Source organism: Rhodococcus sp. TAF43, assembly GCF_052113525.1.
Classification (GTDB): Bacteria; Actinomycetota; Actinomycetes; order Mycobacteriales; family Mycobacteriaceae; genus Prescottella.
In genome coordinates this window covers 111272-168942 of record NZ_JBFRDL010000011.1, presented here as the reverse complement: position 1 = coordinate 168942, position 57671 = coordinate 111272, and the positions used below count along the sequence as shown (strand labels likewise).

The 57671-nt window shown below is 68.9% G+C and carries 50 protein-coding genes, 2 tRNA genes and 1 pseudogene (1 of these 53 cut by a window edge); 36 read left to right on the top strand and 17 right to left on the bottom strand.

Annotated elements, in window-relative coordinates; genetic code table 11:
* The first annotated feature begins 73 nt into the window (after window positions 1-73).
* Window positions 74-1327: a DNA polymerase IV gene (gene dinB, locus AB4Z09_RS10315; RefSeq protein ID WP_442239654.1), complete on the top strand. Its 1254-nt coding sequence runs from the start codon at window positions 74-76 to the stop codon at window positions 1325-1327.
* Between the two features lie 12 nt (window positions 1328-1339).
* On the opposite strand, the gene AB4Z09_RS10310 is transcribed toward dinB, so the two are convergent.
* Window positions 1340-2473 (bottom strand): nitronate monooxygenase, encoded by a 1134-nt coding sequence (locus AB4Z09_RS10310; protein WP_114719026.1) that lies wholly within the window; start codon window positions 2471-2473, stop codon window positions 1340-1342.
* Window positions 2474-2744: 271 nt separating this feature from the next.
* A tRNA-Gly gene (locus tag AB4Z09_RS10305) sits at window positions 2745-2818 on the bottom strand.
* 139 nt (window positions 2819-2957) lie between these two features.
* Here AB4Z09_RS10305 and AB4Z09_RS10300 point away from each other — a divergent pair.
* The 5 genes from AB4Z09_RS10300 (at window position 2958) to clpX (ending at window position 7533) form a co-directional block, all read left to right on the top strand.
* Window positions 2958-3034: transfer RNA gene (locus AB4Z09_RS10300), tRNA-Pro, on the top strand.
* Window positions 3035-3124: 90 nt separating this feature from the next.
* On the top strand, window positions 3125-4489 hold the full coding sequence (gene tig / locus AB4Z09_RS10295) for a trigger factor (RefSeq protein ID WP_114719027.1): 1365 nt from the start codon (window positions 3125-3127) through the stop codon (window positions 4487-4489).
* A gap of 146 nt (window positions 4490-4635) precedes the next feature.
* The gene (locus AB4Z09_RS10290; protein ID WP_258557635.1) at window positions 4636-5244 is read left to right on the top strand and encodes an ATP-dependent Clp protease proteolytic subunit; all 609 of its coding nucleotides are present in this window, start codon (window positions 4636-4638) and stop codon (window positions 5242-5244) included.
* A gap of 45 nt (window positions 5245-5289) precedes the next feature.
* Window positions 5290-5961, top strand: coding sequence for an ATP-dependent Clp protease proteolytic subunit (locus AB4Z09_RS10285; RefSeq protein WP_114719028.1), 672 nt, complete (start codon window positions 5290-5292; stop codon window positions 5959-5961).
* A 294-nt stretch (window positions 5962-6255) separates the two neighbouring features.
* On the top strand, window positions 6256-7533 hold the full coding sequence (gene clpX / locus AB4Z09_RS10280; protein WP_114719029.1) for an ATP-dependent Clp protease ATP-binding subunit ClpX: 1278 nt from the start codon (window positions 6256-6258) through the stop codon (window positions 7531-7533).
* A 207-nt stretch (window positions 7534-7740) separates the two neighbouring features.
* Here the strand turns inward: clpX and AB4Z09_RS10275 are convergent, their stop codons facing one another.
* Window positions 7741-8376 carry a TetR/AcrR family transcriptional regulator gene (locus AB4Z09_RS10275; RefSeq protein WP_174911445.1) on the bottom strand — a complete coding sequence of 212 codons (636 nt, stop codon included), beginning with the start codon at window positions 8374-8376 and terminating at the stop codon, window positions 7741-7743.
* 77 nt (window positions 8377-8453) lie between these two features.
* On the opposite strand from AB4Z09_RS10275, the gene AB4Z09_RS10270 reads away from it, so the two are divergent.
* The gene (locus AB4Z09_RS10270; protein ID WP_441346826.1) at window positions 8454-9656 is read left to right on the top strand and encodes an alpha/beta hydrolase family protein; all 1203 of its coding nucleotides are present in this window, start codon (window positions 8454-8456) and stop codon (window positions 9654-9656) included.
* A gap of 122 nt (window positions 9657-9778) precedes the next feature.
* Here the strand turns inward: AB4Z09_RS10270 and fdhD are convergent, their stop codons facing one another.
* Window positions 9779-10603, bottom strand: a complete 825-nt coding sequence (fdhD, locus tag AB4Z09_RS10265; protein WP_114719032.1) for a formate dehydrogenase accessory sulfurtransferase FdhD — start codon at window positions 10601-10603, stop codon at window positions 9779-9781.
* A complete protein-coding gene (locus AB4Z09_RS10260) occupies window positions 10603-12915 on the bottom strand; it encodes an FdhF/YdeP family oxidoreductase (RefSeq protein ID WP_442239653.1) in 2313 nt (770 codons plus the stop codon). The genes fdhD and AB4Z09_RS10260 overlap by 1 nt, the downstream gene beginning before the upstream one ends.
* A 171-nt stretch (window positions 12916-13086) precedes the next feature.
* Here AB4Z09_RS10260 and AB4Z09_RS10255 point away from each other — a divergent pair, with 171 nt between their 5' ends.
* The 12 genes from AB4Z09_RS10255 (at window position 13087) to proB (ending at window position 29214) form a co-directional block, all read left to right on the top strand.
* Window positions 13087-14082, top strand: a complete 996-nt coding sequence (locus tag AB4Z09_RS10255) for an iron-siderophore ABC transporter substrate-binding protein (protein ID WP_442239652.1) — start codon at window positions 13087-13089, stop codon at window positions 14080-14082.
* Between the two features lie 22 nt (window positions 14083-14104).
* Window positions 14105-14713 (top strand): GNAT family N-acetyltransferase, encoded by a 609-nt coding sequence (locus AB4Z09_RS10250; protein WP_174911433.1) that lies wholly within the window; start codon window positions 14105-14107, stop codon window positions 14711-14713.
* 135 nt (window positions 14714-14848) lie between these two features.
* Window positions 14849-16825 carry an alpha/beta fold hydrolase gene (locus AB4Z09_RS10245; RefSeq protein WP_442239673.1) on the top strand — a complete coding sequence of 659 codons (1977 nt, stop codon included), beginning with the start codon at window positions 14849-14851 and terminating at the stop codon, window positions 16823-16825.
* A gap of 141 nt (window positions 16826-16966) precedes the next feature.
* Window positions 16967-19627, top strand: a complete 2661-nt coding sequence (locus AB4Z09_RS10240) for a valine--tRNA ligase (RefSeq protein WP_174911428.1) — start codon at window positions 16967-16969, stop codon at window positions 19625-19627.
* Complete coding sequence (gene folC / locus AB4Z09_RS10235; protein WP_442239651.1) at window positions 19624-21054, top strand: bifunctional tetrahydrofolate synthase/dihydrofolate synthase; 1431 nt, start codon at window positions 19624-19626, stop codon at window positions 21052-21054. The genes AB4Z09_RS10240 and folC overlap by 4 nt, the downstream gene beginning before the upstream one ends.
* The gene (locus AB4Z09_RS10230; RefSeq protein ID WP_254622574.1) at window positions 21051-21452 is read left to right on the top strand and encodes a DUF4233 domain-containing protein; all 402 of its coding nucleotides are present in this window, start codon (window positions 21051-21053) and stop codon (window positions 21450-21452) included. The genes folC and AB4Z09_RS10230 overlap by 4 nt, the downstream gene beginning before the upstream one ends.
* Window positions 21453-21470: 18 nt before the next feature.
* Complete coding sequence (ndk, locus tag AB4Z09_RS10225) at window positions 21471-21890, top strand: nucleoside-diphosphate kinase (RefSeq protein WP_114719040.1); 420 nt, start codon at window positions 21471-21473, stop codon at window positions 21888-21890.
* A gap of 454 nt (window positions 21891-22344) precedes the next feature.
* The gene (locus AB4Z09_RS10220; RefSeq protein ID WP_442239650.1) at window positions 22345-25599 is read left to right on the top strand and encodes a translation initiation factor IF-2 N-terminal domain-containing protein; all 3255 of its coding nucleotides are present in this window, start codon (window positions 22345-22347) and stop codon (window positions 25597-25599) included.
* A gap of 267 nt (window positions 25600-25866) precedes the next feature.
* Window positions 25867-26178, top strand: a complete 312-nt coding sequence (rplU, locus tag AB4Z09_RS10215) for a 50S ribosomal protein L21 (RefSeq protein ID WP_005512259.1) — start codon at window positions 25867-25869, stop codon at window positions 26176-26178.
* 35 nt (window positions 26179-26213) lie between these two features.
* Complete coding sequence (gene rpmA, locus AB4Z09_RS10210; protein ID WP_013416501.1) at window positions 26214-26477, top strand: 50S ribosomal protein L27; 264 nt, start codon at window positions 26214-26216, stop codon at window positions 26475-26477.
* 179 nt (window positions 26478-26656) lie between these two features.
* Window positions 26657-28117 (top strand): GTPase ObgE, encoded by a 1461-nt coding sequence (obgE, locus tag AB4Z09_RS10205; RefSeq protein ID WP_174911419.1) that lies wholly within the window; start codon window positions 26657-26659, stop codon window positions 28115-28117.
* Entirely contained in the window at window positions 28114-29214 is a 1101-nt protein-coding gene (gene proB, locus AB4Z09_RS10200; RefSeq protein ID WP_114719043.1) for a glutamate 5-kinase, read from the top strand. Before obgE ends, proB begins: the two co-directional genes overlap by 4 nt.
* 9 nt (window positions 29215-29223) lie before the next feature.
* Here proB and AB4Z09_RS10195 read toward each other — a convergent pair whose 3' ends face one another.
* A complete protein-coding gene (locus tag AB4Z09_RS10195) occupies window positions 29224-30042 on the bottom strand; it encodes an NAD-dependent protein deacetylase (RefSeq protein ID WP_217487140.1) in 819 nt (272 codons plus the stop codon).
* A 70-nt stretch (window positions 30043-30112) separates the two neighbouring features.
* On the opposite strand from AB4Z09_RS10195, the gene AB4Z09_RS10190 reads away from it, so the two are divergent.
* Both AB4Z09_RS10190 and AB4Z09_RS10185 read left to right on the top strand, forming a co-directional pair.
* Window positions 30113-30586 (top strand): VOC family protein, encoded by a 474-nt coding sequence (locus AB4Z09_RS10190; protein WP_114719045.1) that lies wholly within the window; start codon window positions 30113-30115, stop codon window positions 30584-30586.
* 145 nt (window positions 30587-30731) lie between these two features.
* On the top strand, window positions 30732-32636 hold the full coding sequence (locus AB4Z09_RS10185; protein WP_174911414.1) for a YhgE/Pip domain-containing protein: 1905 nt from the start codon (window positions 30732-30734) through the stop codon (window positions 32634-32636).
* A 94-nt stretch (window positions 32637-32730) separates the two neighbouring features.
* On the opposite strand, the gene AB4Z09_RS10180 is transcribed toward AB4Z09_RS10185, so the two are convergent.
* The 7 genes from AB4Z09_RS10180 to AB4Z09_RS10150 all read right to left on the bottom strand — a co-directional run bounded on the left by AB4Z09_RS10180 (window position 32731) and on the right by AB4Z09_RS10150 (window position 39299).
* Window positions 32731-33147: an ectoine synthase gene (locus tag AB4Z09_RS10180; protein WP_174911411.1), complete on the bottom strand. Its 417-nt coding sequence runs from the start codon at window positions 33145-33147 to the stop codon at window positions 32731-32733.
* A gap of 40 nt (window positions 33148-33187) precedes the next feature.
* The gene (gene ectB, locus AB4Z09_RS10175; RefSeq protein WP_174911408.1) at window positions 33188-34447 is read right to left on the bottom strand and encodes a diaminobutyrate--2-oxoglutarate transaminase; all 1260 of its coding nucleotides are present in this window, start codon (window positions 34445-34447) and stop codon (window positions 33188-33190) included.
* Between the two features lie 17 nt (window positions 34448-34464).
* Window positions 34465-34992 carry a diaminobutyrate acetyltransferase gene (gene ectA / locus AB4Z09_RS10170; RefSeq protein WP_174911406.1) on the bottom strand — a complete coding sequence of 176 codons (528 nt, stop codon included), beginning with the start codon at window positions 34990-34992 and terminating at the stop codon, window positions 34465-34467.
* A 118-nt stretch (window positions 34993-35110) separates the two neighbouring features.
* Entirely contained in the window at window positions 35111-37210 is a 2100-nt protein-coding gene (locus AB4Z09_RS10165) for a RecQ family ATP-dependent DNA helicase (RefSeq protein ID WP_174911403.1), read from the bottom strand.
* A gap of 48 nt (window positions 37211-37258) precedes the next feature.
* Window positions 37259-37741 (bottom strand): GNAT family N-acetyltransferase, encoded by a 483-nt coding sequence (locus AB4Z09_RS10160; RefSeq protein WP_174911400.1) that lies wholly within the window; start codon window positions 37739-37741, stop codon window positions 37259-37261.
* Between the two features lie 47 nt (window positions 37742-37788).
* Window positions 37789-38661: a ribokinase gene (locus AB4Z09_RS10155; RefSeq protein ID WP_174911398.1), complete on the bottom strand. Its 873-nt coding sequence runs from the start codon at window positions 38659-38661 to the stop codon at window positions 37789-37791.
* A gap of 98 nt (window positions 38662-38759) precedes the next feature.
* Window positions 38760-39299, bottom strand: a complete 540-nt coding sequence (locus tag AB4Z09_RS10150) for a TetR/AcrR family transcriptional regulator (protein ID WP_254622573.1) — start codon at window positions 39297-39299, stop codon at window positions 38760-38762.
* Window positions 39300-39494: 195 nt separating this feature from the next.
* Between AB4Z09_RS10150 and AB4Z09_RS10145 the strand changes: the two genes are divergently transcribed.
* Window positions 39495-40691, top strand: coding sequence for a Cmx/CmrA family chloramphenicol efflux MFS transporter (locus AB4Z09_RS10145; RefSeq protein WP_174911392.1), 1197 nt, complete (start codon window positions 39495-39497; stop codon window positions 40689-40691).
* 87 nt (window positions 40692-40778) lie between these two features.
* On the opposite strand, the gene AB4Z09_RS10140 is transcribed toward AB4Z09_RS10145, so the two are convergent.
* Window positions 40779-42170: an amino acid permease gene (locus tag AB4Z09_RS10140; protein WP_114719053.1), complete on the bottom strand. Its 1392-nt coding sequence runs from the start codon at window positions 42168-42170 to the stop codon at window positions 40779-40781.
* Window positions 42171-42235: 65 nt separating this feature from the next.
* Here AB4Z09_RS10140 and AB4Z09_RS10135 point away from each other — a divergent pair, with 65 nt between their 5' ends.
* The 11 genes from AB4Z09_RS10135 (at window position 42236) to holA (ending at window position 53804) form a co-directional block, all read left to right on the top strand.
* Complete coding sequence (locus tag AB4Z09_RS10135; protein WP_174911389.1) at window positions 42236-43519, top strand: glutamate-5-semialdehyde dehydrogenase; 1284 nt, start codon at window positions 42236-42238, stop codon at window positions 43517-43519.
* A 19-nt stretch (window positions 43520-43538) separates the two neighbouring features.
* Window positions 43539-44420 (top strand): AAA family ATPase, encoded by an 882-nt coding sequence (locus tag AB4Z09_RS10130; protein WP_114719055.1) that lies wholly within the window; start codon window positions 43539-43541, stop codon window positions 44418-44420.
* Between the two features lie 13 nt (window positions 44421-44433).
* Window positions 44434-45879 (top strand): vWA domain-containing protein, encoded by a 1446-nt coding sequence (locus tag AB4Z09_RS10125; RefSeq protein WP_174911386.1) that lies wholly within the window; start codon window positions 44434-44436, stop codon window positions 45877-45879.
* 81 nt (window positions 45880-45960) lie between these two features.
* Window positions 45961-46668 carry a nicotinate-nucleotide adenylyltransferase gene (nadD, locus tag AB4Z09_RS10120; protein WP_254623011.1) on the top strand — a complete coding sequence of 236 codons (708 nt, stop codon included), beginning with the start codon at window positions 45961-45963 and terminating at the stop codon, window positions 46666-46668.
* Window positions 46669-47088 carry a ribosome silencing factor gene (rsfS, locus tag AB4Z09_RS10115; protein ID WP_114719058.1) on the top strand — a complete coding sequence of 140 codons (420 nt, stop codon included), beginning with the start codon at window positions 46669-46671 and terminating at the stop codon, window positions 47086-47088.
* Complete coding sequence (locus tag AB4Z09_RS10110; protein WP_442239649.1) at window positions 47085-47750, top strand: histidine phosphatase family protein; 666 nt, start codon at window positions 47085-47087, stop codon at window positions 47748-47750. The genes rsfS and AB4Z09_RS10110 overlap by 4 nt, the downstream gene beginning before the upstream one ends.
* Window positions 47751-47790: 40 nt before the next feature.
* Window positions 47791-48567 (top strand): diglucosylglycerate octanoyltransferase, encoded by a 777-nt coding sequence (gene octT / locus AB4Z09_RS10105; RefSeq protein WP_174914821.1) that lies wholly within the window; start codon window positions 47791-47793, stop codon window positions 48565-48567.
* A gap of 4 nt (window positions 48568-48571) precedes the next feature.
* On the top strand, window positions 48572-49450 hold the full coding sequence (locus tag AB4Z09_RS10100; protein WP_174911380.1) for a DegV family protein: 879 nt from the start codon (window positions 48572-48574) through the stop codon (window positions 49448-49450).
* Between the two features lie 69 nt (window positions 49451-49519).
* Window positions 49520-50443, top strand: a complete 924-nt coding sequence (locus AB4Z09_RS10095) for a ComEA family DNA-binding protein (RefSeq protein WP_174911378.1) — start codon at window positions 49520-49522, stop codon at window positions 50441-50443.
* Window positions 50440-52830: a ComEC/Rec2 family competence protein gene (locus AB4Z09_RS10090; RefSeq protein ID WP_174911375.1), complete on the top strand. Its 2391-nt coding sequence runs from the start codon at window positions 50440-50442 to the stop codon at window positions 52828-52830. Before AB4Z09_RS10095 ends, AB4Z09_RS10090 begins: the two co-directional genes overlap by 4 nt.
* Entirely contained in the window at window positions 52827-53804 is a 978-nt protein-coding gene (gene holA / locus AB4Z09_RS10085) for a DNA polymerase III subunit delta (protein WP_174911373.1), read from the top strand. The genes AB4Z09_RS10090 and holA overlap by 4 nt, the downstream gene beginning before the upstream one ends.
* A 174-nt stretch (window positions 53805-53978) precedes the next feature.
* Here the strand turns inward: holA and rpsT are convergent, their stop codons facing one another.
* Complete coding sequence (gene rpsT / locus AB4Z09_RS10080; protein WP_114719065.1) at window positions 53979-54239, bottom strand: 30S ribosomal protein S20; 261 nt, start codon at window positions 54237-54239, stop codon at window positions 53979-53981.
* 251 nt (window positions 54240-54490) lie between these two features.
* On the opposite strand from rpsT, the gene AB4Z09_RS10075 reads away from it, so the two are divergent.
* Window positions 54491-55324 carry an aquaporin gene (locus AB4Z09_RS10075; RefSeq protein WP_114719066.1) on the top strand — a complete coding sequence of 278 codons (834 nt, stop codon included), beginning with the start codon at window positions 54491-54493 and terminating at the stop codon, window positions 55322-55324.
* Window positions 55325-55393: 69 nt separating this feature from the next.
* Here AB4Z09_RS10075 and AB4Z09_RS10070 read toward each other — a convergent pair whose 3' ends face one another.
* Window positions 55394-55951, bottom strand: coding sequence for a type II toxin-antitoxin system PemK/MazF family toxin (locus tag AB4Z09_RS10070; RefSeq protein WP_114719067.1), 558 nt, complete (start codon window positions 55949-55951; stop codon window positions 55394-55396).
* 310 nt (window positions 55952-56261) lie between these two features.
* Between AB4Z09_RS10070 and AB4Z09_RS10065 the strand changes: the two genes are divergently transcribed.
* Window positions 56262-56768 (top strand): PH domain-containing protein, encoded by a 507-nt coding sequence (locus AB4Z09_RS10065; RefSeq protein ID WP_442239648.1) that lies wholly within the window; start codon window positions 56262-56264, stop codon window positions 56766-56768.
* A 100-nt stretch (window positions 56769-56868) separates the two neighbouring features.
* Window positions 56869-57630 (top strand): HAD-IIB family hydrolase, encoded by a 762-nt coding sequence (locus AB4Z09_RS10060; protein WP_174911367.1) that lies wholly within the window; start codon window positions 56869-56871, stop codon window positions 57628-57630.
* Here AB4Z09_RS10060 and AB4Z09_RS10055 read toward each other — a convergent pair.
* A pseudogene (locus AB4Z09_RS10055) lies at window positions 57627-57671 on the bottom strand (IS110 family transposase); it runs 1001 nt beyond the window's last position. The gene AB4Z09_RS10060 and the pseudogene AB4Z09_RS10055 overlap by 4 nt on opposite strands.

Here is a 57671-nt window from a genome sequence, read left to right as displayed (position 1 = left end):
ACATTGTCAAGGATACCGGGGGCGGGCGTGGCGTGATCGTGTCTCGAATCCTGTCGGTGGTCGATGCGAACATATGTTCGTGTCCGACGTCGTCGATCGTTCCCCGCCGCCGCAGCGTGCCGAGGCGACGATCCTGCACGCCGATCTGGACGCGTTCTACGCCTCGGTGGAGCAGCGCGACGATCCGGGCCTGCGGGGGCGGCCGGTGATCGTGGGCGGGGGAGTGGTCCTCGCGGCCAGCTACGAGGCGAAGGCGTTCGGGGTGCGCACCGCGAGCAGCGGATCGGAGGCGCGGCGGCGATGCCCGCACGCGATCGTCGTCCCGCCCCGGATGTCCGCGTATGCGCGGGCCAGCCGCGAGGTGTTCGACGTCTTCCGGAACACGACACCCCTGGTCGAGGGCATCTCGATCGACGAGGCATTCCTCGACGTCGGCGGGTTGAGCCGGATCAGCGGCAGTCCGCGACAGATCGCGGAGCGGTTGCGCCGAGACGTGCGCGAACAGGTGGGGCTGCCGATCACGGTCGGCATCGCGCGGACGAAATTCCTGGCCAAGGTCGCCAGTGCGGTGGGGAAGCCGGACGGGCTGCTGCTGGTGCCGCCGGATCGCGAGCTCGAGTTCCTGCATCCGTTGCCGATCGAACGACTGTGGGGTGTCGGGGCCGTGACCTCGGCGAAGCTGCACGGGTACGGCGTTCGGACTGTCGCGGAACTCGCGGCTCTGTCCGAGCGCGAACTGTCCACCGTGGTCGGACCGGGCTCCGCCCGGCATCTGCACGCGCTGGCGTGGGCCCGCGATCCGCGGCGGGTCGAGACGGCGCGCCGGCGTCGGTCGATCGGGGCGCAGAGTGCCCTCGGGCGTCGGGTGCGAAGCTTTGCCGAGATCGAGACGATCGCCGCCGCGCTGGTGGACCGCGTGGCGAGGCGCCTGCGGGCGGCCGGGCGGGTGTGCCGCACGGTGGTGATCCGGATGAGGTTCGCGGACTTCGGGCGCGCCACCCGTTCGGCCACCCTCGGCGAGGCCTCGGCACGCACCGAGACCATTCTCGCCGCGGTGCGATCGCTGCTGGAGCAGTCGCGGCCGCTGATCGCCGAGCGGGGACTGACGCTGATCGGTGTCGCACTGTCGAACCTGGACGCGGAAGGCGCCGAACAGCTCGCGCTGCCGTTCGAGCCGGACACCGGGAGCTCGTCGAAGGAGTCCGACGGTGTCCGCCTCGACGGCGCGCTCGACGCGGTGCGGGCGAAATTCGGATCGGTCGCGGTCACCCGCGCCGCGCTGCTCGGTCGCGACGGTGGTGACAGCGTCCCGCTCCTGCCCGACTAGTGCGAGTGCCGGTCAGGCGTTGGCGGCCTCGTTCAGACGCTCCAGGGTTCCGGTGGCCTCGAGGTACTCCTGCACCCAACGTTCGATGACCGCCGCGGTCTTCTCCACCTTGGTGAACTGGCCGACGACCTGACCCACGGGRTTGAACGCGACGTCGACGGTCTCGTCGGGGTACTTGTGGGTGGCGGCCACGGCCATGCCGGACACCATGTACTGCAGCGGCATGCCGAGGGGCTCCGGGTTGCCTGCCTTCTCCCACGCCTCGGTCCAGTCGTTGCGCAGCATCCGGCAGGGCTTGCCTGTGAACGAGCGGCTGCGCACCGTGTCGCGACTGCCGGCATTCGCGTAGGCGGCCTGCTGGACGGCGGTGTTCTCGGCCTCCTCGACCATGAGCCACTGCGAACCCGACCACGCGCCCTGGGCGCCCATGGCGAGCGCGGCCGCGATCTGCTGGCCGCTGCCGATGCCACCCGCCGCCAGCACGGGAATCGGGGCAACCTCCTTGACGACCTGCGGCCACAGCACGATCGAGCCGACCTCGCCGCAGTGGCCGCCGCCCTCGCCGCCCTGCGCGATGATGATGTCGACGCCGGCGTCCGCGTGCTTGCGGGCCTGGTAGGGCGATCCGCACAGCGCCGCGACCTTCCGGCCCGACGCGTGGATGTGCTCGATCATGTCCGCGGGCGGGGTGCCGAGGGCATTGGCGATCAGCGTGACCTTCGGGTGCTGGAGTGCCACCTCGACCTGCGGGGTGGCGGTGGCCTCGGTCCAGCCGAGCAGCTGCAGCGAGTTCTCGTGGCCGTCGGCCGGCGTGGGGACACCGTGATCGGTGAGGATGCCGCGAGCGAAGTCGAGCGTCTCCTGCGGCACCATCGACTGCAGCATCTTGGTCAGTTCGTCGGCGGACAGATTCGAGTCCATGCCCTCGTACTTGTTCGGGATCACGATGTCGACGCCGTAGGGGTGGTCGCCGATGTGCTCGTCGATCCACTTCAGCTCGATCTCGAGTTCCTCGGGTGTGAACCCCACGGCGCCGAGAACGCCGAATCCGCCGGCCTTGCTGACGGCGACCACGACGTCGCGGCAATGGGTGAAGGCGAAGATCGGGAACTCGATTCCGAGATCGTCGCAGAGTGGGGTGTGCATCCGGCACTCCTTCGGGGGGTGGAAGTCGGAAATCTGTAACAGGTTCCAACTTAGGTCAGGCATCCCTGGTGTGCGGCGGGAATCACGAAGCGGCCGAAGCTCCGAGTAATGTGACAAGAGTCACTCGACGGTGGTCTGGTCGGGCGGCGGATTCGCGCGCGCTCGGCGGGGGCGGCGCGGGGTCGGATGGGTGATGGGTTCCGAAGGGGCGGAAACAAGAAAAACCCCCACCGTTCGGACATATATCCGAACGGTGGGGGTTTCCTCCGTGTGGAGGGGATGACGGGAATCGAACCCGCGTAATCAGTTTGGAAGACTGAGGCTCTACCATTGAGCTACATCCCCGTGCATACGACATTTGTGGGATCGCCAGCGATGTCGTCTGCGAGATGAGACTGTACCCAACCTCGCTTTGGATTTCATAATCGGGGGGCCGTAGGATTCTGCCTCGGGTCCTCGCGAGGTTGGCGGAGGCCTGTTCTGACGGGGTGTGGCGCAGCTTGGTAGCGCATCCGCTTTGGGAGCGGAGGGTCGCAGGTTCAAATCCTGTCACCCCGACCAGACGCGTGGCAGGGCCGACAATCCGGTCCTGCCACGAAGAGACACGAGATATCGAATCAAAGAGCACCACCACACGAAGGAGCCAGATCCGTGAAGAGCACCGTCGAGCAGCTCAGCCCGACGCGAGTCCGTATCAACGTTGAGGTGCCCTTCGAGGAGCTCAAGCCTGATTTCGACAAGGCCTACAAGGCGCTCGCGCAGCAGATCCGTCTCCCCGGCTTCCGTCCGGGCAAGGCTCCGGCCAAGCTGCTCGAGGCTCGTGTCGGTCGTGGCGCGGTGCTCGAGCAGGTCGTCAACGACGCCCTCCCGTCCCGCTACTCCGAGGCCGTCAACGCCTCCGAGGTGAAGGTCATCGGCCAGCCGGAGATCGAGATCACCAAGCTCGAGGACGGCCAGGAGCTCACGTTCACCGCCGAGGTCGACGTCCGCCCCGAGATCACCCTGCCGGACTTCTCCACCGTCGCCGTCACGGTCGACCCGATCGAGGTCACCGACGAGGCAGTCGCCGAGCAGCTGCTGTCGCTGCGTCAGCGCTTCGGCACCCTGAAGGGTGTCGAGCGTGAGGTTCAGGACGGCGACTTCGTGTCGATCGACCTGTCCGCCACCGTCGACGGCCAGGCCGTTCCGGAGGCCACCGCGTCGGGTCTGTCCCACGAGGTCGGCTCGGGACAGCTGATCGAGGGCCTCGACGAGGCCATCGTCGGCGTCAAGGCCGGCGAGTCGAAGGACTTCACCTCCAAGCTGGTCGCCGGCGAGTTCGCGGGCCAGGAGGCGGTCATCACCGTCACCGTCGGTTCCGTCAAGGAGCGCGAGCTGCCCGAGGCCGACGACGAGTTCGCCCAGATGGCAAGCGAGTTCGACACCCTCGAAGAGCTCGAGGCCGACCTGCGTGAGCGCGTCGCACGCGTCCGCAAGGTCGAGCAGGCCGGCCAGATCCGCGACAAGGTGCTCGAGGCTCTGCTCGAGACCGTCGAGGTCCCGCTGCCCGAGGCCGTCGTCAAGGCCGAGGTCGACGCCGCGCTGCACGACGCGATCCACGGTCTGGACCACAACGAGGAGAAGCTGAACGAGCTCCTCGAGTCGCAGGGCACCACGCGTGAGCAGTTCGACGCGGACGCCAAGGAGGCTGCCGAGCGCTCGGTGAAGACCCAGCTGCTGCTCGACGCCATCGCCGACGCCGCGGGCACCACCGTCGGCCAGGACGAGCTCACCGAGCGCATCCTGTTCCAGGCGCAGCGCTACGGCATGGCTCCGGAGCAGTTCATCCAGCAGATCCAGCAGGCCAACCAGCTCGGCGCCGTCTTCGCGGACGTGCGACGTGGCAAGGCGCTTGCCGGTGTCGTCGACGCCGCGACCGTCACCGACACCGCCGGTGCAGCGATCGACACCGCCGAGATGTTCGGCACCGCAGAGGCGGAGGCCGACGAGGCCGAGGCCGAGGGCGACGACAAGTAGCACCCCGGCGGAACGACGCCTGCCACCCCCGGTGGGCGCGAGTATTTCCGCTTTCAGCGAAGTAGGGCGGCACCGGGACTCCGGTGCCGCCCTACTTCGTTAGTGTCAGTGTCRGGAACCAACGACTTATCGAGAAGGCAGGTACCGTGACTTACCAGAATCCCGCCATGACTTCAGCCACCTCCGGTCTGAATCTCAGCGACTCGGTGTACGAACGCCTGCTTCGCGAGCGCATCATCTTCCTCGGTACGCAGGTGGACGACGACATCGCGAACAAGCTGTGCGCCCAGATCCTGCTGCTGTCGGCAGAGGACCCCACCCGGGACATCTCCCTGTACATCAACTCGCCCGGCGGCTCGGTCACGGCAGGCATGGCGATCTTCGACACCATGCAGTTCGCCGAGTGCGACGTCGCGACCTTCGGCATGGGCCTGGCCGCCTCGATGGGGCAGTTCCTCCTGTCGGCCGGCACCAAGGGCAAGCGGTACGCCCTGCCGCACGCGCGGATCATGATGCACCAGCCGTCGGCCGGCATCGGCGGCACCGCGTCCGACATCGCGATCATGGCGGAGCAGTTCGCGCACACCAAGCGCGAGATGGCCGAGCTCATCGCGGAGCACACCGGCCAGACCGTCGAGCAGATCACTGCGGACTCGGACCGTGACCGCTGGTTCACCGCGAAGGAAGCGCTCCAGTACGGCTTCGTCGACCACGTCATCACCCGCGCGCGGCAGGCGGGCGGCGCAGGCAACTAGCCCGCAACGCATCCGACCTTCCGCCCACACCATCTTGGAGAACTGATGACCAACCTCTTCGATCCCCGTGCCGCCCACGCGCTCGGCGGCCAGGCTCCGGCCGGCGCTCAGTCGCGCTACATCCTGCCCTCGTTCATCGAGCACTCCAGCTACGGCGTCAAGGAGTCCAACCCCTACAACAAGCTGTTCGAGGAGCGCATCATCTTCCTCGGCGTGCAGGTGGACGACGCGTCGGCGAACGACGTCATGGCGCAGCTGCTGGTGCTCGAGTCGCTCGACCCGGACCGCGACATCACCATGTACATCAACTCGCCGGGCGGCTCGTTCACGTCGCTGATGGCGATCTACGACACGATGCAGTACGTGCGGGCCGACATCACGACGGTCTGCCTCGGCCAGGCCGCGTCGGCCGCGGCCGTCCTGCTCGCTGCCGGCACGCCCGGCAAGCGCCTCGCGCTGCCGAACGCCCGTGTGCTGATCCATCAGCCCGCGACCGGTGGCATCCAGGGTCAGGTCTCCGATCTGGAGATCCAGGCTGCGGAGATCGAGCGCATGCGCCGACTGATGGAGACCACGCTCTCGAAGCACACCGGCAGGGATCCTGACGTCATCCGCAAGGACACCGACCGCGACAAGATTCTGACGGCGGAAGAGGCGAAGGAGTACGGCATCATCGACGACGTCCTCCAGTACCGGAAGCTGTCCGCCCAGAAGTGATGTGGGGCATCCCGGTTCGCCGACACGCCGAGTGATCGGATTGCGGCGGACCGGGGTGCACACCCGTCAAGCTGGGGCATTCCGCGTTCTTCACGCGGATGTGATTCATGTGTCGGAATCGTGTTCGCCGTGTGGGAATCACCGGCTTTTGGTCGACCTCGTTCCCGATCTGCGGGTACGGTCACACCATGGGCCTTCGATCCTGAGCCGAGGGCACGCGATCGCTGAACAGCGATCCGCGGGGATTCGGGTGAGGGTGTTCGCACGTAGACAAGGAAGTAGGGACCTTACGAGATGGCACGCATCGGTGACGGCGGCGATCTGCTCAAGTGCTCGTTCTGCGGTAAGAGCCAGAAGCAGGTCAAGAAGCTCATTGCGGGACCCGGGGTCTACATCTGCGACGAATGCATCGATCTGTGCAACGAGATCATCGAGGAAGAGCTGGCGGAGTCCAGTGAGGTCAAGCTCGACGAGCTGCCCAAGCCCGCGGAGATCCGCGACTTCCTCGAGAACTATGTGATCGGTCAGGACGCTGCGAAGCGGACGTTGGCGGTGGCGGTCTACAACCATTACAAGCGCATCCAGGCGGGCGACCGCAGTCGGGACGCGCGCGGTGAGACCGTCGAGTTGGCGAAGTCGAACATCCTCATGCTCGGCCCCACCGGCTGCGGCAAGACCTACCTCGCGCAGACGCTGGCGAAGATGCTCAACGTGCCCTTCGCGATCGCGGACGCGACGGCACTGACCGAGGCCGGATACGTCGGTGAGGATGTCGAGAACATCCTGCTGAAGCTGATCCAGGCCGCCGACTACGACGTCAAGCGCGCCGAGACCGGCATCATCTACATCGACGAGGTCGACAAGATCGCCCGCAAGAGCGAGAACCCGTCGATCACGCGGGACGTGTCCGGTGAGGGTGTGCAGCAGGCGCTGCTGAAGATCCTCGAGGGCACGCAGGCGAGTGTGCCGCCGCAGGGTGGGCGCAAGCACCCGCACCAGGAGTTCATCCAGATCGACACCACCAACGTGCTCTTCATCGTGGCGGGTGCGTTCGCCGGTCTCGAAAAGATCGTCTCCGATCGGGTCGGCAAGCGCGGCATCGGCTTCGGCGCCGAGGTCCGCTCGAAGGCCGAGATCGACACGCAGGACCACTTCGCGGAGGTCATGCCCGAGGACCTGATCAAGTTCGGTCTTATTCCCGAGTTCATCGGCCGGCTTCCGGTCGTGGCGTCGGTGACCAATCTCGACAAGGAATCTCTGGTCAAGATCCTCTCCGAGCCGAAGAACGCGCTCGTCAAGCAGTACACCCGCCTGTTCGACATGGACGGCGTCGAACTCGAGTTCACGGTGGACGCGCTGGAGGCGATCGCGGATCAGGCGATCCACCGTGGCACGGGTGCCCGTGGGCTGCGCGCGATCATGGAGGAAGTCCTGCTCCCGGTGATGTACGACATCCCCAGTCGTGACGATGTCGCGAAGGTGGTCGTCACCGCGGAGACCGTCAACGACAACGTCCTGCCGACGATCGTGCCGCGCAAGCCGGAGCGGGAGCGTCGCGACAAGTCGGCATAGGTACCGGGTGGTCCTGAACAAGGACTCTCCGCCAGTTCCACCACGCCTCGTGCGCCCGGTTGATTCGGATCAGGTCCGAATCGGCCGGGCGCACGTTGCTGTGCGCCGACCGGGTTCCGGTGTCGGCTCAGGGCCCTCGTCGCACCCGCGGCGCGTGCGGGGCAGTGTCCCTCCGATTCCGATGTGGTGCACCAGCATCCGGCCGTCTCAGGTGGCGCGCAGAACTGCGATCGCGAGCGAGGTCAGCTCGGTTTCGAACGCCTCGAGGTCGCGAGTCGTCCCGGCGGTGGCTTCTCGCTCCCAGGTGGCCATCGCCGACACGACGAATCGGGCCATCATGGCCACCCTCCGTGCGCGGGCGTCGGGAGTCAGGTGGGTGAGTTCGTCGGTGATGCCGGCGAACAGTTCCTGGAGTAGTTTCATCCCGCCGATCCGGGGGTACCTGGGATCGGCGGGGACCAGCGATGTCGGTGTCGAGACGAAGTCCAGGTGGACCCCGGTGAGCCACTGTTCGTTGAACCGTGCCCAGTAGGACGACGGCTCGCGGGCCGCGACCTCCGCGACGAAGGGGTGGATGTAGCAAGCGACCAGATGGGCGAGGCGGTCGGAGTCGCCGGAGTTCGCGAGCATGTCGGCGCGGAGCGCGTTGATGGAGCCCATGTGCTCGAGCCAGATCGCTTCGAGCAGGCCGTCCCACGAGCCGAAATGGTAGGTGAGTGCCGAATTGTTGCGCTGCCCCGCGGTTCTCACGATCTCCCTCGCGGACACCCCGTGCATGCCTCGTTCGGCGATGAGACGTTCGGCGACTTCGAGGATCGTGTCGCGAGCGTTCGGCGAATTCATAGCCGACAGCGTACTGAATGAGCTATCTTCATCGGGCTAAGACGCGTTTCTTAATCTGGAGGTTGTTCGTGAACACACTGACGAAGGCCGGGAGCGGCCGCACACGGGGCGTGGGACTCTTCACGCTCGTGGCGGCCACGTCGGTCGCGCTGGTGGCGGCGGGATGCAGCAGTAACAGCTCGGCCGAGGCCGACGGTGCGGCGACGCTGGAACCGGGTCAGCTGCTGTCGAGTCAGCAATTGCGGGGCGCCCCGGTCCTGCCCAGCGCGGCCCGCAGCGAGCTCATCACGTACGTCTCGCAGAACGCGCAGGGCGATCCCGTGGTCGTGTCGGGCACGGTGTCGATTCCGAAGACCTCCGCACCCGACGGCGGGTGGCCCGTCCTCAGCTGGGCCCACGGCACCACGGGTGTCTCCGACATCTGCGCGCCGTCCGCCGATTCGGACGACGGCCTCGCGCACGACTACCTCGGCGTGGTCGACGAGACCCTCGATCGCTACGTCGCCGACGGGTACGTCGTCGTGCAGACCGACTACGTCGGCATGGGCACGCCGGGCGGGCACCCGTACATGGACGGTGGGACGGAGGCCAACGCCGTCGTCGACATCGTGCGCGCGAGCCGCGAACTCGACGATTCGATCAGCAACCAGTGGTACGCGATGGGGCACAGCCAGGGTGGGCACGCCACGCTGTTCACCGCCGCGCAGGGTGCGGAGCGGGCACCGGAGCTGGATCTGCGGGGCGCGGTCGCGATCGCGCCGGGCAACGGCACGAGCCAGACGCCGGCGTACCTGGCCTCCGGAAACCCCGCAGTGGCACCGGCCCTCGCGTTCCTGCCGCTGATCCTGCTCGGCGCGGAGGCGGCCGATCCGTCAATCGACGCGGATTCGTACGTCACACCGACCTCCAAGGCGTTGCTGACCGCGGCCCGCAACGGCTGCGTCGCGCAGATCCGCGACGTGATCCCGTCGGTGCCCGTCGACCAGGCGTTCGCGCCCGGCGCGGATATGGACAAGTTGATCGGCTATCTGAAGAAGCAGGAGCCGGCGCAGCTGAAGCTCTCGGTTCCGACGATGATCCTGCAGGGCACCGCCGACACGCTGGTCGCCGAGCCGGGATCGAAGGCGTTGGCGAAGGCGTTGTGCGACAGCGGGTCGACGGTCGGCTACAAGACCTACGAGGGCGCCGATCATCGCGCCGCGGTTGCGGACTCCTTCGGCGACGCCGAGCAGTTCTTCCAGCAGTTGCAGGCGGGGGGGACACCCGCGGGCACCTGCTAGAACGGTCAAAGCAGCTGCGAGTAGCGCGGGGGATTGCCCACGAGTTCACCGGTGGCGACGGTGTCGACGAGTTCGACGACACCGTCGTCGTCGTCGCACTGCGCGGTGACGTGGTAGTGCCGTCACCGCTTGATGCGGTGCTCGCCGGTGTAGACGTTCATGCTCTCGCCGCGGAGGAACCCGACGAGTGTCATCCCCTGGTCCCGGGCCAGGTCGACCGCCAGTGAGGACGGCGCCGACACGGCGCCGAGCAGTGGGATGCCGGCCATCGCGGCCTTCTGCACGAGTTCGAACGAGGCCCGGCCACTGACGATCAGGACGGCATCGGACAGGGGGATCCGGCGCCCGGTCAGCGCCCAGCCGACGACCTTGTCGACCGCGTTGTGGCGACCGACGTCCTCACGCAGCGCGAGGAGCGCGCCGTCGGTCGTGAACAACCCGGCGGCGTGCAGCCCGCCGGTGGCCTCGAACACCCGTTGGCCCCGACGCAGAGTGGGTGGCATCGAGGACAGCGCGGCTGCGGTGACCTCGATTGTGCTGTCGGACAGTGTGAAGCGGCTGCGGGTCGCGACCTCGTCGAGCGATGCCTTCCCGCACACCCCGCACGCCGACGTGGTGAGGAACTCGCGTCGACCCCGGGTGCCCGGATCCGGAACGTCGGGCCCGAGTTCGACGTCGAGGACGTTGTAGGTGTTGGCGCCGTCGTCGTCGACGCCGTCGCAGTACCGGATCACCGAGACGTCCTGGACGCTGCCGATGATGCCCTCGGCCAGCAGGAACCCGTGGACCAGGTCGATGTCGTTGCCGGGCGTGCGCATCGTGACGGTGAGGGACCGCCCGCCGAGGCGGATCTCGAGAGGTTCCTCGACGGCCAGGGTGTCCGGGCGGTGCCGGGTCCCGTCCGGGGTGATGCGCAGGACGGGCCGCCGGGCGGTGACGCGTCCCATCAGCCGGCCCGGGCCGGTTCGAGCCGGACGACGATAGCCTTGGATACGGGTGTATTCGACTTGGCAGCAACGTGATCCAGGGGAACCAGCGGATTCGTCTCGGGGTAGTAGGCGGCCGCGTTGCCGCGGGGCGTGCTGTACTCGACGATCCGGAAGTCGTGGACGCGCCGCTCCTCGACCGTGCCGTCCGCGGTGGTCCATTCGGAGACCACGTCCACCGATTGCCCGTCGGACAGACCCATCTCGGCGATGTCGGCGGCGCTGACGAAGACCACTTTCCGCCCACCCTTGACACCGCGGTAGCGGTCGTCGAGGCCGTAGATCGTGGTGTTGTACTGGTCGTGGCTGCGCATCGTCTGCAGGATCAACCGTCCGGGCGGGGTCGGCACCCACTCGAGCGCGTTGACCGCGAAATTGGCCCTGCCGGTGTGGGTCCGGAACTCGCGTGCGTCTCGCGGCGGATGCGGTAGCTGGAAGCCGTCGGGTCGGCGCACCCGGGTGTTGTAGTCCTCGCAGCCCGGCACGACGCGGGAAATCGAATCCCGGATCAGGTCGTAGTCGCCCTCGAACTCGGCCCACGGCACCGAATGCTCGGACCCGAGCAGTTCGCGTGCGAGCCGGCAGACGATCGCGACCTCGCTGTGCAGGTGCTCACTCACCGGCTTCAGCCGTCCGCGGGACAGATGCACCATCGACATCGAATCCTCCACCGACACCAACTGCTTGCCGGTGGCCTGGACGTCGAGGTCGGTGCGGCCGAGGGTGGGCAGGATCAGCGCGGTGCGCCCGTGCACGACGTGGCTGCGGTTGAGCTTGGTCGAAACCTGCACGGTCAGTTCGCAGTTCCGCAGCGCCTGCTCGGTGGCCGCGGTGTCCGGGGTGGCGGCGACGAAGTTGCCGCCCATTGCCATGAACACCCGGGCGCGGCCGTCGCGCATCGCCCGGATCGCGTCGACGGTGTCCCACCCGTGCCGCCGCGGGCTCTCGATCGAGAACTCGGTGTCCAGGGCGGCCAGGAACTCCTCCGGCATCTTCTCCCAGATGCCCATGGTGCGGTCGCCCTGAACGTTGGAGTGGCCGCGGACCGGGCACACGCCGGCGCCCGGCTTGCCGATCATGCCGCGCATGAGCAACAGGTTCACGGCCTCCTGGATGGTGGCGACCGCGTGCGTCTGCTGGGTGAGTCCCATCGCCCAGCACGTGACGGTGCGGTCGGATTCGGCCAGCGCGCGGGCGGTGTCCTCGAGTTGCTGCATCGTCAGGCCGGTCGCCTCCACGACCGTGTCCAGGTCGACGGCGCGCACGTGGTCGGCGTACTCCTCGAACCCGGCGCAGTGCCGATCGACGAACGCGCGGTCGACGACGGTGCCCGGTGCGCGGTCCTCGGCCTCGAGCAGCAGTCGGCCCAGGCCCTGGAAGAGCGCCATGTCCCCGCCGAGTCGGATCTGCAGGAAGTCGTCGGCGATGTCGACTCCGCGGCCGAGGACGCCGCCGACCTTCTGGGGGTCCTTGAACCGGCGCAGGCCTGCCTCCGGCAACGGGTTGATCGCAATGATCCTGGCGCCGTTGGCCTTCGCCTTCTCGAGGGTGGACAGCATGCGCGGGTGGTTGGTGCCCGGGTTCTGTCCCGCGATGAGAATGAGATCGGCCTGCTCGAGGTCGGGTACCGACACCGAGCCCTTGCCGATGCCGATCGCCTCGGTGAGCGCGCTGCCCGACGACTCGTGGCACATGTTGGAGCAGTCCGGCATGTTGTTGGTGCCGAAGCTGCGAATCATCAACTGGTAGAGGAACGCCGCCTCGTTGCTGGTGCGGCCGGACGTGTAGAACACGGCCTCGTCGGGGCTGCCGAGCCCGCGCAGGTGGTCGCCGATCAGTCGGTAGGCGTCGTCCCACACGATCGGTTCGTAGTGCTCGCTGCCGGGGCGCAGCACCATCGGGTGCGCGAGCCGGCCCTGCTGGCCCAACCAGTAGTCGGTGTGCTCATCCAGCTCGGAGATCCGGTGCGCGGCGAAGAACTCGGGGGTGACGGTCCGGAGCGTGGCCTCCTCGGCGACCGCCTTGGCGCCGTTCTCGCAGAACTCGGCGGGCTTGCGGTGTCCGGGCGTCTCGGGCCAGGCGCAGCCGGGGCAGTCGAACCCGTGGCGTTGGTTGAGGCGGGTGAGGGTGCGCGCGGTGCGGGCGATGCCCATCTGCTCCACGGCGCGCTCCATCGATACGAGCACGGCCGGCACGCCGGCCGCGTAGTCCTTCGTGTGGCTGACGACGAGGTCGTTCTCGTCGATGTCTTCCCGGGGACCCTTACGCGTCATGGACCCATACTGGCCCCCGAATTCCCGCGATGCACGGTCCGACGCACCGAACCGCGGGGTAGGGTCGGTGAGCCTTACCTACTCGAGTGCTGGCTGTGGTCGCGAACGGAGGGTCTACCTATGGGGGATTGCGGACCTGGACACGGCTTCGGGACGGTCGGACGCCGGGACATGGGTGCCCTCTCGCGGAGGGGGTTCCTGATCGGTGGCACCGGTGCGCTGCTCGCGTTCGCGGCGGCATGCGCCGGCGCGGAATCCGGTGGCGGCGATTCCGACGACGCCCCCGGCGCGACCGTGGCCCACAAGTACGGGCAGACCACGGTGCCCGCCCAGCCCAAGCGGGTGGTGAGCGTCGGCTACAACGACCAGGACGCACTGCTGGCTCTCGGGACGGTGCCGGTCGGGGTGTTCGACTGGTACGGCGACTACCCGAGCGCGGTGTGGCCGTGGGCGCAGGACGAATTGGGTGAGGCGGAACTGCCGGTCATCGGCAGCGCGAGCACCGGCATCGATATCGAGAAGGTGGCGGGCGTCGCCCCCGACCTCATCGTGGGTACGTATTCGGGCCTCACGCAGGGCCAGTACGACAAGCTCTCCGCGATCGCCCCGACGGTGGCGCAACCGGCCGGGGTCGCGGACTACGGCGTGCGCTGGCAGGACCAGACCATGATCCTGGGGGAGGCACTGGGGCGGCAGGACCGAGCCGCCGAACTGGTGTCGGGGGTGCAGCAGCAGTTCACCGATGTCGCGCTCGCCAACCCGGTGTTCGCCGGCAAGACGGTGCTCGTCGGGGCGCTGAAGGGGCCCGGCCAGTTCGGGGTGTACGGACCGGAGGACCCCAAGGTTCGCTTCTTCAGCGAACTCGGATTCGTGAATCCGCCTGTGGCCGAGCAGATCCGCAAGACGAACTTTGCCGAGATCAGTACCGAGCAGCTGTCGCTCGCGAACGTCGACCTCCTCGTCTGGTACGCGGGGGGCGGGTTCGGCGACGATCTCCGCGCCGAGCTCGCGAAGACGCCGATCTATCGGACACTCGACGTCGTCGAGGACGGGCGCGCGGTCATCCTCGACGACGAGGCGGCGGAGGCCATGACGTGGAGCACCGTGCTGAGCCTGCCGTACGCGTTGCAGCAGATCCCGCCCCGAATCGCACCGCTGCTGGGCTGACCCGGCCGGTACTCTCGCGGTTATGGCAGCCGTCGTGCGACCCGTGACCCGACCGGACATTCCCGCGCTCTCACGTGCGCTGGCCGAGGCGTTCGACGACGATCCCGTGATGAGCTGGATGTTGCCCGACGCCTCGAAGCGGCCGGCCGGCCTGGCCCGGTTGTTCGCGGCGGAGATCCGCTACCACCATCTCTCCGGCGGGGGTGCGGAGCTGGCCGAGTCGGCCGACGGCACCATCGTCGGCGGTGCGCTGTGGGATCCGCCGGGCCGGTGGAAGCAGTCGGCGTTCGATTCCTTCCTGAGCCTGCCGACCGTGGCGCGCGCACTGGGCCGGTACCTGCGCGTCGGTGCCGAGGTCTCGCATGCGCTCGAGTCGGCACATCCCACCGAACCGCACTGGTATCTGGCGACCATCGGCACCTCCTCGGCAGGCCGCGGTGGCGGTTACGGCAAGGCACTGCTGAACTCGCGCCTGTCCCGCTGCGATGCCGAGGCGGCGCCGGCCTACCTCGAATCCAGCAAGCACGCGAACATCCCCTACTACGAACGCTTCGGGTTCGAGGTCACCGGAGAGATCGTGATCCCGAACGGTGGTCCGACACTGTGGAAGATGTGGCGCAATCCGCGGTGATCGCATCGTGAACGTGCACCGTGACGGCCGTCACGGGCCGTCTCGGCGTGGTACCAATCAGGGGTGACCTCGACCCCGCAGCACTCTCTCGGCACCCCCTTCCAGGACCTGGACGACTACCTCGCCCTGCCTCGCATGTCCGGCCTCGAGCTGTCCCCGGACGGCACCCGGCTCGTCGTCGCGCAGGCGGTGCTCGACGACACGGCCACCAAGTACGTGTCCGCGCTGTGGGAGATCGATCCGGCCGGTGCGGGCCCCGCGCGGCGGCTCACGTGGGGATCGAAGGGCGAATCCGGCGCCGCGTTCACCCACGACGGCGATCTGCTGTTCACGTCGACGCGGCCCTCGCCCGACGACTCCGACGACACGGCGGCGTCACTGTGGCGCCTGCCCGCCGCCGGTGGCGAGGCCTGCCGGGTGGCCGGACGCGGTGGCGGGATCGCGGGCGTGCGTGCCGCGCGGTCGGCGGCGCGCGTCGTGGTGAGCACCGGTGTCCTCGGGGCCTCCGGGACGGTCGAGGACGACGAGCGGATCCGCGGCGAGCGCAAGGACAAGAAGGTCTCGGCCGTCCTGCACACCGGATACCCGGTGCGGCACTGGGACCACGACCTCGGCCCCGACGTCCCGCACCTGCTGGCAGGTGCCACCAGCAGCGGTGCCGCCGAGGAAATCGTGCTCGACGACCTGACGCCGATGCCGGGCGTCGCGCTGCGCGACGCCGACTACGCGCTCGCCGACGACGGATCGTTCGTCGTCAGCACCTGGTCGGTCCCGGGTGTACTCGGCACGATGCGCACGATCCTGGTGCGGATCGACGTGGCGACGGGGGAGCGCACCACGCTCGTCGAGGACGACACGGCGGACTTGTTGCATCCGGCGATCTCGCCCGACGGCACGCAGGTCGTGTACCTGCGTGAATCCCACGGGGATCCGGAGCAGGCGCCACGAATCACGCTGCACCGCATCACCTTCGCGAGCCGGGTCGTCGAGGATCTCGCCCCGGGCTGGGATCGTTGGCCGACGGCCGTCGCGTGGCTGCCGGGCGGTGACGGCCTGCTCGTCACCGCCGACGACCGCGGTCGCGGCCCGATCTTCCTGCTGCGCGGCGATACACCGGCGGCGCTCACGACCGACGACGCCGCCTACACCGATCTGCGTCCGGCCCCGGACGGCTCCGCGGTGTACGCGATGCGCGCCTCGTACGCGCGGCCGCCGCACCCGGTGCGGATCGCCCTCGTCGGCGACGTCGGCTCCGTCACGGAACTGCGTGCCCCGTCGGTGTCGCCCCGGCTGCCCGGCCGCCTCGCCGAGGTAGTGGGGCAGGCCGCCGACGGCACCCCGCTGCGCTCGTGGCTGGCACTGCCCGACTCGGCGTCGGCGGAACGCCCGGCGCCGCTGCTGCTGTGGGTGCACGGCGGCCCGCTGAATTCGTGGAACACGTGGTCGTGGCGCTGGAACCCGTGGCTGCTGGTCGCCAAGGGGTACGCGGTGCTGCTGCCGGATCCCGCGCTGTCCACCGGATACGGTCAGGACTTCGTCCAACGCGGCTGGGGACAGTGGGGCAAGGCGCCCTACACCGATCTGATGGCGATCACCGACGCCGCGGAGGCGCTGCCGGAGATCGACGCGAAGCGAACGGCCGCGATGGGCGGCTCGTTCGGCGGCTACATGGCGAACTGGATCGCCGGCCACACCGACCGCTTCAAGGCGATCGTCACGCACGCGAGCCTGTGGGCGCTGGACCAGTTCGGTCCCACCACCGACGCCGCCTGGTACTGGCAGCGCGAGATGACGCCCGAGATGGCGTTCGAGAACTCCCCGCACCTGTACGTCGCCGACATCGTCACCCCGATGCTGGTGATCCATGGCGACAAGGACTACCGCGTGCCGATCGGTGAGGGACTGCGGCTCTGGTACGAACTGCTGTCCGAGTCGGGGCTGCCCGCCGACGCCCAGGGGGAGACCGACCACCGGTTCCTGTACTTCCCCGACGAGAACCACTGGGTGCTCAGCCCCCAGCACGCCAAGATCTGGTACCAGGTGGTGGAGTCGTTCCTCGCCGAGCACGTGCTCGAGGAGGACGTGCCACTGCCCGATGTACTGGGATCCTGATCCGCCGATTTGCGCACTTGTCGTTCCTGGACGGGCCGAGCCGGGACCGATAAGTGCGCAAAACGCGAGGGGGAGGGGCGGGGGCGATGGGGGCGCCGAGCCGGGTCCGGACGATTCGGCGGCACTGACTACGATTGGGGGGTGACCAGTGCGCCAGAGACTCCCCAGAACCCCGCAGACGCCCTCCCCAAGAGCTGGGATCCCAGTGCGGTAGAGGCCGACTTGTATCAGGGCTGGGTAGACGCCGGTTACTTCACGGCCGACCCGTCGAGCGACAATCCCGGCTACTCGATCGTGCTGCCGCCGCCGAACGTCACCGGCAGCCTCCACATGGGCCATGCGCTCGACCACACCCTGATGGACGCGCTGTGCCGCCGCAAGCGCATGCAGGGCTTCGAGGTGCTGTGGCTGCCCGGCATGGATCACGCCGGCATCGCGACGCAGACGATCGTCGAGAAGCAGTTGGCCGCGGACGGCAAGAAGAAGGAAGACTTCGGCCGCGAGCAGTTCATCGAGAAGGTCTGGGACTGGAAGCGCGAGTCCGGCGGCACCATCCAGGGCCAGATGCGTCGCATCGGCGACGGCGTCGACTGGTCCCGCGACCGCTTCACGATGGACGAGGGCCTCTCGCGCGCCGTCCAGACCATCTTCAAGCGCCTGTACGACGACGGCCTCATCTACCGCGCCGAGCGCCTCGTCAACTGGTCGCCGGTGCTGCAGACCGCGATCTCGGACATCGAGGTGAAGTTCGAGGAGGTCGAGGGCGAGCTCGTCTCGCTGCGCTACGGCTCGCTGAACGACGACGAGCCGCACGTCATCGTCGCGACCACCCGTGTCGAGACGATGCTCGGTGACACCGCGGTCGCCGTCCACCCCGACGACGAGCGCTACAAGCACCTCGTCGGCACCACGCTCGAGCACCCCTTCACCGGCCGGCAGATCCCGATCATCGCCGACGACTACGTCGACCCCGCGTTCGGCACCGGCGCCGTGAAGATCACGCCCGCGCACGACCCCAACGACTTCGAGATGGGCGTCCGGCACAGCCTGCCGATGCCGACCATCATGGACAAGACCGGCAAGATCGCCGACACCGGAACGCAGTTCGACGGCATGGACCGCTTCGAGGCCCGCGTGAAGGTCCGCGAGGTGCTCGCCGAGCAGGGCCGCGTCGTCGCCGAGAAGCGCCCGTACGTGCACAGCGTCGGCCACTCCGAGCGTTCGGGCGAGACCATCGAGCCGCGGCTGTCGATGCAGTGGTGGGTCAAGGTCGATGCGCTCGCCAAGGCCGCCGGTGACGCGGTTCGCAACGGCGACACCGTCATTCACCCCGCCAGCCAGGAGCCGCGCTGGTTCGCATGGGTCGACAACATGCACGACTGGTGCATCTCGCGCCAGCTGTGGTGGGGCCACCGCATCCCGATCTGGTACGGACCGAACGGCGAGGTGCAGTGCTTCGGCCCGGACGAGACCGCACCCGAGGGCTGGGAGCAGGACCCCGACGTCCTCGACACGTGGTTCTCGTCGGGCCTGTGGCCGTTCTCCACGATGGGCTGGCCCGACAAGACCCCCGAGATCGAGAAGTTCTACCCCACCAGCGTTCTCGTCACCGGCTACGACATCCTGTTCTTCTGGGTGGCCCGGATGATGATGTTCGGCACGTACGTGGCCGGCGACGACGCGGTGGGCGGCGGCAAGGTGCCGTTCCAGGACCTGTTCCTGCACGGCCTGGTCCGCGACCAGTTCGGCAAGAAGATGTCGAAGTCGCGCGGCAACGGCATCGACCCGCTCGACTGGGTCGACCGCTTCGGCGCCGACGCGCTGCGCTTCACGCTCGCCCGCGGCGCCAACCCGGGCAGCGACCTCGCCGTCGGTGAGGACCATGCGCAGTCGTCGCGGAACTTCGCGAACAAGCTGTTCAACGCCACCAAGTTCGCGCTGATGAACGGTGCCGTCGTCGCGGACCTGCCGGCGCGCGATCAGCTCACCGACGCCGACCGCTGGATCCTGGACCGGCTCGAGCAGGTCCGTACCGAGGTCGACGAGGCATTCGAGAAGTTCGAGTTCTCCAAGGCGTGCGAGGCGCTCTACCACTTCGCGTGGGACGAGGTGTGCGACTGGTACCTCGAGCTCGCCAAGGTGCAGCTGGCGGAGGGCTCCGACCACGCCGAGGGCACCAAGGCGGTCCTCGGAAACGTCCTCGACACGCTGCTGCGGATGCTGCACCCGGTGATCCCGTTCGTCACCGAGACGCTGTGGAAGGTGCTCACCGGTGGCGAGTCCGTCGTGATCGCCGACTGGCCGACCGCCACCGGCGTTGCCGCGGATCCCGTTGCCGCGCAGCGGATCGAGGACATGCAGCGCCTCGTCACCGAGGTGCGTCGTTTCCGCAGCGACCAGGGCCTCAAGCCGTCGCAGAAGGTGGCCGCGCGCCTGTCCGGTGCGGCCGACGCCGACGTCGAGGGCCAGCTCGCCTCGGTGGCGGCACTCGCCAAGCTCACCGAGCCCGCCGACGGCTTCTCCGCGACCGCCTCGGTCGAGGTGCGCCTGAGCAAGGCCACCGTGACCGTGGAACTCGACACGTCGGGCACCGTCGACCTGGGCGCCGAGAAGAAGCGTCTGGAGAAGGACCTCGCGGCCGCCGAGAAGGAGCTTGCGGGCACCACCGCGAAGCTGTCCAACGAGGCGTTCCTCGCGAAGGCCCCCGACGCGGTCGTCGACAAGATCCGCGCCCGTCAGCAGGTGGCGCAGGAGGAGATCGCCCGCATGTCCGCACGTCTGAAGGAGCTGGGCGGAGCGTGAGCACCGAACGCCCGGGAGATCCCACCCCGGTCGACCTCGCCGAACTCGCGCTCGTCGAGGCGGAACTGGACAAGCGCTGGCCCGAGACCAAGATCGAGCCGTCGCTGACCCGGATCTCCGCGTTGATGGATCTGCTCGGCTCGCCGCAGCTCAGCTACCCGGCCATCCATGTCGCCGGCACCAACGGCAAGACGTCGGTGACGCGGATGATCGACGCCCTGCTCACCCACCTGCATCGGCGGACCGGCCGGACCACCAGTCCGCACCTGCAGCTGGCGACCGAGCGGATCAGCATCGACGGCGCGCCGATCCCGGTGCGCACCTACATCGACACGTACCGCGAGCTCGAGCCGTACATCGCGATGATCGACAGGCAGTCCGAGGCTGCCGGTGGTCCCGCGATGAGCAAGTTCGAGGTCACCACGGCGATGGCCTACGCCGCCTTCGCGGAGGCGCCGGTCGACGTCGCGGTCGTCGAGACCGGTCTGGGCGGCAAGTGGGATGCCACCAACGTCATCAACGCCCAGGTCGCGGTGATCACGCCGATCGGGCTCGACCACGTCGAGTACCTGGGCCCCGACCTCGAGTCGATCGCGGGGGAGAAGGCCGGGATCATCAAGAAGGGTCGCGAGAGCGGAGTCGAGGGCGTCGCCCCGATCGACACCGTCGCGATCATCGCCGAGCAGAGCCCCGAGGCGATGGACGTGCTGCTGCGCCGGGCCGTCGAGGCGGACGCCGCGGTGGCGCGTGAGGGCTCGGAGTTCCGGGTACTGCGTCGGCAGATCGCGATCGGCGGCCAGCAGCTCGAGCTGCAGGGCCTCGGCGGCGTGTACGAGGACATCTTCCTGCCGCTGCATGGCGAGCACCAGGCGCGCAACGCGTCGCTCGCGCTCGCCGCGGTCGAGGCGTTCTTCGGTGCCGGACCCGACCGGCAGCTCGACGCGGATGCGATCCGTGCGGGCTTCGCGTCCGTCGTCAACCCGGGCCGTCTCGAACGGGTCCGCAGCGCGCCGACCGTGTTCCTCGATGCCGCGCACAACCCGCACGGGGCGCAGGCCCTGGCGGYCGCGCTGGTTGCCGAGTTCGACTTCCGCAAGCTCGTCGGTGTCGTCAGCGTCATGGGGGACAAGGACGTCGACGGCATCCTCGACGCACTCGAGCCTGTATTCGACGAGCTCGTCGTCACGCACAACGGATCGCCTCGGGCGATGGATGTCGAGGACCTCGCGAACCGTGCCGTGGCACGGTTCGGCGACGAGCGGGTCGTCGTCGCGCCCACCCTGGCCGACGCGCTCGAGACCGCGATCGGGCTGGCCGAGGAGGTCGCCGAGCCCGGTGAGGCAGTCTCGGGGGCGGGCGTCGTCGTCACCGGTTCGGTCGTCACCGCGGGCGTTGCCCGCTCCCTGTTCGGAAAGGACCCCGCGTGAGCGACACCCCAGAACCCCAGTTCCAGCCGCCGGCGAAGGATCCGTGGAAGGGCTTCCGCGGTGTGATGGCGGGAACCCTCATCCTCGAGGCGATCGTGGTGCTGTTGGCGCTACCCGTCGTTGCCGTCGTCAACTCGAAGGGCCTGACGTGGGCGTCGGGCCTGTACATCTGTGTGCTGGCGCTGCTGATGATCCTGGGCGCCGGAGTGCAGGGACGACCGTGGGCGATGAAGTTCAACCTCACGCTGCAGGTTCTCACGATCCTCGGCTTCTTCATCGACACCGCGCTCGGCGTGATCGGTCTTCTGTTCGGTGCGGTGTGGCTGTACATCGTGTACCTGCGCAAGGACATCGCGCGCCGGATCGAGCGGGGTCTGCTGCCGGGGCAACGAGACTGACCGTCTAGGCTGTTCGCCGTGACTGAGCGCACCCTGGTACTGATCAAGCCCGACGGCGTGGCCCGTGGCTATGTCGGCGAGATCCTCTCCCGCATCGAACGCAAGGGTCTGACCATTGCGGCGATGGAACTGCGGACGGCGCCCGGCGATGTCGCCGCGACGCATTACGCCGAACACGAAGGCAAGCCGTTCTACCCGGGGCTGCTCGACTTCATCACCTCCGGGCCGCTCGTGGCCGCTGTGCTCGAAGGCCCGCGCGCGATCGCCGCGTTCCGTCAGATCGCCGGTGGTACCGACCCGGTCGAGAAGGCGGTCCCCGGCACCATCCGTGCCGACCTGGCCCTCGACGGCGGACAGAATCTGGTCCACGGATCCGACTCCGTCGAGTCGGCCGAGCGTGAGATCGCGCTCTGGTTTCCCCAGCTCGCTCGGGCCTGAGGCCCACAACTCGGGACGCTCCCGGGCCGTCGTGCCCGCGGAGCGTCCCTTTGTTTTGCCACCTACCGGTGCGCCGATGAGAGGACACCCGGCCCAGGTGTGGGATACTGAAATCGGTCGGACCGCAATTTTGCTCCACGCGGATCCGATCGGATGACACCACGGTGCGAAGCCCGTCATCGCTGCCCTACCGGCGCAGGTAATCCCTGTTCCGTGCGGCACGCTGGATGATCAGGCGCTCACGTCGTGAACGGTCAGGCGCTCGCGCCGTGGATCGCCGCCATCCAGCCAGGCACCGCGCGATTCCGCAGTGATTAACGGACACTGTGAACCACGTGGAGCGAGACCATACAATCTCGTACCCCCGGTGCGAGTACACAACCATCGCCCCCGCGCGGCCGCGTCACATCCGATGAAAGACGGGTGGACGCGCCCGGGGGCTCGAGGAGAATACGTGGCCGATCAAGCGCCGCCCGAAACTGTTCAGGAACCGATCGCGGAAGCGTCGGTCGACCCGAGTACCACCCCGGTGCTCCCCGAGAAGATCCGCGTGCACGCGCTCGCCAAGCTGCTCGGTGTCACGAGCAAGCAGGTGCTCGCGGAGGCCGCAGCGCTGGGCACCGAGTTGCGCAGCGCGCAGTCCAGCCTCCAGCGCGATATCGCCGAGCGCATCCACGCCACCGTGTCCGGTGCCGCGCAGACCGCTCCGGCGGAGCCTGCCGCCGAGCCTGTCGTGGAGACCGCCTCCGCCGAGGCTGCCCCGGTCGAGCCCGAGCCCGCCGCGGAGCCCGCGCCCGCCGAGAAGCCCGCGCCCCGCAAGCGGGCGCGCAAGAAGGCCGCCCCGAAGGTCGAGGTCGCCGCAGAGCCGGTGATCGAGGCCGCCACCGAGACCGAAGCCCCCGCCGAGGCCACGCCCGTCGAGCCGGCCCGCTCCGGCGACGACTTCACCGGGCTCTTCACCAACGTCGAACTCGGCACCGAGCACGAGTCGGCCGCCGCACCCGCGGTGGTGCAGGCCCCGCTGTTCCTCCAGCCCGAAGCGGCCGCCGCCGAGACCGCACCGCGTCGTCGTCGCAGCCGTCGCGCGGCCGCCGCCCCCGAGGTGACCGACGAGTCGCAGACCGCGGCCGACGAAGCCGCGCCGGCCGCCGTCGCCGAGGACGCGGAGGCGACCTCCGGTGCCCGGGAAGACACGGAGAGCACCGAAGACACCGAAACCGCCGCGGGCGCCGAGAGCGCCGACGGCGGCGAGAGCGAGGGCGGTGAGCAGCAGCGCCGCCGTCGTCGTGGACGCCGTGGCCGCGGTCGAGGCCGTGGAGAGCAGCAGGCCGACGGCGCCGAGTCGGACGACACAGACGAGGCCGACAACGCCGAGAAGGCTCACGAGGCCGACAAGGCGACGGCTTCCGAGGACGACGCCGTGGAAGCGGCCGAGGCTCCCGAGTCCGCCGAGGACGAGCACGCCGAGTCGGACGAGTCCGGCGACAGCAGCCGTCGTCGTCGCCGCCGCCGTCGGCGCAAGGGCGGCAGCGACGGGGAGGTCTCGTCCGAGGACGATCCGCCGAACACCGTCGTCCACGAGCGTGAACCGCGCAACAAGGCCCGCGCCGTCAAGGACGAGGTCCAGGGCATCAGCGGCTCGACGCGGCTCGAGGCCAAGCGTCAGCGCCGTCGTGACGGCCGCGACGCCGGCCGTCGCCGTCCCCCGATCCTGAGCGAGTCCGAGTTCCTGGCACGCCGCGAGGCGGTCGACCGGGTCATGGTTGTCCGCGAGAAGGTCGGCGGCACCAACCCGGCGGCATCCACGCAGGTCGCGGTCCTCGAGGACGGCGTTCTGGTGGAGCACTTCGTCACGGGGTCGTCCTCGTCGTCGATGGTCGGCAACGTCTACCTCGGTCGCGTCCAGAACGTGCTGCCCAGCATGGAGGCCGCGTTCATCGACATCGGGCGTGGCCGCAACGGCGTGCTTTACGCCGGTGAGGTCAACTGGGAGGCGGCCGGTCTCGGCGGCAATTCCCGCAAGATCGAACAGGCCCTGCGGCCCGGCGACCAGGTGCTGGTCCAGGTCAGCAAGGATCCGGTCGGTCACAAGGGCGCGCGCCTGACGACGCAGATCAGCCTGGCCGGACGATTCCTGGTGTACGTGCCGGGTGGCACGTCGACCGGTATCAGCCGCAAGCTGCCCGACACCGAGCGCAAGCGCCTCAAGGAGATCCTCCGCGAGATCGTCCCGGCCGACGCCGGTGTGATCATTCGCACGGCGTCCGAGGGCGTCAGCGAGGAAGAGCTGTCGCGCGACGTCACCCGACTGCAGACGCAGTGGGCGACCATCGAGGAACAGGCCGCGAAGGCGAAGGAGGGCAAGTCGGGCACGCCGCAGGCGCTGTACGAGGAGCCCGATCTGCTCGTGAAGGTCGTCCGCGACCTGTTCAACGAGGATTTCTCGAAGCTCGTGATCGAGGGCGAGAAGGCCTGGAGCACGGTCGAGACCTACATCAAGACCGTCGCACCGGATCTGCTGCCGCGGGTGGAGCGGCACGTCGTGGAGTCCGGCACCCCGGACGTCTTCGAGACGCATCGCATCGACGAGCAGCTCGCCAAGGCGCTCGACCGCAAGGTGTGGCTGCCCTCGGGTGGCACGCTGGTGATCGACCGCACCGAGGCGATGACCGTCGTGGACGTCAACACCGGCAAGTTCACCGGTGCCGGCGGCAATCTCGAGGAGACGGTCACCCGTAACAACCTCGAAGCGGCCGAGGAGATCGTGCGGCAGATGCGCCTGCGCGACATCGGCGGCATGATCGTCGTCGACTTCATCGACATGGTGCTCGAGTCCAACCGCGATCTCGTCCTGCGTCGACTCACCGAGGCGCTCGGTCGGGACCGCACGCGGCACCAGGTATCCGAGGTCACGTCGCTCGGCCTGGTCCAGATGACCCGCAAGAAGCTGGGCACCGGACTGGTCGAGGCATTCTCGACGACGTGTGAGCACTGCCACGGTCGCGGGATCATCGTGCACAGCGAACCCGTCGAGGTGAAGTCGACCGACGACGGTGGCCGGGGCCAGTCCAAGGAGTCGGGTGGCCGCAAGAAGCGCGGTCGTGACCGCGCCGCCGCGGCTGCGCCGGAACCCGTGGCAGACGGGCAGCAGGCGCATCCGCACCCGAGTCCGGAAGAGTCGGCTGCGGACGCGACCGTGAAGCGGGCGCATCCGGTGGCGCTCGCGATGGCCTCGCATCACGGCGAGCACGAGTCGCATCCGGACGAGCACGCGTCGCACGAGGCCGGGGTCGAACTCGAACCCCAGCCCCAGGCGAAGTCCGAGCCGAAGCCCGAACCCGAGACGAAGCCCGAACCCGAGACGCCCGCGGCGTCCGACGCCGACACGGAGAAGGAGGCGGCCCCCCGGGGACGCCGCCGCAGCCGGCGGGTGTCCCGTGCGGCAGCCGCCCCGGTCGGTGAGACCTCCGACACGGGAACGGTGTTCGTGATTCCGGTCACGGAGCCCGAGTCCGCTCCGGAGCCCGAGTCGGTGCCGTCCGCTGCCCCCGAGGCGCCCAAAGAGGCGGCTCCTGCGGTCGCAGAGGCGTCAGTGGAGGCAGCAGGGCCCTCGGAGTCGTCGGACGGTGAGGTGCCCCTGGCACGTCGTCCGCGCCGCCGTCGTGCCGCTGCACGTCCCGCGGGCCCGCCGGTGGATGCCGAGGCTTGACGAATACTGTGGTAGGCCGCCGCTCCGTATGTGACACGGGGCGGCGGAGTGCCACATCGGGACCGGTCGACCGGCCAGTTTGACCCTGACGGTCGCCGTCCCGTAATCTTGACCGGTCGCTACCCGGCGATACCGCTCTGCTGCGCCCGATTTGGGCATACCACGGGCGCGCAAGGGGTAGCCGCCACACCAGACCAGTCGCGCAGCACTGAAAGCCTTTAGGGCAGCGGCGCGAGCACGTTCGAAGTAGCAAGGGGTAGCCGTCCGATGGCAACGTACGCGATCGTCAAGACCGGCGGAAAGCAGTACAAGGTCGCTGTTGGTGACCTCGTCAAGGTCGAGAAGATCGAGGGTGAGCCCGGCACCGCTGTCTCGCTTGCCCCGGTCCTCGTGGTCGATGGGTCCGAGCTGACCACCGACGCCGACAAGCTGGCGAAGATCTCCGTGACCGGTGAGGTCGTCGAGCACACCAAGGGCCCGAAGATCCGGATCCACAAGTTCAAGAACAAGACCGGCTACCACAAGCGCCAGGGTCACCGTCAGAAGCTGACGGTCCTCAAGGTCACCGGCATCAAGTAGCTCGAGCTTTTCACCGATTCCTGGAGGGATTCGACATGGCACATAAGAAGGGCGCATCCAGCTCCCGTAACGGTCGCGATTCAAACGCACAGCGACTCGGCGTCAAGCGCTTCGGCGGCCAGTCCGTCAGCGCCGGTGAGATCCTCGTGCGCCAGCGTGGCACCCACTTCCACCCCGGCGTCAACGTCGGTCGTGGCGGTGACGACACCCTGTTCGCTCTCGCTGCGGGCGCCGTCGAGTTCGGCACCAAGCGCGGGCGCAAGACCGTGAACATCGTTCCGGTCGCGGCAGAGGCCTAGGTCTGCTGCCACTTACGGTTCGGACTCGGTGACGAGTCCGATTCCGTTCCGATCTCCCAGTAGGGGCGGGCCAGGGTCTCAAACCCTGCCCGCCCCTACTGTCGTTTTCACCGCAGTGCGTCGTCTCCGTCACACTGCTTCAACCGCAAGATCTTTGACTGAGGAAGGATCCGGCAGTCATGTCCCGATTCATTGACCGCGTGGTGCTGCACGTCAGCGCCGGAAAAGGCGGCAATGGTTGCGCCTCCGTCCACCGCGAGAAGTTCAAGCCGCTCGGCGGCCCCGATGGTGGAAACGGTGGTCGCGGCGGGGATGTCGTGCTCGAGGTGGACGGCAACGTCCACACCCTTCTCGACTTCCACTTCCATCCCCGCGCGAAGGCGACCAACGGCACCCAGGGGATGGGTGGCAACCGTGAGGGTGCCAACGGCTCCGATCTGACCCTCAGGGTGCCCGACGGCACCGTCGTCCTCGACAAGGCGGGCAACATCCTGGCCGACCTCGTCGGGGTCGGTACCCGATTCGTCGCAGCCCGTGGCGGTCGCGGTGGCCTCGGCAACGCCTCGCTGGCGTCCAAGGCGCGCAAGGCCCCGGGCTTCGCGCTGCTCGGCGAGGACGGCGAGGAAGGGGACCTGGTCCTCGAGCTCAAGTCCGTCGCCGACGTCGGGCTGGTGGGCTTCCCGTCCGCCGGCAAGTCGTCGCTGGTGTCCGTCCTCTCCGCTGCCAAGCCGAAGATCGGCGACTACCCGTTCACGACGCTCCAGCCGAACCTCGGTGTGGTGTCGAGTGGTGACACGACGTTCACGGTGGCCGACGTGCCGGGGCTGATCCCGGGGGCCAGCCAGGGTCGTGGCCTCGGCCTGGACTTCCTGCGGCATCTCGAGCGGTGCGCGGTGCTCGCGCACGTCGTGGACTGCGCGACCCTCGAGCCGGGTCGGGACCCCATCTCCGACGTCGACGCGCTCGAGGCCGAGTTGGCGGCGTACCAGCCCGCGCTCCAGGGCGACGCCGGCCTCGGTGACCTCGCCGACCGGCCGCGCATCGTGATCCTCAACAAGGCCGACGTGCCCGAGGCCGCCGAGCTCGCCGAGATGGTGACCCCGGACTTTGAGGCCCGCGGCTGGCCGGTGTTCACGATCTCCGCGGTGAGCCGAGACGGATTGCGGCCCATGACCTTCGCGCTCGCGAAGATGGTTGACGACTACCGCGAGGCGCATCCCAAGGCGGAGCCGAAGCGGCAGGTGATCCGTCCGATCGCCGCGAAGGAGACCGGATTCAGCGTCATTGCCGACCCGGAGAACCCGGGCGGCTTCATCGTCCGCGGCACCCAGCCCGAGCGGTGGGTGCGACAGACGGCGTTCGACAACGACGAGGCCGTGGGCTACCTGGCGGACCGCCTGGCCCGCCTCGGCGTCGAGGACGAGTTGGTCAAGCAGGGCGCCGAGCCCGGCGCGTTCGTGACCATCGGCGACGTCGGCTTCGAGTGGGAGCCGCAGACGGCGGCGGGCGTGGACATCGTCCGCACCGGCCGCGGCACCGACGCGCGACTGGACCAGGTCGACCGCATCGGAGCCCCCGAACGTAAGCATGCGCAGCGGGCGCGGCGCGGACTGCCGAGTGAGGATCCCAAAGACAAGTGAGTGAGACCAGAGCCTCCATCGCGTCGGCGCGCAGCATCGTCGTCAAGATCGGGTCGTCGGCGATCACCAGCTTGATCGGCGGACTGGATGTGGGCCGGCTCAACCTGCTCGCGGACGCGCTCGAGGCACGGATGCGGGCCGGGTCCGACGTGGTCGTCGTCTCGTCCGGCGCGGTCGGCGCGGGCCTGGCGCCGCTCGGGTTGACCCACCGCCCAAGGGATCTCGCGACCAAGCAGGCTGCGGCGAGCGTGGGTCAGCTGGCGCTGGCCCACGCGTGGGGTACGTCGTTCGCGCGGTACGGCCGCACCGTCGGTCAGGTGCTGCTCACCGCCGACGACATCGCCCGTCGCACGCAGCACCGCAACGCGCAGCGCACTCTCGACCGGTTGCGGGCGCTACATGCGGTCGCGATCGTCAACGAGAACGACACCGTCGCGACCACCGAACTGCGGTTCGGTGACAACGACCGGCTCGCTGCGCTGGTCGCGCACCTGGTGGGTGCGGACGCGCTGGTGCTGCTCTCCGATGTCGACGGACTGTACGACGGTGATCCCCGAAAGGGCGGGGCCACACTGATTCCCGAGGTCAACAGCCCCGAGGATCTCGACGGTGTGGTGGCAGGCTCCGGGGGCGCGCTCGGCACCGGCGGGATGGCGTCCAAGCTCTCCGCCGCGCGTCTGGCCGCCGATTCGGGTGTCCCGGTGCTGCTGACCGCGGCCTCCGACGCGGCGACCGCCCTCACCACCGCCGATGTCGGCACGGTCTTCGCGGCTCGGCCGCATCGCATGTCGGCGCGCAAGTTCTGGGTGCGTCATGCGGCCGACACCCAGGGCGCGCTGCACCTGGACGCCGGCGCGGTACGGGCAGTCGTGGAGCGTCGGCGATCGCTGCTGCCCGCCGGCATCACCGCGGTCGGCGGCCGCTTCTACGGCGGCGACGTGGTCTCGCTGATCGGCCCGGAGGAACGTCCGGTGGCGCGCGGCGTGGTGGCGTACGACTCGACCGAGATCGAGGAGATGCTGGGGCGCTCGACCACGGATCTGCCGGCGGACATGCACCGCCCGGTGGTCCACGCCGACGATCTGGTGCCGCTGTAGCGAGCCCGATCAGCCTGGCAGGGCGGCGACGAGGGACTGCAGGACCTCGGAGCTGCCCTGCTCGAGTTTGAGGGCGGCGAACTCGTCGCCGCGGGTGGTACCGCGGTTGACGATGACGACCGGGATGCCGTCGCGGGCGGCGCGGCGCACGAATCGCAGCCCGGACATGACGGTGAGCGACGAGCCGACGACCAGCAGGGCGTCGGCGTCGGTGACCATCTGGAACGACGCCGCGACCCGCGGTTTCGGGACACTCTCGCCGAAGTACACGATGTCCGGTTTGAGCATGCCTCCGCACGCGGCGCAGTCGACCATCCGGAAGTGCTCGGTGCTCTCGACGACAGCGTCGGCATCGGGGGCGATCTCCACACCGCTTGCGGCGGAGACGGTCTCGGCAAAGCCGGGGTTGGCGGCGTCGAGGCGCTCGGCGAGCGTCATCCGCGACATCCGGTTGCCGCAGTCGAGGCAACGGACCTGCGCATAGCTGCCGTGCAGATCGATGACGTGCCGGCTGCCGGCCTTGGTGTGCAGCAGGTCGACGTTCTGGGTGATCACGCCCTGCACGACGCCGGCGTTCTCGAGTGCCGCGAGCGCGCGGTGGCCCGCGTTGGGCCGGGCCGCATCCATGTGCCGCCACCCGAGGTGATTGCGGGCCCAGTAGTGCCGCCGGAACGACGGGTCGCCGACGAACTGCTGGTAGGTCATCGGGTTGCGCGGGGGAGAGTCGGGTCCGCGGTAGTCCGGGATCCCGGAATCGGTGGAGATGCCCGCGCCGGTCAGTACGCACACGCGACGGCCGCGGAGCAGGTCGAGCATTCGGTCGATCACCCGATCCAGGGTAGGCGCGTGTCCGATCCGTTCAATCCACGACCGCCGTCGGCGTTCGAGAATTGTCGCCATGACCACAGTGAAACCGATCCCCGACGGATACCGAACCCTGACGCCGTACCTGGCCGTCCCCGACGGGGACGCCGCCCTGAACTTCTACGTCCGCGGTCTGGGCGCGGTGATCGTCGACCGGATGGACGCCCCGGACGGCACCGTGATGCACGCCGAGATCCGGATCGGCGACTCGATGCTCCAACTCTCCCAGGAGATGCCGGACTTCGGGCTGAAGGCGCCCGAGCAGGGTTGGGTGCATTCGTCGCTCGTCGTGTACGTCGAGGACACCGACGCGTTCGTCGACGCCGCCGTGCGTGCGGGCGCGCACCTGATCACGGCCGTGGCGGACACCTTCTCGGGTGACCGGCACGGGGTGTTCCTCGACCCGTTCGGCCACCGCTGGGCCGTCTGCACCCGGGTCGAGGACGTCCCACCGGAGGAGGTGGCCCGCCGGGCGCGGGAGCTGTTCTTCCCCGACCCCGTGAGCTGATCGGCCGATCGGGGTGGGCAATTTCGTGAAAGCGCCCACCCCGAGGTCCGGCACTCTCTATCGTGTCCGATTTGGACGTATGTCCAGCGTCGTCGGCGGCCACACGTTCGTCCGGCGCGCCTCGGACCACGAGAGAGAGCCCTTCATGGTGCCAACCCAGAGCAGTGCCGCAGGCCCGTCGGCTCGCCGCGCTCACGTGATTCGCACGATCCTCGCGATCGTCGTGATCGCGCCGCTGTCCTTCGCGGCGTTCTACATGTGGGCCCTGTGGGATCCGGGCGACACCGTGAACCGGATGCCCGTCGCGATCGTGAACTCCGATGCGGGCGCCGACGTCGACGGCACTCGCATCGTCGCCGGAGACGAGGTAGTGGCCGCCCTCGTCGAGAGTGGCGACGTCTCGTGGAAGGTGGTCTCGCCGCAGGAAGCACAGACCGGTGTCGACGATGGCACCTACTACTTCTCCGTCGTCATCCCGGAGACGTTCAGCGCCGACGTCGCGAGTGCCGCGACGGGGAACGGGCGCAAGGCCCAGCTCGACGTCGTCTACAACGACTACAACAGCCTCGTCGCGACTCCTGTCGGCGAGAGCGTGATGGCACAGGTGCGGTCCGCGGTCTCCGAGTCGATCGGTGAGCAGTCCGTCGACCAGGTCCTCGTCGGACTCGGCGACGTGGGCAAGGGGATGGGTGAGGCGGCCGCCGGCGCGCAGCAGCTCTCCGACGGCACCGGAGAGGCTCTGGCCGGCACCAACCAGCTGTACGCGGGCAGTCAGGAGCTCGCGACCGGACTCGGGCAGGCGAACGCGGGAGGCAAGGAACTCGCCACCGGCGCGGGCCAGCTCGCGACGGGCGCCGACGAAGCGGCCGCCGGATCTGGTGAACTCGGCGCCGGGTTGAACCAGCTCGTCGGTGGCACCGACGAGCTCGGTGCCGGCGCCAAGCAGATCAGCGAGATCGTCGACATGGTGACCGGCCCCGTGCTGGCCATCGTCGGTGAGTCGGGCGAGATCGGCGGTCAGCTCGCGGAACTGCGGGACGGGGCACGCGAACTCGCGCGTCAGCTCACCGACCCGACGGCCGACTACCGCGGCGGCCTGATGGCGGCCACGGCGGGCGCGGGCGAGCTGAACTCGGGGCTCGGCCAGCTCTCGCAGGGCGCGCACCAGCTCGCGACCGGTGCGAACGAACTGTCGGCCGGGCTCGGGCAGCTCGCCCCCGGCAGTGTCCAGCTGCGTGACGGCCTCGGCGAACTCTCGAAGGGCGTCGGCCAGCTCGACGAAGGCAGCACCCAGCTCGCGACCGGACTGTCCGACGGCGCCAAGCAGGTGCCGCAGTTCAGCGAGGAGGAGCGCGCCACCACCGCGAACCTGCTGTCCTCGCCGGTCGCGGTTGCCGAACGCAACCCCAACCCGGCCGCCGGGTTCGGTCCGGGCGCCGTGCCCGCGGTGATGTCCGTGCTGCTGTTCCTCTGCGGCATCCTGATGTGGTTCGTGGTCCGACCGCGGCCGGGCCGCCCGCAGCGCGTCCACGCGGGCGTCGTCCGGGAGGGCCTGCGCCGCTACCGGATCCCGGCGCTGGTGACCCTCGTCGCGGCCCTGACGCTGTCGGTGGTGGCGTTCGTGGTGGCCGATGTGGACCCGCCGAGTGTGGTCGCGATGATCGCGGTGATGATCCTGGTCGGCGCGGCGGCGGTCGCGTCCGGTCGGCTGTTCACCGTCGTCTTCGGTGCGGTCAACGGCACCTTCATCGCGCTCGGCGCGTTGATGATCCAGATCTTCGCGTTCGGCGCGGTCTATCCGATCGAGCAGATGCCGACGCCGGTGCAGTGGCTGCACGCGCTGATGCCGCTGACGTGGGCCCGCAACGCGATCCGCATGGTGCTCGTCGGGTACTACGGGCCGCGCTTCTGGATCGCGGTCGCGGCACTCGCCGCGCTCGTCGTCGTGGCGGTGGCCTTCACCATCTGGTGGCGCCGCCGGCAGGAACCGGCGGCGGACGAGATTCCCCCGATGGAGGATCCGACCATCGAGATGCAGCGGATCGGCTGATCCCTGCGGCCGGCGGGCCGGAACTGACGACGGTGGTGGCCGGGTCGACGAATCGACCCGGCCACCACGTGTCTTCGCGCGCTGTGGGCGGAACCTACGACGCCGCGGCATCGGTCTCGTCGAGGGAGACGAGCGGGTAGACGCCGTTCTCGTCGTGCACCTCGCGACCGGTCACCGGGGGGTTGAACACGCACAGCATGCGCATCTGGGTGACGGGCTCCACGCGGTGCCGTTCGTGGCCGTTCAACAGGTACATCGACCCGGGCCGCAACTGGTACACCTCGCCGCTGTCGAGGTCGGTGAGGATGCCGTCGCCCTCGACCAGCCAGACCGCCTCGATGTGGTTGGCGTAGTGGAATTCGTTGACCGATCCGGCGCGAATCGTGGTCTCGTGGAACGAGAATCCCACGCCGTCGCCGGCGAGAACGATGCGCTTGCTGCGCCAGTTGCCGTCGTCGCTCGTGATGTCGCGGTCGGTGTCGGTGATGTCGTCGGTCGTGCGAACGATCATGAGAGTTCCTCTCGTCGCTGAAGTGTGGGCGTGGGCGCGGTCAGGCGAAGACCTTGGCGGTGGCCTCGGCCAGGATGCTCAGCCCGTGATCGAGTTCGGCGTCGGTGATGGTGAGCGGCGGCAGCAGCTTGACCACCTCGTCCGACGGGCCGGACGTCTCGGCCAGCAGTCCCTCGTCGAACGCGATGCCGCACACCTTCACGGCCATCCCGGGATCGTCGAACACGAGACCCTGGACCATGCCGCGGCCGCGCGTGCTCACGCCGTCGAAGGTGACAGCCAGGTTCGAGAAGATCTGGTTGATCCGCGCGCCCTTGGCGAGCGTGGCCCGATGCAGTGCGTCGTCCGACCAGTAGTGGTCCAGGGCGGCCGTCGCGGTCACGAACGCGGGGTTGTTGCCGCGGAACGTGCCGTTGTGCTCGCCCGGCGCCCACAGGTCCAGCTCCGGCTTGAAGAGGGTCAGCGCCATCGGCAGGCCGTAACCGCCGATCGACTTCGACAGCGTGACGATGTCCGGGGTGATGCCCGCGACCTCGAACGAGAAGAACGGGCCGGTGCGTCCGCACCCCATCTGCACGTCGTCGACGATCAGCAGGATGTCGCGGCGGGTGCACAGCTCGGAGAGGGCGCGCAGCCATTCCGGCCGGGCAACGTTGACGCCGCCCTCGCCCTGCACGGTCTCGACGATCACCGCGGCCGGGCGGTTGAGTCCACTACCCGAGTCGTCCAGGACGCGCTCGAACCAGTGGAAGTCCTCCATGACTCCACCGAAGTAGTTGTCGAACGGCATCGGCGTCGCGTGCACCAACGGCACACCTGCGCCGGCACGTTTCATGGAGTTGCCGGTGACCGACAGTGCACCCAACGTCATACCGTGAAAAGCGTTGGTGAAGTTGATGACCGACTCGCGGCCGGTGGCCTTGCGGGCCAGTTTCAGTGCGGCCTCCACCGAGTTCGTTCCGGTGGGACCGGGGAACTGGACCTTGTAGTCGAGCCCGCGGGGCTCGAGGATGTTGCGCTGGAAGCTCTTCAGGAAGTCGCGTTTGGCCACGGTCGACATGTCCAGGCCGTGGGTGATGCCGTCGCTCGCGATGTAGTCGATCAGGGCCTGTTTCATGACGGGGTTGTTGTGCCCGTAGTTGAGGGCGCCCGCCCCGGCGAAGAAGTCCAGGTAGTCGCGGCCGGCCTCGTCGCGGATCCAGGCTCCGGACGCTGACTCGAAGACGGTCGGCCAGTTCCGGCTGTAGCTCCGCACCTCGGACTCGAGGGATTCGAAAATGCTGGTCTCGACAGTGGTCATGAGTGAGTGTTCCTTCCTCAGGAAGCGTGCTGCGGCGAGATCGTGTAGAGATTCTCAGCTGCATGCGCGTCGGGAAAGTCGTTCGGGGAAAACAGCTTCCGGTCGGTGATCGTCGAACCTCTGCGATGGGCGACGGACGTGAACAGCGCGATCGACGCGACATTGTCCGGGCTGATCGTGGTCTCCAGATTCCAGACGCCTTGCAGCGCAACGCGGTCGAGGAGATCGTTCAGCATGCGTCCGGCCAGTCCCCGGCCTCGCTGGGCGGCATCGACGGCCACCTGCCACACGAACAGGGTGTTCGGGGCCTCGGGGCGAATGTATCCGGTGACGAATCCGGTCACCCGGCCGTCGACGGTGGAGACGATCGACGTGTCTTGAAAGTCTCTACACCACAACAGGTATGAGTAGCTCGAGTTGACGTCGAGCGTCTGTGAATCCTTGGCGATCTCCCAGAGCCGGACTCCGTCTGAGATCTGTGGCTTACGGAACTCCACCGCGTCCGGCACGGTGGTCGGGGTAACTCGCGTTTGTATTGGCGTCATTGATGAATCGAACGTAACAACCCTGCGTCACGATTTCACGGATCCCCGGAAATCGGGCAGATGAGACCCCGCAGTCGTGCAGGTGGGGCACTCAATGTGAGCCTGGTCACGTTCGGTATCACTTGGGGGTGGCGAGCGCGAAAGGAAGGACGGAGGGAGCTCCTGCCCGGCGGAGGATCCGCGCCGCCATCGTCAGCGTCCAACCCGTGTCGGTGACGGCGTCGAGCAGCAGCACCGGGCTGTCGATTCCGGTGAGATCGGGCACCTCCCACGCGCCGTCGAGACCCGCGACACGGTAGGCCGAGTTGGCCGCCGAGACGGGCGGATGGTCCGGCCGCTCGTGCAGCACTCCCAGGTCGGTGAGGCGACCCACCTCGGCGAGCCGGGCGGTCAGGGACCGCATGAGCACCGGGTGGGTGGTGGACTCGAGGCACATGACGGCGGCGGGCCGCTCCGCCCAATCCCAGGCCGCCAGGACCTTGATGCACGCATCGACGACGGCGTCGGGCACGGGCGCGTCGGGGCCGTCGAGCAGCGTCCGCAGGCGCTGTCCCCAGCCGAGGTCGGACAGTCGGCCCAGGACGCGGCCGGTGTCGGGGCCGTCGGTGATCTTGCCGGACAGGCTGATTCCGAGCTTCGCCATGCCGGTGGGCCACTGCTTGCGGGGGAGCAGGTCGATGCCGGGCCGTTCGAGCCGCTGCCTGGTGTCGGCGACCGCCGCCTCGCTGACCGTGGCGCTGTACTTGGGGCCCGCGCAGTTGTCGCAGCGGCCGCAGCGCCCGTCCCCGTCGCCCAGCCCGGGGTCGTCGAGCTGGCGGCGCAGGAACGTCATGCGGCACTCGTCGGTGCGCTCGTACTCGAGCATGGCTTCCTGCTCGGCCTGGCGTGCCACCTCGAGGCGGCCGTAGCGTTCCGCGTCGTACGTCCAGGGCTGCCCCGTGGCGACCCAGCCGCCACGGACCCGACGCACCGCGCCGTCGACGTCGAGGACCTTGAGGACCAGTTCGAGTCGCGTCCGGTTGAGTTCGACGAGCGGTTCGAGGGCCTGCGTGGACTGCGGACGTTCGGTGTCGAGGACGTCGATCACCTTCCGGACGATGTGTTCGCGGGGGAACGACACCGAGGCGAAGTAGCTCCAGATCTGCTGGTCCTCGCTGCCGGGCAGCAGCACCACCTCGGCGCTGTCGGTCGATCGGCCGGCGCGGCCCACCTGCTGGTAGTACGAGATCGGGGACGAGGGTGCGCCGAGGTGCACCACGAAACCCAGATCCGGCTTGTCGAAGCCCATCCCCAGCGCCGACGTGGCGACCAGCGCCTTGACGTCGTTGTTCAGCAGGTCGGTCTCGAGTGCCTCCCGCTCGGCGGCGTCGGTCTGCCCGGTGTACGCGGCGACGCGGTGGCCGCGGTCGGCCAGCAGGCTCGCCAGGTCCCGCGCCGCGGACACGGTCAGGGTGTAGATGATCCCGGATCCGGGCAGTTCGTCGAGGTGCTCGGCGAGCCACGCGGCGCGCTGGGTGGCGTTCGCGATCCGGACCACCGACATGTGCAGCGACTCGCGCTCGAGGCCGCCGCGCAACACGAGGGTCTCGGCGCCGCCGACACCCAGCTGCGCCGAGACGTCCGCGACGACGCGGTCGTTGGCGGTCGCGGTCGTCGCGAGGACGGGAATCCCCTCGCCCAGTTCCTCCACGAGGGTGCGGATCCGGCGGTAGTCGGGCCGGAAGTCGTGACCCCAGTCCGAGACGCAGTGCGCCTCGTCGACCACGACCAGACCGGCGTCGGCGGCGAGCGACGGCAGCACCTGGTCCCGGAAGTCGGGATTGTTGAGACGCTCGGGGCTGACCAGCAGCACGTCCAGTTCCCGGGCCGCGACGCGCTGGTGGATCTCGTCCCACTCCGTCATGTTGCCGGAGTTGATCGTCGCCGCGCGCACGCCGGCGCGTTCGGCCGAGGCCACCTGGTTGCGCATCAGGGCGAGCAGCGGCGAGACGATGACGGTCGGCCCGTGCCCGTGCGCCCGCAGCAGCTTCGCGGCGATGAAGTACACCGCCGACTTGCCCCAGCCGGTGCGCTGCACCACCAGCGCGCGCCGTCGTCCGACGACCAGCGCCTCGATCGCGGTCCACTGGTCCTCGCGGAGCGTGGCCTGCGGGCCGGCCAGCTCCCGGAGCAACCGTTCGGCCTCGTCACGGAGATCTGCAGTGGTCGCGGTCGTCATGGGTCCATCGTGCCCGAGGGGGCCGACAGGTCGGCGACGACGGTCGGATCAGCGGCGGGAACGCCCGTCGCTGGGGTGTGTCGCGCGTGCCATGTGCAGGATCGGGAACGGGCGCCCGTCGTCATCGGTGGCCGAGCGACCCGTCGTGACGAAGCCGTGGTGCCGGTAGAAGTCGACCGCGCGGGGATTCTGTTCGTTCACATCCAGATGCAGATCGGGATGCTCGGCTACCGCTCGGCGCAGAAGTGCGGATCCGACGCCGCGACCGAGGCGTGCGCCGTCGACGAAGAGCATCTCGAGGGAGCTTCCGGCCAGCCCCGAGAATCCGGCCGGTAGCCCGTCGACCGTCGCGACCGTCACCTCGACGGCGGGGAGGTAGTCGCCGAGCATCCGTGACTCGTAGAAGTCGACGTCGTCCGGTGTCAGGAAGTCGTGGGTGGCCTCGACGGCGCTGCGCCAGATGCGCACGAGGGCGGGCCACTCCCGAGGCCCGAGGCACGGGCGCAGCGCGGGTGCGATCGGTGTGTTCACAGGGGGACCGTACGGACGGACGCCGAGCGTGCCAAGTGAATTCGGTATCAGGTGTTCTCGGACAGGAGCGCCTCGATCTCCGCGCGCGTCGGCGACGCGGCGCTCGCGCCCGGGCGGGTGGTGGCCAGCGCGCCCGCCGCGCAGGCGAAGGTCAGGGCGTCGCGCGGGCCGCGGTCCCACGCGAACGCGAGTGCGCCGGTGAAGGCGTCGCCGGCTCCCGTGGTGTCGACGGCATCGACGTCGGGGGAGCCGACCTGCACCCGGTCGCCCTGCGGGCCGCGGTAGCGCGCGCCGTCTGCGCCGAGGGTCGTCACGACGTGCGCCACCCGCGCGAGGGTGTCCCGGCCGAGCTGCTGCTCCTCGGTCTCGTTGACGACGAGGACATCGACCGAAGCGATCAATTCGTCCGGAAGGGGCCGTGCCGGAGAGGGATTGAGCATCACGACGGTGTCGTGCGCGGAGCCGTGCCGGGCCGCCGCGGTCACCGTCTCGACCGGAATCTCCAACTGGCACAACAGGACGTCGGCGTCGGCGACCGGCCTCAGCTCCTCGTCGGTGAGGTCGAGGACGCGCGAGTTGGCGCCGGGGAGCACGACGATCGAGTTCTGCCCGTCGTCGTCGACAGTGATCACGGCGACCCCGCTGGGTCCCGACACCTCCCGCAGTCGCTCGGCGTCGACCTCGGCGTCGACGAGAGCCTGGCGGAGGTCGAGCGCGAAGGTGTCGTCGCCCACCGCGCCGACGAAGGCGACGTCCGCGCCCGCCCTGGCGGCCGCGATCGCCTGGTTGGCACCCTTGCCGCCCGGGGTGGTCGCGAAGGTTGTGCCCAGGATCGTCTCGCCCGGCGCGGGCATCCGAGGTGTCCGGGCCACCAGGTCCATGTTGATGCTGCCGACTACGACCACTCTGTTCGCGGACATCCCTCGACCCTAGGCGCGGCGAGGTCGGCGCGCCTGGAGCGTGCCGTCTGGCCGCGGGTCGGCGTTCGTCCGACGATTGGGGTTGCGGTGGCGGCCGCTCAGGGCCAGGCGCGCAGGGCAAGCTCGGCGACGCCCTCGAGTTGGACCCGGCCGGCCCCCTGGCGGGCGGCGTGGGCCAAGCCGTTCAGCACCGTCAATGTGTAGCGGCTCAGTGTGACGGCGTCCGTGTCGGCCGGCAGAACGTGCGCGTGGATATCGGTCCGGATCTTTGCGGCGAACGCCGTGACGTTGCTCGTGCGGAGTTCGGTCAGCAACGCTGCGACCTCGGCGTTGGATGTGCCCGCGTCGCCATCGACAACGAGGCAGCCGGCCGGAAGGTCTGGGCGGGTGTAGCGCAGCGGGCCGTCGCGGAAGACCCGGGCTGCTGCCGCCTTCGCGGTCGGCTCCTCGGCCAGCGCGCGGTCGATGAAGCCGCCGTAGCGCTCGACATACACCTGAAGCGCCTCGGCGAAGAGTTGCTGCTTGTCGCCGAACGCGTTGTACAGGCTCGGGGCCCCGATACCGAGTTCTTCGGTGAGATCGCGCACCGAGGTGGCCTCGTAGCCCTGACGCCAGAACAGCCGGATCGCCTTGTCCAACGCCGCATCTCGATCGAACGAGCGAGGGCGCCCGCGAAGCGTTGTCACCATGGGTCACATTTTAGAGCAAGCGCTACACAAGGTGCTAGGGTCTTCTTTCTGTAACGGTCACTAAAGAAATGGAGTGGGGTACATGGATCGGCGGGCTACGGCTGAGGGACAGTGGATCGGCGTCGGCGGCGGGGTGATGCTCTGATGCCGACGACAGTTTTCGTCCTCGGTTTCGCGATCTTCGCCCAGGGCACCAGCGAACTGATGCTGGCCGGGCTGGTTCCCGATATTGCTGTCGACCTGGGCGTTTCGGTCCCGCAGGCGGGCCTGTTGATCTCAGGTTTCGGGCTCGGGATGGTCATCGGAGCCCCGGTCCTCACGATCGCGACCTTGCGGTGGCCCCGTCGTCGCGCTCTGCTGCTGTTCACCGGGGTGTTCGTCCTCGCGCACGTGGTGGGGGCCACGAGCTCGAGCTTCGAGACGCTGTTCGCAAGCCGGTTCATCGGTGCGTTCGTGTACGCGGGGTTCTGGGCCGTCGCCGCGAGCACCGCGATGGAACTGGTTCCCGGTCACCGGCGCGGCCGCGCGATGAGCATCGTCGCCGGTGGACTCACCGTGGCGACGGTGATCGGGCTGCCCGCCGGTACCTGGATCGGGCAGAACTTCGGTTGGCGTGGTGCATTCTGGGCGGTGGTCGTCCTGTCGTTGCCGGCGATGGCCGGTGTCGCGGCGCGGGTGCCCGCCCTGACGCCGAGTGAGCCGCCGCGGGTTCGTGATGAGCTTCGAGCGATGGCGCGGCCCCGTCTGTGGCTGTCCTATGCCATGACCGCGGCTTCGACGGCCGCGCTGCTCGTCACGTTCTCCTACCTGGGCGCCTTGCTGATCGACACCACCGGGCTTGCGCCGGCGTGGGTTCCCGCGGTGCTGTCGGTCTACGGAGTCGGGGCGCTGCTGGGCATCGCGCTCGGGGGTCGGGCTTTCGACAGGTGGCCCGTTCGGGTCCTCGGGGTCGGGTTCGCCGGATTGCTCGTCTGCTCGGCCTTGATCGCGCTGACCGCCGAATCGGTTCTTCCGATGGTGATCCTGGTGTTCCTCCTCGGAGCGACAGGGTTCGGTGCCAACCCCGCGCTCAACGCGCGGGTCTTCGGAATCGCTCCGGCGGCACCGGCGCTCGTCGCGGCAGGCAGTACCGCCTCGTTCAACGTCGGCATCAGCGTCGGCCCCTGGCTCGGTGGACTCGTACTCACTGCCGGATTCGGGTACCCCAGTGTCGGCTGGATCGGCGCAGCCCTCGCCCTGGTCGCGCTCGTCCTCCTAGGGGCCGAGACGCTCGCCCTCGGACGAGAACGACGAGCGCCGACGTCCGGGACGAAGGCCTTGCCGATCGTGGTCGTGAGGTAGGCGTAAGCGCAGAACTAGTCGATGGCATTTCCGAGCACCGTGGCCCCGACGGCACGCTCGACGGCGGCGTCGTCGGTGACCGTGCCCTCAGTAGCGAGAGGAAGCGCGCCCGAGGAGGGCGTAGTAGCCGCCGACGACCAACGCGCCGAACACGGCGCCGACGGCGAGCGCGATCCGGCCGGTCTCGGTGAAGAAGAGCAGCACGACGACGAACGCCAGGAATGTGAGTGCGATCCAGTTAGTGTAGGGCGCGCCGGGCAGTCGGTAGTCGGACGCCGGCAGCGCGCCGCTGTTGACGAATCGGCGGTAGCGGAGGTGGCACATGAGGATCACGCCCCACACGAAGATGATCCCGATCGTCGACACCGACGTGATGTAGACGAAGGCGCGATCGGGAGACAGGACGTTCACGATGACGCCGATGACCATTGCGCCGGCCGACATGGTGAGACCCGCGTACGGAACCTGCCGGCTGCTGAGCCGGCTCAACGCCGCGGGCGCCTGGCGGCGCAGCGAGAGGCTCCGCAGCATCCGGCCCGTCGAGTAGATGCCGGAGTTGCACGACGACAGTGCCGCGGTGAGGAGCACGAAGTTCATGATGCCGGCGGCTGCCGGGATGCCGATCTGCTCGAACACCTCCACGAACGGGCTCTTGCCGGCCTCGAAGTCCCGCCAGCTCGCGACCGACAGGATGACGATGAGAGAACCGACATAGAACAGCCCGATGCGGAACGGCAGGGTGTTGATCGCCTTGCGCAACGTCTGTTTGGGATTCTCGGCCTCGCCCGCCGTCACACCGACCAGTTCCACGCCGACGTACGCGAACATCACCACTTGCAGGCTCATCAGTGCGCTGCCGAATCCGTTCGGGAACACACCGCCGTCGGCCCACAGGTTCGTCACGGTCGGGTTGGTCGCGTGACCGAAGCCGATCGTGAGCACCCCGATGCCGATGAGGATCATGCCCAGGATCGCGGTGATCTTGATGGCCGAGAACCAGAACTCGGCCTCACCGAAGAGCTTCACCGAGATCAGATTGGCGCCGAACAACACGAGCAGCACCACCAGTGCAGTCAGCCACGTGGGCACACTCGGCCACCAGTACTCGACGTACTTGCCGGCGACGGTGATCTCGGCCATACAGGTCGCGGCCCACACCGCCCAGTACGCCCAGCCGGTCGCGAACCCGAAGAACCGGCCCAGGAACTCCTCGGCGTACTCGGCGAAGCTGCCCGAGATCGGCCGGTAGGTGAGGAGTTCGCCGAGCGCCCGCATGATGACGAAGATCACGAGACCGGCCGCGAGGTAGACCAGGATCAGTGACGGTCCGGCCTCCTCGATCGCACCGCCGGCGCCGTAGAACAACCCGGTGCCGATCGCGCCGCCGAGGGCGATCATCTGGATGGTGCGCGAGTTCAGTCCGCGGCTGTACCCCTCCGAGGGCGCTTCGGGGATCGTCTCGTGTCGTGACAATGACATTTCCTTACGCAGACGGCGCGTGGGCAGATAGATTATGCGCCCGGCGCGGTCGCTAATCTGTAGAGATGACTGCCGCGACGCATACTTCACCCGCAGCCGGCGAAGCCGGGGACACTCGGGAGGCGGTGCACGGCGCCGCTCGCCGCGCGCGTGTCGCGTCCCGTGTGCTGGCGCTGCTGACCACCGCGCAGAAGGACGCCGCCCTGCATGCGGCTGCGGATGCCGTTCTCGCCGCGACCGACGCCGTCCTGGCCGCCAATGCCGAGGACATCGAGGCCGCGCGTGCGGCCGGTACCGAGGAATCGCTGCTCGACCGGCTGCGGCTGACCGCCGATCGGGTCGAGGGCATCGCGTCCGGCCTGCGTCAGGTCGCGGGCCTGCAGGATCCGGTCGGCGAGATCGTCCGCGGTTCCACGCTGCCCAACGGGCTCGAGATCCGCCAGGTCCGCGTCCCGCTCGGTGTGGTCGGCATGGTCTACGAGGCCCGCCCCAACGTCACGGTCGATGCGTTCGGCCTCGCGCTCAAGTCCGGCAACGCGGCGCTGCTGCGCGGATCGTCGTCGGCGGCCGAGTCCAACGCCGCGCTCGTGAAGGTGCTGCGCGCCGCCCTCGCGACGGAGGGACTGCCCGAGGACGCTGTGCAGCTGCTGCCCAGCGCGGACCGCTCGAGTGTCACCCACCTGATCCAGGCCCGCGGTCTGGTCGACGTCGTCATCCCGCGCGGTGGCGCCGGGCTGATCAACGCGGTGGTGCGCGACGCCACCGTGCCCACCATCGAGACCGGTGTCGGCAACTGCCACGTCTACATCCACTCCGCGGCCGACCTGGACATGGCCGAGAAGATCGTCCTCAACGCCAAGACCCGGCGTCCCAGCGTGTGCAACACCGCGGAGACGCTGCTGATCGACGCCGCGATCGCCGACACCGCGGTGCCGCAGCTGCTGCAGGCCCTGCAGATGCAGAGCGTCACCGTGCACGGCGACCTGCCCGGACTGGTGCCGGCCACGGAGGAGGACTGGTCCGAGGAGTACCTGACTCTCGACATCGCGCTCAAGGTCGTCGACGGTCTCGACGCGGCCGTCGAGCACATCGACCGGTACGGCACCGGCCACACCGAGGCCATCGTGACGTCCGATTTGTCCGCCGCGCGCGAGTTCACCGCCCGCGTCGACGCCGCCGCGGTTATGGTCAACGCCTCGACCGCATTCACCGACGGTGAACAGTTCGGGTTCGGCGCAGAGATCGGGATCTCCACGCAGAAGCTCCACGCCCGCGGCCCCATGGGCCTGGGCGAGCTCACCTCGACCAAGTGGACTGTCTGGGGAGACGGTCATACCCGACCGGCCTGACGGCCCGAAAGGAGCGAGTGTGGACCGGGCCCTGCCGACTGCACCGCCGCTGTTCGCGAGCGTCGACGACGTCATCGCGCGACTCGCCGAGACCGGCTACCTCTCCGACAAGGCGACCGCCACCGCGGTGTTCCTCGCTGACCGATTGGGCAAGCCGCTCCTGATCGAGGGCCCCGCCGGCGTCGGCAAGACCGAACTGGCCCGCGCCGTCGCGCAGACGTCGGGCGCGGAACTGGTGCGCCTGCAGTGCTACGAGGGCGTCGACGAGTCTCGCGCGTTGTACGAGTGGAACCACGCCAAGCAGATCCTCAGGATCCAGGCCGGCAGCGATCACAGCTGGGACGCCACCAAGCAGGACGTGTTCTCCGAGGAGTTCCTGCTGTCGCGCCCGTTGCTGACCGCGATCCGCCGCGAGGACCCGACCGTGCTGCTGATCGACGAGGTCGACAAGGCGGACGTCGAGATCGAGGGCCTGCTACTCGAGGTCCTCAGCGACTTCGCGGTCACCATTCCCGAGCTCGGCACGATCACCGCGACGCGCAAGCCCTTCGCGGTGCTCACCTCCAACGCGACACGGGAGCTGTCGGAGGCGCTCAAGCGTCGCTGCCTGTTCCTGCACCTCGAGTTCCCCGACGCAGAGCTCGAGCGCCGGATCCTCGCGAGCCGCGTCCCGGAACTGCCGGAGGCCATCGCCGAGCAACTCGTGCGCACCGTCAACGTGCTGCGCGGCATGCAGCTCAAGAAGGTGCCGTCGGTGTCGGAGACCATCGACTGGGGTCGCACGCTGCTCGCGCTCGGTCTCGACACTCTCGACGACGACGCGGTCCGCGCCACGATGGGTGTCGTGCTCAAGCATCGGGCCGATCAGCAGCGCGCCGCCGCCGAGCTGCGCCTCAACTGAGGGGATCGAGCCGATGGCCACGTCGCCAGCACACCGCCGTGGAGGTCCGCCGGCGCCGCACGGAATTCCGGGTCATCTCGTCGACTTCGTCGAGGCGCTGCGGCGCCGCGGGATCTCGGTCGGCCCGTCCGAGACCGTCGATGCCGGCCAGGTGATGTCGGTTCTCGATCTCCTGGACCGCGAGGCGCTGCGCGAGGGGCTCGCCTGCTCGCTGCTGCGCCGCCCGACGCACCGCGCGACCTTCGACGCGCTGTTCGACCTGTGGTTCCCCGTCGGAGTCGGTGCGCGCGACGACAGTGGCATCGACCGGTCGCTGCCACGGTCGCCCGACGGCGAGGTCGACCTCGACGCGCTGCGGGAGCTGTTGGCCGAACTCCTCTCCGGCGACTCGCCCGAGGCCCTCGAACAGCTCGAGGTGCTGGTCGCGCAGATGGTCGACGAACTCGGCCGGTACGAATCGTCCAACGGGCCGTCGTTCTCGGCGTACCAGGCGCTGCGCAACGTCGCCCCCGACAGGCTGATCGAGAAGATCCTCTCCGGGTTGCTCGGCAATCAGCAGGACGGCGAACGACCTGCGGGGGACTACGCCTCCGAGGTGGCCAAGCGCGCCGCGGTGCAGCGGATCACGGACTTCCGCAAGATGGTCGAGTCGGAGACCCGGCGGAGGTCCGCGGAACAGATCGGCAAGGAGAGGGTCGCGAGCTACGGCGTGCCCAAGCTCGCCGAGGAGGTGGACTTCCTGCGTGCGTCGGACGCGGAGCTGACGGCCCTGCGGCGCAGCGTCACCCCGCTGGCGCGGCTGCTGGCGAGCCGGCTGGCGGTGCGTCGCAGTCGGGCGCGGGCGGGCGCGATCGACCTGCGTCGAACGCTGCGCAAGTCCATGTCCACCGGCGGCGTCCCGATCGATCTGGTACAGCGTAAGCCGCGCCCGGCCCGGCCCGAGCTGGTGCTGCTGTGTGACGTCTCCGGCTCGGTGGCAGGGTTCTCCCATTTCACGTTGCTGTTGGTCCATGCTCTGCGTGAACAGTTCTCGCGGGTGCGGGTGTTCGCGTTCATCGACACCACCGACGAGGTCACCCGGTTCTTCGACACGGGCTCCGACCTGGGCGTCGCGATGTCGCGGATGGTCCGGGAAGCCGACCTGATCACGTACGACGGACACTCGGACTACGGTCACGCGCTCGGGGTGTTCGCGGAGCGGTACGCGCAATCCATCACCAGCCGCAGCTCGCTGCTGGTCCTGGGTGACGGGCGCAACAACTACCGCGATCCCGGTCTTCCCGCGCTCGAACACCTGGTGTCGGTCGCCAAGCACGCGCACTGGCTCAACCCGGAACCGCATGGTCAGTGGGGTACGGGTGACTCGGCGGCGCTGGTCTACAACGAGGTGATCGACATGCACGAGTGCCGATCCGCGCAGCAACTGGCCGCGGTGGTTGCCGGTTTGCTGCCTGTGTGAATTCGTGAGCTGCGTCAACCCGTAAGCTGGATCATCGTGCAGCAGCCGACAGCGATCACCCGACGGCGCCGCCTGGGCGTGATGGGTGGCACCTTCGATCCGATCCACCACGGGCACCTCGTGGCGGCCAGTGAGGTCGCGGATCGATTCGACCTCGACGAGGTGATCTTCGTGCCCACCGGTCAGCCGTGGCAGAAGGACGATCGCGAGGTCAGCCCCGCCGAGGACCGCTACCTGATGACGGTGATCGCCACGGCGTCGAATCCGCGGTTCTCGGTGAGCCGCGTCGACGTGGACCGAGCCAAGGTCACCTACACGGTGGACACGCTGCGGGACCTGCGAACGCAGCATCCCGACGCCGAACTGTTCTTCATCACGGGCGCCGACGCGCTCGAGAGCATCCTGTCGTGGCAGGACTGGGAGGAACTGTTCGCGCTCGCCAAGTTCGTCGGCGTCTCGCGGCCCGGCTACGAGCTGCACACCGAGCACCTCTCGTCGCACCTCGAGCGGCTGCCGCGCGACGCGGTGACCCTGATCGAGATCCCGGCCCTGGCGATCTCGTCGACGGAGTGCCGACTGCGGGCCAGCGAACACCGGCCCGTCTGGTACCTCGTGCCGGACGGCGTGGTCCAGTACATCAGCAAGCGCAACCTGTACCAGCCGAGCGGTGTGGCACGCCTGGACGGTGCGGTCACGATGTCCGAGCCGGTTCCGGCGCGACAGTCGCCCGGCGAAGCACCCGCAGACCCTTCACAATCTTCAGTACAAGCAGAACCGGGAGAACACTGAGTGAGCGCATCGAACGACGCCATGGAGATGGCACGCATCGCGGCACTGGCGGCCGACGAGAAGTTGGCCTCGGACGTGGTGGTGCTCGACGTCTCGGAGCAGTTGGTGATCACGGACTGTTTCGTCATCGCCTCCGCCCCCAATGAGCGTCAGGTCAACGCGATCGTCGAGAACGTCGAGGACAAGCTGCGCGAGGCCGGGCACAAGCCCGTGCGACGCGAGGGCACCCGTGAGGGTCGCTGGGCGCTGCTCGACTACGTCGACATCGTCGTCCACGTCCAGCACACCGACGAGCGCAACTTCTATGCGCTGGATCGGCTGTGGAAGGACTGCCCGGAGATCCCGGTCGAGGGTGTCGAGCCGCGGCAGCTGTCGATCGAGCCCGATCCGGCGGACGACGCCGGGGAGCCGGAGCAGTGACCTCGGCCGCGGCGGGGCCCGCGGTCAAACGTCTGATCCTGCTGCGGCACGGTCAGACGGAATACAACGCGTCGGACCGGATACAGGGACAGCTCGACACCGACCTGTCCGATCTGGGCCGCGCGCAGGCGAAGACGGCGGCGCAGGCGCTCGCCGACAAGCGTCCGTTCGCGATCGTGTCGTCGGATCTGCGCCGCGCGCACGACACCGCGCTCGCGCTCGGCGACCACATCGGGTTGCCGGTGGAGACCGATGCCCGGCTCCGGGAGACCCACCTGGGGGACTGGCAGGGCCTCACCCACACCGACGTCGACGTCATCTCGCCCGGTGCGCGCGCACGGTGGCGCACCGACGCCGAATGGGCGCCGCCCGCCGGTGAGAGCCGGATCGACGTCGCGGCCCGCAGCCTGCCCGTCGTGCTCGATCAGCTCGAACGGTACGGATCCTGGGGTTCGGATCCGTTGGTGCTGGTCGCACACGGCGGCCTCATCGCCGCGCTCACGGCGCGACTGCTCGACCTGCCGGTGGATCGGTGGCCGGTGCTCGGTGGACTAGGAAACACCAGCTGGGTGCAGCTCAGCGGACACGGGGAGGGGACAGATCCGGTATGGCGATTGGATGTGTGGAACGCGTCAGCGAGCGTGGCCAGTGACGTCCTCTGACGGCCCCGCCGTCGTGACGACCGCTGACGGCCCCGCCGTCGTGACGTCCTCTGACGGCCCCGCCGTCGGTGACAGCTCGGGGCAGCCGGTGCTGCTGGTCGTCGCCGACTCGTTGGCCTACTACGGGCCGAAGGGCGGGCTGCCGGCCGACCATCCGCGGATCTGGCCGACCCTGGTCGCGAAGGATCTGGGCTGGCGGGTGGAACTCGTCGCGCGCATCGGCTGGACCAGCCGTGACGCGTGGTGGGCGATCACACAGGACCCGCGGGTGTGGGCCGCGGTGCCGCAGGCCGGTGCCGTCGTCTTCGCGGTCGGCGGCATGGATTCGCTGCCGTCACCGCTGCCGACGGCGCTGCGTGAACAGCTGCGCTACATCCGGCCGCCGGCGTTGCGGCGCGTCGTCCGGTCCGGTTACCAATGGCTGCAGCCACGGCTGTCGAAGCTGGGCCGTCCGGTGGCGTTGCCGCCCAAGCTGTCGGTGGAGTACCTGGAGAGCTGCCGCGACGCGTTGGCAGCGATCCGCCCGGACCTGCCGGTGATCGGCACCTATCCGTCCGTGCATCGCTGCGATGCCTACGGTCGTGTGCACACCGGGCGTGCCCCCGCGGTCCGTGCCCTCGAGGCATGGTCGTCGGACAAGGGTGTGCCGATGGTGGATCTCGCGGCCGCGGTGCGGGAGAACGTCTTCTCGGATCGTGCGAATCCGGACGGAATCCATTGGGGCTGGGACGCGCACGAGGAGGTGGCGGCCGCGATGATCGACGCGATCAAGAACGTCCGTCGCTCGACCACCTCCGACGAGATCGAAATAGGGTAGTGGCGTGCCTGTCGTCGTAGTCACCGACTCCTCCGCCTGTCTGTCGCCCGAACTGGTGGACCGGTACGGCATTCGGGTCGTGCCGCTGCATCTGCTCAGCGGTGGCACGGATCTGCGTGACGGCATCGACGACGTCCCGGACGATCTGTCGGGGGTGACCACCTCGGGCGCGTCTCCGGGAGAACTCGGCGACGCGTATGCGGCGGCATTGGCCGACAGTGGCGGCGACGGGGTGGTGGCCGTCCACATCTCGCGGCAGCTGTCGGGCACGTGGGAGGCGGGCCGGCAGGCGGCGCACAAGCTGGGGGAGATGGTCCGCATCGTCGACTCGGAGTCGACGGGGATGGGTCTGGGTTACCCGGCGCTGGCCGCGGCGCGGGTCGCGCGCGCGGGAGGCAGCCTCAAGTCGGTGTATCAGAGAGCGGTCGAGGTCGCGGCGCGCGGACGGACGTCGATCGTCGTCGACCGCCTGGACCATCTGCGACGCGGTGGCCGGATCGGAACCGCTGCGGCGCTGCTCGGCACCGCGTTGGCGATGAAGCCGGTCCTGCACCTGGTCGACGGCAAGCTGGTGCTGCGCGAGAAGACACGGACCTCGACGAAGGCGCTCGCGAAACTGGTCGATGCGGCCGTGGAGCAGGCGGGCGCGGAGCGCGCGGCGATCGCGGTGCATCATTCGCAGGCGCCCGAGCGTGCCGAGGAGATCGCCGCTCAGCTGAAGGAACGGATCCCGGATGTCAGCGAACTGATCGTCACCGAGATCGGGTCCGTGCTCGGCGCGCACGTCGGACCGGGTGCGATCGGCATCGTCGTCTGTCCCGGGGGCGCGGACGCGGCGCTGCCGGAACACGATTCCGGCCCGTCATCCACAGCCGATCTCTGATCCACAGGATTTCTTTCCGGCGGGCTCTCCGGGGTTCCGCCGTCGCGGCGGGACCCTACCGTCGGCGTCATGGGTACCGATCAGGATCGTGCGCGGGTGCGGCGACGGCTCGCCTCGGCTGCCGTGCTGCCGCCGTCGGCTCGTGTCGGGTCGAGCGGCCGCGACCACGACGACGACTCCGATAACGCTGTGGGGGAGGCGCACCCACGCGCCTGGGCTCCCGAGTGGCTGGCCGAGGCAACCGAGGCGGACGATTTCTCCGCCGAACCGGGCCCCGAACGTCCGTCTCCGCGCTGGCCCGGCGCCCGGCTGAGTCCCGGTCGTCGTGGTGCCGCGGCGCTCGTCGTCGTCGCGCTGGTGGCGGCGGGAATCGCGGCGGTGACGGTGTGGCGGGACAGGCCCACCGCACAGGTGGTTCCGCCGCTGCCTGCCGTGGAGGTCCGGGACGTCGGGGCCGGAGACACCGAAGTTGCCGAGAGCGTCTCCTCACAGGCGGCGCCGCCCGCACCCCCGGAACCGGCTGCCCAGGTGGTGGTGAGTGTCGTGGGCCTGGTCAATCAGGCGGGTCTGGTGCTGCTGCCACCGGGGTCGAGGATCGCCGACGCGCTCGCCGCGGCCGGCGGCCCGCGACCCGGCGCGGATGTGTTGGGGCTCAACATGGCCGAGCGTGTCGACGACGGCGACCAGATACTGGTGGGGGTCGCCCCGGCTGAGGGCGCGCCGGTCACGGTCGGCAGCGCCCGCGTGAGCTCGGGGGCGAGCGCGGCGGCGGCCACACCCGGCGCGACCGCGAAGGCCGTCGGCAAGGTCAACCTGAACACCGCCGGGGAGGCGGAGCTGGACGCGCTGCCGGGGGTGGGCCCGGTCACCGCCGCCGCGATCGTGGCGTGGCGCCAGACCAACGGCAAGTTCACCGACATCGCGCAACTGGGGGAGGTGGACGGCATCGGTCCGGCGCGGCTGGCGAAGCTGCGCGAACTGGTGGTGCTGTGACGGAGCGGGAGCACCAGCTCGATCTCAGACTGGTTCCGGCCGCGCTCGTGAGTTGGGGTGTCATGCTCCTGGGACTGCACGCCGGGTGGCGCTGCGCGGTGGTGGCGGCGGTGGTCCTCGCGTGCGTCGGGACGGTGCTGGCCGTTCCGATTCTCGTGCGCCGTCGGACCGGCGCCGACGCGCGCGGATCGCGGTGGGCGATGATCGCGGCGGGTCTCCTGGCGGCCACGCTGATCGGATCCGGGTTTGCGGTGGCGATCGCGGTGCGCACCCACGCCGTGGAAGCCCATCCTCTCGCGGTGCGCGCGGCAGCGGGTGGTTCGGCAACCCTGTCCGTGATCGTCGACGACGATCCGAAGCCGCTGCGGAGCGCAGGGTTCGGGGGCGGGCGTCAGCTGATGATCCGGGCGTCGTTGCGCGCGGTCACCGACCGCGGAACGGAGATCCGCGCGGGCGGCGCGGTTCTGGTGTTCGCGGAGGGGCCCGAATGGGCTGCCCTGCTTCCCGGACAGCGGCTCACACTGCGGGGCCGTCTCGACACACCGCAGCGCAGTGACCTCACCGTCGCCGTGGTGCGGGCCACCGGTCCGCCGTCCGGCGTCGGCCCACCGCCCGTGATCCAGCGCTGGGCGGGGGCGATCCGTGATCGGCTGGCGACGGCGACCGCCGAGGCACTCCCGGCGGATCAGGCCGGGTTGTTGCCCGGACTCGTCGTCGGCGATGTCTCCGCGCTGCCGCAGGAGGTGAAGGACGAGTTCACCGCGGCCGGGCTCTCGCACCTGACGGCCGTGTCCGGCGCGAACATTTCGATCGTCCTCGGTGCAGTCCTGTTGGTGGTGCGGGGGATCGGGGTTGGCCCGCGCGCCGGGGCGCTGTTGGCGGGCGTGGCGCTGGCTGCCTTCGTCGTGGTCGCCCGGCCCTCCCCGAGTGTGCTGCGCGCCGCGGCGATGGGCTGTATCGCACTGTTGGCGTTGACGACCGGACGGCGGAAGCAGGCGATCCCCGCACTCGCCGGCTCGGTGATCGTGCTGCTCGCGCTGTTTCCGGCGCTCGCTGTCGATTTCGGGTTCGCGCTGTCGGTGGCCGCGACCGCCGGACTGGTGCTGGTGTCTCCGGTGTTGGTGGAACGGCTCCGGGCGCGGGGCTGGCCGCGTTGGCTCGCCGAGACGTGGGCGGTCGCGGTGGCGGCGTTCGTCGTGACCGCACCGCTCGTGGCCGCGATGTCGGGCACGGTGAGCGTGGTGTCGATCGTCGCGAACGTCCTCGTCGCGCCGGTGGTCGCACCGATCACGATCGTCGGGGCGGTGACGGCGATCCTGGCGTCCGTGTGGCTCCCGGCGGCCGCCCTCGTCGTCCGGATCGCGGGCCCGCCGCTGTGGTGGCTCCTCGAGGCGGCGGACCGGGCCGCGGCGGTGCCGGGAGGGACGGTGGTCGTCGCCGGTGGGCTGACCGGAGCGGTGATCGTGTCGGTCGGCGTCGTGCTGGCGGGGTTGGCGATGCGGTACCGATCCTCGCGCCGCATGCTGCTGGCGCTCGGCATCGGTGTCGCGACGATATGGGTACCGACGCGGCTGTACTCGCCGGGATGGCCCGCGGCCGGTTGGCGGTTCGTCGCGTGCGACGTCGGTCAGGGCGACGGTCTGGTCCTGGCGGCGGGCGACGGTCGGGCCGTCGTCGTCGATGCGGGACCCGAGCCGCGGGCAATGGACCAGTGCCTGCGCCGTCTCGGTGTGGACGAGATCGCGCTCGTGATCATCACCCACCTACACGCCGACCATTACGGCGGACTCGACGGCGTCCTCGGCGACCGGGCAGTCGGCGCGGTGGCGATCGGTCCGGCCGACCTTCCCCGGGGCGGCTTCCGCTTCGTGTCGGCCGCCGCCTCACGGGCCGGAGCCGGGCTGCTGCGGCTCGAACCGGGGCGCGAACTGACGGTGGCCGACCTGCGGATGACGGTGCTGGGTCCTCTGGTCCCGACGCCGCGTGACCCCGCGGCCGCCGACGACGCCGCCAACGACGGCTCGCTGGTGATCATGGCCGAGACTCCCGCCGGCCGCATCCTGCTGACCGGCGACGTGGAGGAGTCCGGCCAGCGGGCGTTGCTGCGCTCGGGGGTGTCGCTGCGCGCGGACGTCCTGAAGTTGCCGCACCACGGATCCCGCACCACCGCACCGGAATTCCTCACCGCGGTCCGGCCCCGGGTCGCGGTCGTGAGCGTGGGCGCCGACAACCTGTTCGGGCATCCCAATCCCGGCATCGTCGCGAAGGTCGGCGCACTCGGCGCGGTGACGATGCGAACCGACCGCGACGGCGACGTCGCGGTGGTTCGGTCCGGGTCCGGGGCACTTGCGGTGGTGGGGCGCTCTCATGGCACCATCGTCCGGTGAGCACCTCTACGCGGCCCGAATCGCTCCACCTCGTTCTCGGTGACGAGGAGTTGTTGGTCGAGCGGGCGGTCGCCTCGGTCATCGCCGCCGTCCGCGCCGCGGCCGGTTCGGCGGCGGAGGACGTTCCGGTCTCGCGGTTGCGCGCGGGGGACACCAGTGCTCCGGAGTTGGCGGAACTGCTCAGCCCCTCCCTGTTCGCGGAGGATCGGGTGCTCGTGCTCGAGGCCGCGGCCGAGGCCGGCAAGGACGCGGTGGCCCTCGTGCAGGACGCGGCCGCGGACCTCCCCGAGGGCGTGGTGCTGATCGTGCTCCACTCCGGCGCCGGCCGGGCGAAGGCGATGGCAGGTGTGCTCCAGAAGTCGGGTGCCACCGTGCACCAGTGCGCCAAGCTCAAGCCCGGTGAGCGGGTGGAATTCGTCCGGGGAGAGTTCCGTGCCGCGGGTGTGCGAGTCTCGCCCGAGGTAATCGAGTTGGTCGTCGAATCCGTGGGATCGGACCTGCGTGAACTGGCCGCCGCGTGTTCGCAGCTGGTGGCGGATACCGGTGGCAAGATCGACGCCGTCGCGGTCCAGCGGTACTACTCCGGCAAGGCAGAGGTGTCGGGCTTCGATGTCGCCGACAAGGCGGTGGCCGGCGATCGGCGTGGCGCCATGGAGGCCCTACGGTGGGCCATGCATCGCGGTGTCCCGCACGTCCTCCTCGCCGATGCCCTCGCTGACGCGGTCCACACCATCGCGCGGGTCGGCTCGGCTGGCCGAGGCGACCCGTTCCGGATGGCGTCGGAGCTGGGAATGCCGCCGTGGAAGATCAAGAAAGCGCAGGGACAGGCGCGCGGATGGGACCCGGCATCGATCGGTGAGGCGCTGCAGGTTGTCGCCAAGCTCAATGCCGACGTGAAGGGCCAGGCCGCCGACGCCGACTTCGCCGTCGAGTGGGCGGTCCAGCGGGTCGTGGCGCTCCACGGCGGCCGCTGACGGGCGCCGACCGGCCGGATTCGGGCGGGGTCGGGGTCGTGTCCCGGCCGGATCCGTCTCCCGCCAGTCCGAGTACTTCCACACCGCCTCGTCCGCGCACGGAAAAGAGCCCCCGATCGATGATCGGGGGCTCTTTTCTACAGAGCTTGCGACGGCGGAACCGTCAGAAACTTGTCAGAGAGAGTTGGCGACCTGCGCAAGCGCCGACTTCTTGTTGGCAGCCTGGTTGGCGTGAATGACGCCCTTGCTGGCTGCCTTGTCGAGCTTGCGGCTGGTGGCGACGAGGAGCTCGTTGGCCTTGTCCTTGTCACCGGCTGCCGCGGCCTCGCGGAAGGAACGGATCGCCGTACGCAGCGAGGACTTGACCGACTGGTTGCGGAGTCGGTTGCGCTCGTTGGTGCGGATCCGCTTCACCTGGGACTTGATGTTGGCCACGCGTAAAATCCTGTCGTCTTTGCTGGTTACTGTCGAAAAGCTCTGAGCGCAAGGGTGCGCCGACCGACGACACTACCAGCATCGGCACGGCGATCTCAAACCGACGATCGTCCGGTTCGCGTTTTCGTGGCGGAACCGGCGCTCCCGCATACCGATTCGGACTCGGGCCTATCCGAAATCCCGGGAAACCGACCTTCTTGTACGTAAAGTCCGATCGACAACGCAGGCAACGCGGTTCGAGAGGTGGGTGTATGTCGACAGCCAAGGATATTGCGGACGAGGGGTCGAATTCCGGCCTGAAGAAGTACCGGGCTGAGGGCACGGCACAGGAGATTGCGGAGAAGGAGCCGATCTCCGATCTGAAGAAGTACCTGGCCGAGGGCGTAGGGACCTTCGTGCTCGTCTTCTCCGCAATCGGTACTGCAGTTTTCGCGGGGGCCAAGGTCGGTCAGCTCGGTATCGCGCTTGCGTTCGGTCTGACGCTGATGTTCCTCGTCTACTCGATCGGCCCGATCTCGGGATGCCACGTGAACCCCGCGGTGACGTTGGGCCACTTCATCCTCGGCCGCATCTCCGCAGCCAAGGCCGGCCTGTACGCGCTCGCGCAGGTGATCGGTGGTCTTTTCGCCGGGTTGGCGGTGTATGCGATCGCGCAGAGCCTGCCGACCTACGACCGAAAGACCGACGGACTCGCCGCGAACGGCTGGGGCATCCACAGTCCGTCGGCGGAGAGCGGACCGCTGGGCAAGCTCATCGAGCCCGGCTACGGCATCGGTGCGGCGATGACGATCGAGATCCTGCTGACGGCACTGCTCGTGTTCGTCGTCCTCGCCTCGACCGATCAGCTTTCGGATGTGCCCCTCGCGGGTGTTTCCATCGGCTTCACCCTCGCGGTGATCCACCTCATCTCGATCCCGATCGACAACACGTCCGTAAACCCGGCCCGCAGCTTCGCGGTTGCTCCGTTCCAGGACGGTGCAATGGGTCAGGTGTGGTTGTTCATCGTCTTCCCGCTGATCGGCGGCGCGCTCGGTGCAGTCATCTATCGCGCGCTGTTCGGTCGATTCGATCGTCTCAACGACTGACCGCAATAAGTGACGGAAGGGTTCGCCGCACGGGATGCGGCGGACCCTTCCTTTCGTTTGTTCGAGAACTCAGCTCCAGCTGTAGTCCGACCGCAGGCGCGCGGCGATCGCCTCGAAGCGGGGGCGATCGAGAATGGCGCCCTCGCGACGGATGCCCGCCTCCGGGACGTCCAGGACGCGATCGAGGCGAACCCAGCTGGGGCGGTGCTCCGAATCCCACGTGCCGGTGCCCAGGGCCAACCAGTTGCGGTCGTCGTCCCGCTCGCGGTTCGACGACAGCATCAACCCCAGCAATGTGTGGCCGTCCCGCCCGACGACGAGGACTGGACGGTCCTTGCCCTGACGCGGGTCCTCTTCGTAAGCGACCCACGTCCAGACGACCTCGCCCGGATCGGCCTGCCCGTCGAGGCTGGGGGAGTATTCGATCCGGCGGGCGCGGTGCGCGGTGGGCGCCGAAGAGTGTGCGACGGGGCGGCCGGGCTTGACCCCCGGGTGTCCGGATCCACTGATCGCCTCGGTCGCGCGTTTGACGGTCCCGGAGTTCTGTAATTGCTTCAGCAGCTTCGGGCCCTGCGCGACGGCGAAGTCTCCCAGCTTTCTGCCGATGCTGCCCCACGTGCTCGCCATGGTGCCCGAGCTTAGTTGTGTCCGGTGCCGCCGACCGTGCACCGAGAAATCGGCGTTGCGTGTGATTGGACCATCCTTGCGCCGTGACAGTGGCCCGCCAACGGGCCGGTGCCAGTCCCGGTAAGGGGTCCAGAAATCAGCAGCTTCGCCGACAAGACGTTCACGGATCCCGCGAAGATCCGGAACTCCTGCATCATCGCGCACATCGTGCACGGCGAGTCCCACCACCTGGGCTGATCGCATTACTGCAGGTCAAGCTGTTTTATAGGTTCGGTTGAGTCGGCTGAACCTGCCCGCTTTCGGCGCTGGTGTGGGACCAGTGAAGATGGGCCGGTTCTTCGGATTCCAGGAGGCCTCAGCCCTCACTCCGTGCGTCCACACCGATGAGCGCGTCGTCGAGCCCGCCCAGGGCGTCTATGGCGGCAAGCAGGGCATGCTCGTCCTGACCACGCAGCGCCTGTTCTTCTTCGACAAGTCGCTCCTCGGCGCGCAGGTTGAAGAGTTCGAGTTCTCAGCCATCGGGTCACTGGGTCACGCGAAGAAGATGGGCGGCGAGGTCATCAGCATCTCGATTTCGGGCCGTTCGGCAGAGATCAAGCAGGTTGCGCACGGCCGCGCTGAGACGTTCATCCAGGCGTTCAGGAAGGTGAAGGCCGATGCGTCGGCTCCGTCAGCTCCCGCCCCGATCGTGATGCAGGCCGCCGCGGCGCCGGATATTGCCGACCAGATCAAGAAGCTCGCGGAGCTGCCGGATATGGGCGTGCTCGGTGAGGACGAGTTCGCGACGAAGAAGGCGGAGCTGCTGGCTCGGATGTGATTGTCGGACCCGGCGCGTAGGTTGCGCGATGTGGACGGAGGGGGGGCCGCCACCACCTTGGCCTTTCGGTCAGACCATCGTCGGTTAGTAGGATGTTCCGATGCTCACTCTCGACGCCCGGACAGTAGTTTTCGACATCGACGGCACACTCTGCTTTGACGGCCGGACGATTGATGACCGAATCCTGGCGGCAATCGAGGAATGCGAACGAGCCGAATACCATCCAGTTTTCGCGTCAGCGCGCCCCATCCGCGACCTCCTGCCTGTCCTTGACGGCGCCTTTGCGTCCGCGACGCTGATCGGCGGGAATGGAAGTCTCGTGTCAGTCGGCGGACAGGTACAGGCCCGCGCCGCATTTGACGCTGCCGTGCTGCAGGAGCTGATGGACGCCGTCGAACATTTCGACGCAACGTATCTCGCGGACGGGCCCTGGGATTACGCCTACACCGGCGCGCATGACCATCCGATCCGTGGACGGGTCGATCAAGGCAATCTCGCGCAGATGGTCGGATTTGCCGACTTGCCTGAGGTGGTGAAGTTCCTGGTTCTCGGGGCGAACGACATGCCGGCACTCGCGGCGGCCGGTCGAGCTCTGGGACTGACGGTCAACCACCACCTTGAGGAAGGGATCATCGACTTCGCGCCGGGGTCCACCACTAAGTGGGAGGCCCTGGAGTCGTTGGGGCACACGAACTACGTCGCGTTCGGCAATGACCTCAATGACTTCGACCTGCTGAAGAACGCGGAGCGGGCAGTACGGGTCGGATCGCACGCGAGTCTCGACACCGTCGCGCATGTCACTGTCAGCGCAGATCCGGCGGCCGTGGCTGCTGAAATCTCGCTGCTCGCTACTGCGCTCTAGGAGACGCGGGGCATCACGAGCTGCCACTCGAAGTCGTCCCG

Excerpts from the sequence above, each read along its gene's own strand:
- dinB (WP_442239654.1), top strand. The coding sequence starts at position 74 with ATGTTCGTGTCCGACGTCGTCGATCGTTCCCCGCCGCCGCAGCGTGCC.
- rpmA (WP_013416501.1), top strand. The coding sequence starts at position 26,214 with ATGGCACATAAGAAGGGCGCATCCAGCTCCCGTAACGGTCGCGATTCA.
- AB4Z09_RS10250 (WP_174911433.1), top strand. The coding sequence starts at position 14,105 with ATGGCAGCCGTCGTGCGACCCGTGACCCGACCGGACATTCCCGCGCTC.
- AB4Z09_RS10180 (WP_174911411.1), bottom strand. The coding sequence starts at position 33,147 with ATGATCGTTCGCACGACCGACGACATCACCGACACCGACCGCGACATC.
- AB4Z09_RS10190 (WP_114719045.1), top strand. The coding sequence starts at position 30,113 with ATGACCACAGTGAAACCGATCCCCGACGGATACCGAACCCTGACGCCG.
- AB4Z09_RS10070 (WP_114719067.1), bottom strand. The coding sequence starts at position 55,951 with ATGGCGAGCACGTGGGGCAGCATCGGCAGAAAGCTGGGAGACTTCGCC.
- AB4Z09_RS10140 (WP_114719053.1), bottom strand. The coding sequence starts at position 42,170 with ATGTCATTGTCACGACACGAGACGATCCCCGAAGCGCCCTCGGAGGGG.
- AB4Z09_RS10165 (WP_174911403.1), bottom strand. The coding sequence starts at position 37,210 with ATGACGACCGCGACCACTGCAGATCTCCGTGACGAGGCCGAACGGTTG.
- AB4Z09_RS10245 (WP_442239673.1), top strand. The coding sequence starts at position 14,849 with ATGTCCGGCCTCGAGCTGTCCCCGGACGGCACCCGGCTCGTCGTCGCG.
- obgE (WP_174911419.1), top strand. The coding sequence starts at position 26,657 with ATGTCCCGATTCATTGACCGCGTGGTGCTGCACGTCAGCGCCGGAAAA.
- fdhD (WP_114719032.1), bottom strand. The coding sequence starts at position 10,603 with ATGGGACGCGTCACCGCCCGGCGGCCCGTCCTGCGCATCACCCCGGAC.
- nadD (WP_254623011.1), top strand. The coding sequence starts at position 45,961 with ATGGGTGGCACCTTCGATCCGATCCACCACGGGCACCTCGTGGCGGCC.
- AB4Z09_RS10060 (WP_174911367.1), top strand. The coding sequence starts at position 56,869 with ATGCTCACTCTCGACGCCCGGACAGTAGTTTTCGACATCGACGGCACA.
- AB4Z09_RS10275 (WP_174911445.1), bottom strand. The coding sequence starts at position 8,376 with ATGAATTCGCCGAACGCTCGCGACACGATCCTCGAAGTCGCCGAACGT.
- AB4Z09_RS10185 (WP_174911414.1), top strand. The coding sequence starts at position 30,732 with ATGGTGCCAACCCAGAGCAGTGCCGCAGGCCCGTCGGCTCGCCGCGCT.
- AB4Z09_RS10285 (WP_114719028.1), top strand. The coding sequence starts at position 5,290 with ATGACCAACCTCTTCGATCCCCGTGCCGCCCACGCGCTCGGCGGCCAG.
- ectA (WP_174911406.1), bottom strand. The coding sequence starts at position 34,992 with ATGACGCCAATACAAACGCGAGTTACCCCGACCACCGTGCCGGACGCG.
- ectB (WP_174911408.1), bottom strand. The coding sequence starts at position 34,447 with ATGACCACTGTCGAGACCAGCATTTTCGAATCCCTCGAGTCCGAGGTG.
- rplU (WP_005512259.1), top strand. The coding sequence starts at position 25,867 with ATGGCAACGTACGCGATCGTCAAGACCGGCGGAAAGCAGTACAAGGTC.
- AB4Z09_RS10255 (WP_442239652.1), top strand. The coding sequence starts at position 13,087 with ATGGGTGCCCTCTCGCGGAGGGGGTTCCTGATCGGTGGCACCGGTGCG.
- AB4Z09_RS10075 (WP_114719066.1), top strand. The coding sequence starts at position 54,491 with ATGTCGACAGCCAAGGATATTGCGGACGAGGGGTCGAATTCCGGCCTG.
- clpX (WP_114719029.1), top strand. The coding sequence starts at position 6,256 with ATGGCACGCATCGGTGACGGCGGCGATCTGCTCAAGTGCTCGTTCTGC.
- AB4Z09_RS10095 (WP_174911378.1), top strand. The coding sequence starts at position 49,520 with ATGGGTACCGATCAGGATCGTGCGCGGGTGCGGCGACGGCTCGCCTCG.
- AB4Z09_RS10145 (WP_174911392.1), top strand. The coding sequence starts at position 39,495 with ATGCCGACGACAGTTTTCGTCCTCGGTTTCGCGATCTTCGCCCAGGGC.
- AB4Z09_RS10135 (WP_174911389.1), top strand. The coding sequence starts at position 42,236 with ATGACTGCCGCGACGCATACTTCACCCGCAGCCGGCGAAGCCGGGGAC.
- AB4Z09_RS10260 (WP_442239653.1), bottom strand. The coding sequence starts at position 12,915 with ATGACGCGTAAGGGTCCCCGGGAAGACATCGACGAGAACGACCTCGTC.
- AB4Z09_RS10125 (WP_174911386.1), top strand. The coding sequence starts at position 44,434 with ATGGCCACGTCGCCAGCACACCGCCGTGGAGGTCCGCCGGCGCCGCAC.
- AB4Z09_RS10155 (WP_174911398.1), bottom strand. The coding sequence starts at position 38,661 with ATGTCCGCGAACAGAGTGGTCGTAGTCGGCAGCATCAACATGGACCTG.